Here is a 57671-nt window from a genome sequence, read left to right on the forward strand (position 1 = left end):
CCAAAGGGGAGAGGGAACTGAAAAGAGCATAAATCTGCTGTTTTCCCCCTCGCCCTAAGGTGGTGAGGAAACAGTATCGAGCATAAATCTGCTGTTTTTCCCCTCGCCCTTCCAGGGAGAGGGCCGGGGGAGGGTAAAATTACAGCTTCGCAAACACGCGGCGTGCCGCGTCGATGGTCCGCTGAATATCTTCTTTGCTATGCGCCACGGACATAAAGCCCGCCTCAAACGCGGACGGCGCAAGGTATACGCCTTCTTCCAGCATCAGGTGGAAGAAGCGCTTGAAGCGCTCTACATCGCAGGCAACCACGTCTTTATAGCTGGTGACGGTTTCGGCATCGGTGAAGAACAGGCCGAACATGCCGCCGACGTTATTCACCACCAGTGGGATGTTTTCTGCTTTAGCCGCATTCAACAGGCCGTTAGCCAGCATCTCCGTCAGCTCGGTCAGGGTCTGGTGAACGCCGGGCTGCGACACTTCTGTCAGGCAAGCGAAGCCCGCCGCCATGGCGATAGGGTTCCCGGAGAGCGTGCCCGCCTGGTAAACCGGGCCCGTTGGTGCCAGCGCGTCCATGATTTCGCGACGGCCACCGAAGGCGCCGACTGGCATCCCGCCGCCGATGATTTTGCCGAGGCAGGTCAGGTCTGGTTCGACATCGTAGTAAGACTGAGCACCCGCCAGCGCCACGCGGAAGCCGGTCATCACTTCATCAATAATCAGCAGTGCACCAAATTCGTCGCACAGCGCTCGCAGGCCCGGCAGGAAGTCCGCATGCGGAGGAATGCAGTTCATGTTGCCCGCGACGGGTTCAACGATGATACAGGCCACGTCCTGAGGATATTGCTTAAAGGCTTCGCGCACGGAGGCCAGATCGTTATAGGTGCAGGTCAGGGTGTGCTTCGCAAAGTCAGCCGGCACGCCCGGAGAGTTTGGTTGGCCGAGCGTCAGAGCGCCGGAACCGGCTTTCACCAGCAGGCAATCCGCGTGGCCGTGGTAGCAGCCTTCGAATTTGATGATTTTATCCCGGCCAGTGTAGCCGCGAGCGAGGCGGATAGCGCTCATGGTGGCTTCGGTGCCGGAGTTCACCATGCGAACCATGTCCATGGTCGGCACCAGCTCACAAACCAGCTCCGCCATTTTCACTTCCATTTCGGTTGGCGCCCCAAAGCTCAGGCCGCGCTCAACGGCTTCAATGACCGCGTTGCGGATCGCCGGGTGGTTGTGGCCGAGCACCATTGGGCCCCATGAACCAACGTAATCGATATAGGCTTTACCGTCTGCGTCATACAGGTAAGCCCCGTCCGCACGCTCGATAAACAGAGGCACTCCGCCTACGCCAGTAAAGGCGCGTACCGGAGAGTTAACGCCGCCGGGAATGACCTGGCGGGCTGCGGCGTACAGGTTTTCAGACTTACTCATGAATCGGCTCCTGATTCGTGGAAATGGTGACAGCGGGCTATTCTATGTGAAACCTGCCTCGCGTTGAAATATTTGCCCAAATCAAACGTTACGGTTTATTAGCTAATTTAATAAGACGAAGGTCTTTTCTGTGGGTAAAATGCCCGCCTTATTTGTATGACTAACCGGTTCGGAACCATGAATTTAGCCCATAACTCTCTCGATCAGGCGCAAAGCGTCCAACAGCGTCGCGGAGCGATTCTGCGTCGTCTGATTGGCCAGGATAGAATGCCGCTAATGATTTTGCTGATGGCCGCGGTGGTTGGCACGCTAGCGGGCCTGGTCGGCGTGGCGTTTGAGAAGTCGGTTAACTGGGTGCTTCAGCACCGTATCGGTATGCTGGCGCAGGTCGCGGACAGCGCCTGGCTGGTGTGGCCGCTGGCGTTTATCAGCTCGGCGCTGCTGGCGATGGTCGGCTATTTTCTGGTGCGTCGTTTCGCGCCTGAAGCCGGTGGGTCGGGCATTCCTGAAATCGAAGGGGCACTGGAGGATTTGCGGCCGGTGCGCTGGTGGCGCGTGATCCCGGTGAAATTCATCGGCGGGATGGGCACGCTCGGCGCGGGAATGGTGCTGGGGCGTGAAGGGCCGACCGTACAGCTTGGCGGTAACATCGGGCGTATGGTGACGGACATTTTCCGCATGAAAAGTGCGGAAGCTCGTCATTCGCTGCTGGCAACTGGCGCTGCTGCCGGGCTGTCTGCGGCATTTAATGCGCCGCTGGCCGGGATCCTGTTTATCATCGAAGAGATGCGTACCCAGTTCCGCTATAACCTGATTTCGATAAAAGCGGTGTTTATCGGCGTGATTATGTCGAGCATTGTGTTCCGGATCTTTAATACCGAAACCACGGTGATTCAGGTGGGTAAGCTGGCGGATGCGCCTGTCAACACGCTCTGGCTGTATCTGATCCTCGGCATGATTTTTGGCATTGTCGGCGTGGTGTTTAACCGGCTGGTGATCGGCGCTCAGGATATGTTCCAGCGCATTCACGGCGGCAACATTAAGAAGTGGGTGCTGATCGGCGGGCTTATTGGCGGGCTTTGCGGTGTGCTGGGGCTTATTCAGCAGGCGGCGTCCGGCGGTGGGTTTAGCCTTATCCCGATTGCGGCCGTGGGGAATTACACCATTGGCATGCTGCTGTTCCTGTTCATCGCTCGGGTCATCACCACTTTACTCTGTTTCTCCTCCGGTGCACCGGGCGGTATTTTTGCCCCGATGCTGGCGCTGGGCACGCTGCTTGGCACCGCGTTTGGCACGGCTTGTGCCGCCTGGTTCCCCGCGTATCATCTTGACATGGGCACCTTTGCGATTGCCGGAATGGGAGCGTTACTCGCCGCCTCACTGCGTGCACCGCTCACCGCTATCGTGCTGGTGCTTGAGATGACGGATAATTACCAGCTCATTCTGCCAATGATTATCACCTGTCTTGGGGCGACACTGTTGGCACAATTTTTGGGCGGGAAACCGCTATACTCGGTGATTCTGGCAAGAACTCTGGCAAAACAAGAAGCTGAGAAAGCGCGAGCAGGCGAGCAGGCTTCCGCCGGGCAGAATACTTGAACGAATTACTCGGGTATTAGATAATGCCGCAAAAGTGCGGGTTGTTTTCTGCCCGACTTGTTAATTGTTGGGAGCAAAAAATGAGTGATGACGTAGTAGCGCTGCCGCTGCAGTTTACCGAAGCCGCAGCCAATAAAGTGAAAAGTCTGATTGCAGACGAAGAGAACCCGAATCTGAAACTTCGCGTCTATATCACCGGTGGTGGTTGCAGCGGCTTCCAGTATGGCTTTACCTTTGACGACCAGATCAACGACGGCGATATGACCATCGAGAAGCAGGGCGTTGCCCTGGTTGTGGATCCAATGAGCCTGCAATACCTGGTCGGTGGCGCGGTGGATTACAGCGAAGGCCTGGAAGGCTCCCGCTTCGTGGTGACTAACCCGAACGCGAAAAGCACCTGCGGGTGTGGTTCCTCCTTCAGCATCTGATAAGTTGCTGAAATAAAAAAGCCGCGTATCAAACGCGGCTTTTTTTATCGCTATTGTCGGTCATTTAGCGCAAAGGTCGGCAGTTTAAGGTGCCAGTAGATGGCCGCCAGGCGAATCGCCAGCGTGACCACCATACCAATCATACTGGCCTGCTCCAGCGGGACGTTAAAGGTGTGGTAAGCCGTGGCGTGGACGATACCGCCAATAATACAGGCGGTGGCATAAATCTCGGTGCGCAGAATCATCGGGACTTCACGAGCCAATACGTCGCGGATGATCCCGCCGCCTACGCCAGTGATTACGCCCATGCAGATTGCAACCAGCGGGCTGGCATGGGCCAGAAACGCTTTATTGACGCCGATGCCAACAAACACCGCCAGGCCGACGGCATCCAGCACGGGAAGTACCCACTTAGGCAGGCGTCGCGGCTGGCGAACCAGGACGATCGTCAGCATACAGGTCACCATGGCGACGACAAGGTCCGTGGGATCTTTCACCCAGAATACCGGGCCGTTGGCTAACGCCATATCGCGGATAGTTCCCCCGCCTACCGCGGTAACCACCCCAAGCACCAGCACGCCAAAGGGATCCATCCGCAGCTTTCCGGCCAACAAAACGCCGGAAATAGCGAACACGGCGGTACCGACAATATCCAGCCAATAGACCAGCATTTATGACCCTCAGAGCATGACGTTAAGCTTTCGCCAGCTCTTTGCAGAGCTGTTTTGCGGCGAGGATAATACGCGGGCCCGAGCGAGTAAACCAGTCATCATTCACGGCAATAACCGGAACTTTCAACTGATTACTCCAGAACTGCTGCACCGACGGAATATTGCTCGCATCGCCCGAGATAATAATAGCCTGCGGCTGACGCGTCAGAACCTGCTCGCGACTGACCTGCGGCCAGGGAACCCGGCTGTCAGCGAAAATATTGCGCCCACCGCAAAGCTCAACGACTTCGTTCTGAATGGAATCTTTGCTGGTGGTAAACAGCGGCTGCTGGCTGAACTGCAGGAACACTTTTTTGCTTTGGGTATGGCTGTAGCGAGTTTTTAGCTCTGCAAACTGCCGGGATAGCGTCTCTGCGGCTTTGATTGCCTTTTCTGGTGTTGGACTGAGCGGGGCTAGCTGACGCAGCGCGGCCTCAACGTCGGCAACGCTTTTAGGATCCAGCCAGATGACCTTAATGCCCAGCGAAACCAGTTGGTTTACCTGCCTGTCCGGGTTACCACCTCGCCAGGCGAGGACTGCGTCCGGTTTCAGGGCAACGATGCGCTCGAAGTTCACGCCCTGCCAGTTGGCTAACTGTTCAATCTGCTTTGCCTGCGGCGGGTAATCAGAGTAAGCGCTCACCGCAATAGGGGTGATACCGGCGGCGAAGGCCAGTTCTGTATTAGCGGGAGAGAGGGAGATGACCCGAGGCGCCGCAAACAGCAGCGCCGGGAGGCAAAGGAGCAGGGCGGTCGCCCCGCGCCAAAGGATGAGCTTAGCCACGAGCCAGGTGCTGAACCAGTTTTTCCACCATCAGGGTGGATTGCCTGGCGGCGACGGCCAGGAATTCTTCGAAGCTCAGGTGGGACTGCTGATCGGCCACGTCGGAGATGGCGCGTACAACCACAAACGGCGTGTTGAAGTTATGGCAAACGTGGCCGATGGCCGTCGCTTCCATTTCTACCGCCACGGCCTGCGGGAAGTTGTGGCGAATTTTTGCCAGCGCCACTGAGCCGTTAATAAACGCATCGCCGCTGACGATCAGGCCGCGAACCGCGTGCAGATCCAGCTCTTTAATGCAGGTTTCTGCTGCCTCAATAAGCTTTTTATCGGCAATGAAAGCTGCCGGGCAGCCCGCCATCTGGCCATATTCGTAACCGAAAGCAGTGACGTCAGCATCGTGATAACGCACTTCTTCAGATACCACGATATCACCCACTTTCAGCGTCGGCGCCAGGCCACCTGCGGAACCGGTGTTGATGATCACGTCTGGCTTGCAGTGTTCCAGCAGCAGCGTAGCACCCATGGCCGCAGAAACTTTGCCGATGCCGGACTTCAGCAGCGCGACTTCAACGCCGTTCAGCGTCCCGGTATAAATTTCGCAACCGGCGATGCTCAGAGTGTGACGGTTTTCGATTTTGTCACGCAGCAGCGTAACTTCTTCTTCCATTGCACCAATAATGCCTGCTTTCATAGAGATACTCGCTAATGTGGTGGAACATGACTCAATTTTCGGGGCATAGTCTATCATGGCATACAGTCTCCTTATCAACGGAACAGGAGTGGGCATGAGCGAAATAGACTTCCGCAAAAAAATTAACTGGCACCGACGCTTCCGCTCGCCCGAAGGAGAGAAGAGCGAACTTGAGATCCTGCGTATCTTCGAAAGCGATCGCGGCAGGATCATTAATTCTCCCGCAATTCGCCGCCTGCAGCAGAAAACGCAGGTCTTCCCGCTGGAGCGTAATGCTGCCGTGCGCACCCGTCTTACCCATTCGCTGGAGGTGCAGCAGGTCGGGCGCTACATTGCCAAAGAGATCCTTAGCCGCCTGAAAGAGCAGAAGGCGCTGGAGAAATATGGGCTGGATGAGCTAACTGGCCCGTTTGAAAGCATAGTGGAAATGGCCTGCCTGATGCATGACATCGGCAATCCGCCGTTCGGGCATTTTGGCGAGTCGGCGATTAACGACTGGTTCCGCCAGCGTCTGCAGCCGAAAGACAGCGGCGGGCAACCACGCAGTGACGATCGCTGCAAGGTGGATGTGCTCCGGCTGCGCGAAGGCGAAGAGGGATTAAATACGTTACGCAGCAAAGTTCGCCAGGACTTGTGCCATTTTGAAGGGAATGCGCAAGGCATCCGGCTGGTGCACAGCCTGCTGCGGATGAACCTGACCTGGGCGCAGGTCGGCTGCATTCTCAAATACACCCGCCCGGCCTGGTTTGCCCAAAAGCCGCCAGCAAGCCACGCTTATTTGATGAAGAAGCCGGGCTTTTATTTGTCGGAAGAAGGATACATCGAGCGCCTGCGCAAAGAGTTGAACCTGGGCGAGTACAGCCGTTTTCCGCTAACCTGGATCATGGAGGCAGCGGACGATATTTCTTACTGCGTGGCGGATCTCGAAGATGCCGTTGAGAAACGTATTTTCAGCGTCGAGCAGCTTTATCAGCATCTGAGCGAGTCCTGGGGCGAGCAGAAGAAAGGCGATCTCTTTGAGCTGGTAGTCAAAGATGCCTGGGAGAAATCCCGCACCAACCAAATGCGCCGCAGTGCGGAAGATCAGTTCTTTATGTACCTGCGCGTCAATACGCTAAACAAACTGGCGCCGTATGCCGCCCAGCGTTTTATCGACAATTTGCCTGAGATTTATTCCGGCGAGTTCAATCATGCGCTGCTGGAGGACGACAGCCCGTATGCCCGACTGCTGGAGCTGTACAAGCAGGTGGCCGTGCGGCAGGTCTTCAGCCACCCGGATATTGAGCAACTGGAGCTGCAGGGTTACCGGGTTATCAGCGGTTTACTGGATATTTACAGTCCCTTACTCGAGCTTTCAACGGAGGACTTCACGGAGCTGGTGAGCAAGGAAAGCCTGCGTCGTCTGCCTATTGAATCAAGACTTTTCCACAAACTTTCAACTAAACATAGGCTTGCCTATGTAGAAGCGGTGAGCGCTTTGCACCCGGCAAGCCTTGATTTTTCCGTGTGGGAATACTATTTCCGTGCAAGGCTTATTCAGGATTACATCAGTGGAATGACCGATTTATATGCCTGGGATGAGTATCGACGCCTGATGGCGGTGGAGTGAGTTTTCTCGGGAGTTTTGTAAAGATAGAGAATAAATTTTTACTTTTTCCATGCACTTAAGCGCTGAACTTAGCGCGTAAACTTCACTCTGAATGGTGTACCAACACAGCAATTTTGCGTTATTTGAAAGTTGAGATGATTCCATGAAAAAAACCACGTTAGCAATGAGTGCGCTGGCTCTTAGTCTGGGTTTGGCGCTGAGTCCGATGTCTGCCTCCGCCGCTGAGACGGCCTCTTCCGCATCTGCTGCGCAGCCGCTGCCAAGCCTTGCGCCGATGCTGGAGCAGGTGATGCCTTCAGTGGTGAGTATCAACGTTGAAGGGAGCACAACGGTAAATACTCCGCGTATGGGGCGTAATTTCCAGCAATTCTTCGGCGACAATTCCCCGTTCTGCCAGGACGGTTCGCCGTTCCAAAGCTCACCTTTCTGCCAGGGCGGTGGCGCTCAGGGCGGTGGTGGTGACGGAGGCAGCCAGCAGCAGAAATTTATGGCCCTGGGCTCTGGGGTAATTATTGATGCGGCGAAAGGCTATGTCGTGACCAACAACCACGTGGTGGATAACGCCACTGTGATTAAAGTTCAGCTAAGCGATGGCCGTAAGTTTGACGCCAAAGTGGTGGGTAAAGACCCACGCTCCGATATCGCGCTGATTCAGCTGCAGGATCCTAAAAACCTGACGGCGATTAAAATTGCCGACTCCGACGCGCTGCGCGTAGGTGATTACACCGTAGCCATCGGTAACCCATATGGCCTGGGCGAAACCGTGACCTCCGGTATCGTTTCTGCGCTGGGCCGTAGCGGCCTGAACGTGGAAAACTACGAAAACTTTATCCAGACCGATGCGGCGATCAACCGCGGTAACTCCGGCGGGGCGCTGGTTAACCTGAACGGCGAGCTTATCGGTATCAACACGGCGATTCTGGCCCCGGACGGCGGCAACATCGGTATCGGCTTTGCTATCCCGAGTAACATGGTGAAAAACCTGACCGCTCAGATGGTGCAGTACGGTCAGGTTCGTCGCGGCGAGCTGGGGATTATGGGCACTGAGCTGAACTCCGAGCTGGCGAAAGCGATGAAAGTCGACGCTCAGCGTGGCGCGTTTGTCAGCCAGGTCATGCCGAACTCTTCCGCGGCTAAAGCAGGGATCAAAGCAGGGGATGTGATCACCACGCTGAACGGCAAGGCGATCAGTAGTTTTGCCGCACTGCGCGCAGAAGTGGGTTCTATGCCAGTGGGCAGCAAAATCTCGCTGGGTCTGCTGCGTGATGGCAAGCCAGTGACGGTGAGTCTGGAGCTGCAGCAAAGCACTCAGAATCAGGTTGATGCCGCCACTATCTTCACCGGTATTGAAGGTGCGGAGATGAGCAACCGCGGCGGTAAAGACCAGAAAGGCGTGCAGGTCACCAGCGTGAAGCCAAATACCCCGGCCGCGCGTATTGGCCTGAAAAAAGGTGACATTATCGTCGGCGTGAACCAGCAGGCGGTGAACAATATCGCTGAGCTGCGTAAAGTGATGGACAGCAAGCCGTCGGTGATGGCGCTGAGCATCCAGCGCGGTGATGCGCAGATTTACCTTCTGATGCAGTAATCTTCGTGTAGAGCTGAAAAGGGCCGCGTTTGCGGCCCTTTTTTTATTGAGTTCTGCACTACTTATTGCGAGTCAGTTTTTCCAGATCGGATTCAATTTCGCTGATCTTGTTGGTCACCACGGACTCGAGGTGGCGCAAATCGTCGAGGATCTTACGCTTAAGGTCGACTTCGGTGCGGTCACGCTGGCAAAGTTGATCGAGTTCATCGATGACATAGCGCAGGTTGGGGCTGATCTCCTGCACTTCTTTGTAGCCCTGGCCTACGCCATCGGCCACCACGGTTTTGCGCTGGCGTGGGTATTTAAACTTCACGCTTTTGGCAAAAAACTCGCCCTTATCCTTCTGGAAATAGACTTTCAGGATATCGTTGTTGGCTTCCTGCCGGAGGCTGTAACGATCGATTTCATCAGGATTGGTAATACCCAGACTTTTTAAATTATCGTACATAAGCGGTACCCTTCAATATCAATAACCATTAGAGAGTTAACGGAAAATTCCTTTTCCGCTAGTGCCAGATGCAAAAAAGGCGGGATAACCCGCCTTTTGATGCAAAAAACTTAGTCGATGGTACGCAGCAGTTCGTTGATGCCCACTTTACCGCGGGTTTTGGCGTCTACTTTCTTCACGATCACCGCACAGTACAGGCTGTAAGAGCCGTCTTTAGAAGGCAGGTTGCCGGAAACGACAACGGAGCCTGCTGGCACGCGGCCGTAGTGGACTTCACCGGTTTCGCGATCATAGATGCGGGTGCTTTGGCCGATGTAAACGCCCATGGAGATCACGGAACCTTCTTCAACGATCACGCCTTCAACCACTTCGGAACGCGCGCCGATGAAGCAGTTGTCTTCGATGATGGTTGGGTTAGCCTGCAGTGGTTCCAGTACGCCACCGATGCCGACACCGCCGGACAGGTGAACGTTTTTACCGATCTGCGCGCAAGAGCCCACGGTTGCCCAGGTGTCGACCATGGTGCCTTCATCAACATAAGCACCGATATTGACGTAGGATGGCATCAGCACGGTGTTACGTGCGATGAACGCGCCCTGGCGTACTGCCGCCGGTGGCACAACGCGGAAACCTTCTTTCTGGAAGCGCGCTTCGTCGTAGTCGGCGAATTTCATCGGGACTTTATCGAAATAGCGGCTTTCTGCACCTTCGATAACTTTGTTGTCGTTAATGCGGAAAGAAAGCAGTACCGCCTTCTTCAGCCACTGGTGAGTAACCCACTGGCCATCAATTTTTTCAGCAACGCGCAGCGCACCGCTGTCGAGCAGGGCAATCACCTGATTTACCGCTTCGCGGGTCACGGTATCAACATTTGCCGGGGTGATCTCGGCGCGACGCTCGAAAGCGGTTTCGATTACATTTTGTAGCTGCTGCATGATGAACATTTCCTGATTGTGACTTACCTTTCAACTTTTGGGCGACAATCAACTTGACTGTCGCTTTCGGGCTAAAAAGGTAAAAAATAAAAGACCGTTATTTATCGTTTGGATTAAGGGCCGCTGTCAACCGTTGCTGCACTTCCTGCTGGAGCACATTATTAAGTGCACGCCGGTCTGCGGTGGCGATTATAAATAAATCTTCTACTCGCTCACCAATTGTCGTAATTCTCGCCCCGTAGAGCGAAATACCGAGGTCGGCGAACACTTCACCCACCCTGGCCAAAAGACCCGGCTGATCGAGCGCAATCAGCTCAAGGAACGTACGCCGGTCGGTGTGCGTTGGCAGGAAATTGACTTCGGTATCGACGGTAAAGTGACGCAGTTTTGCCGACTGACGGCGTGGCTGCGGTGGCTGCCAGGTCGTCTGGGTGATCGCCTGTTCGAGGCTGTGGCGAATAATATTGTGTCGGTCAATGGACAGCGGGCTGCCGTCGGGCTCGAGCACGATAAAGGTGTCCATCGCCATACCGTCGCGGGTCGTGAAGATCTGCGCGTCGTGAACGCTGAGATTACGACGGTCGAGTTCGGCGCAGACGGCGGCAAACAGATAAGGCCTGTCCGGGCTCCAGATAAAGATCTCCGTGCCGCCGCGCGTTGCCTGCGGGCTCAGCAGGATCATTGGCTGACTAAGATCGTGCTTCAGCAAATGCCGGGCATGCCACGCGATCTGGTTTGGCGTATGGCGAACAAAGTAGTTTGCCCGGCAGCGCGCCCAGATGTGATGCAGCGCTTCCTCATTAATGTTGTCCATCCGCAGCAGGGCAAGCGCCTGAAGCTGGTGGTGACGAACACGTTCGCGCATATCCGGGCTGTTCTGCATCCCGCGGCGCAGCTGTTTCTCGGTGGCGAAGTACAGCTCACGCAGCAGGCTTTGCTTCCAGCTGTTCCACAGCGTTTCGTTGGTTGCGCAGATATCCGCCACCGTCAGGCAGACCAGATAGCGCAGGCGGTTTTCGGTCTGCACCTCTTCGGCAAACTGTTTAATGACTTCAGGATCCTGAATATCACGGCGCTGAGCGGTGACGGACATCAGTAGATGCTGACGGACCAGCCACGCAACCAACTGAGTTTCCCGGGAGTTAAGGCCATGAAGCTCGGCAAATTTCAGCACATCCTGCGCGCCCAGCACGGAATGATCGCCGCCTCGCCCTTTGGCGATATCGTGGAAGAGAGCGGCGATTAAAATCAGCTCAGGATGGGAAAGGCGCGGCCAAAGATCGACGCACAGCGGGTGCTTAGAGCGAGTTTCTTCTTTCGCGAAGCTTTCCAGCTTTTGCAGGACGCGAATGGTGTGTTCATCCACGGTGTAGGCGTGGAACAGGTCGAACTGCATCTGACCGACAATATGCGACCACTGCGGCATATAGGCCCACAGCACGCTATGGCGATGCATTGGCACCAGCGCACGGCTTACCGCGCCAGGATGACGCAGCATCACCAGAAACAGCTCGCGCGCTTCCGGGATGTAGCAGAGCGGTTGGGTCAGATGACGGCGGGCGTGACGAAGGTGGCGCAGCGTCGTGGAGTAAATGCCGGTGATGTCGCGGTTACGCACCATCATGTAAAACATGCGCAGAATAGCCTGCGGCTCGCGCATAAACAGGGTTTCATCCCGCAGATCGATAAGCGTGCCGCGAAGCTGGAAGTCATCATCCAGCGGGCGCGGTTTTTCGCTGGCATCGAGCGCCAGAATGGCTTCATCGAACAGTTGCAAAAGCATCTGGTTCAATTCGCCCACGCGGCGAGTGACGCGGTAGAAGTCCTTCATCATGTGTTCGACCGGCTCGTTGCCTTCGCCGCTGTAGTGCAGGCGCTGGGCCACGCTAAGCTGGCGGTCAAACAGCAGCCGGTTGTCGTAGCGATTGACTTCCAGATGCAGGGCAAAGCGAATGCGCCACAGCAAATGCTGGCATTCATCCAGTTCTTTACGCTCTGCTTCAGTCAGGAAACCAAAGTCCACCATTTCGCCCATGGAGGTGGCGCCGAAGTGACGGCGAGCAACCCACTGCAGCGTGTGAATGTCACGCAGGCCGCCAGGACTGCTTTTGATGTCGGGCTCAAGGTTGTAGCTGGTGCCGTGATAGCGCTGGTGACGCTCGTTTTGCTCTTCGACTTTGGCGGCAAAGAATTTGGCCGACGGCCAGAAACCTTCGCTGAAAATGTGTTTCTGAAGCTCAAGGAACAGGGCAACGTCGCCAATTAACAAGCGAGATTCGATGAGGTTAGTGGCGACCGTCAGATCGGACAAGCCTTCCAGCAGGCATTCTTCCAGCGTACGTACGCTGTGGCCCACTTCCAGCTTCACGTCCCAAAGCAGGGTCAGCAACTCGCCGATACTCTGCGCCTGGGCGTCCGTTAGCCGTTTTCTACTCAGAATCAGGAGATCGATATCCGACAGCGGGTGAAGCTCGGCGCGGCCATAGCCGCCCACGGCAACCAGCGCGGCTTCGGGAACATCGGCAAAGCCGTAGGCAATCCACAGCCGCTGCAGCAGCTGATCGATAAATTCGGTGCGGGCATCTATAAGCCGTTCAGCGGAAACGCCGCTATCGAAGGCTTTACCCAGCCATTTCTGGAAAGTGTCTAAGTGCGACTTGATGTCTGCGCAGTTAAGTTCGGCTTCCTGCCAGCTGTTTGGATAGTCCGGCTGGCCGGCGATCTCGGGTTCGGTGGTGTTGGCAAACTGCTCTGGCAAAGCTGGACTCATTGTGCGCTACCCATAAAAAAAGCCGGCTCAGGGCCGGCTTAGATTGCTGACTGACGTCAGGGCATCATTCGTTATGCGAAATCACTGCCGGGATGGTGTCATCTTTACGCAGGGTCATAATCTCGCAGCCGTTCTCCGTCACCACAATAGTATGCTCGTATTGAGCAGACAAGCTGCGATCTTTGGTTTTCACCGTCCAGCCGTCTTTCATAGTACGAATGCGGTAATCACCGGCGTTAACCATCGGTTCAATGGTGAAGGTCATGCCCGGCTGAAGCACTACGCCGCCGTCATCTGCGTCATAGTGAAGTACCTGAGGTTCCTCATGGAATACGCGACCAATGCCGTGGCCACAGTACTCACGTACGACGGAGAAACCTTCTGCTTCAACAAACTTCTGGATTGCTGCGCCGAGCGTGCGCAGGCGGATGCCCGGTTTCACCATGCGTAGCGCGAGATACAGGCTTTCCTGGGTGATGCGGCACAGGCGTTCGCCGAGAATCGTCGGCTTGCCTACGATGAACATCTTAGAGGTGTCGCCGTGGTATTCGTCTTTGATAACGGTTACGTCGATATTGACGATATCACCGTCTTTCAGCACTTTTTCATCATCTGGAATGCCGTGGCAAACCACTTCGTTGATAGAGATACAGACGGATTTTGGGAAGCCGTGATAGCCCAGACAAGCGGAAATAGCCTGCTGTTCATTCACGATGTAATCATTACAGATGCGATCCAGCTCGCCGGTGGTAATGCCCGGTTTAACGTGGGATTCGATCATTTCCAGCACTTCGGCAGCCAGGCGGCCAGCGACGCGCATTTTTTCGATTTCTTCAGGTGTCTTAATTGAGATAGCCATATCAGATCCGCAGATGTCGATAACGTCGACATGAAATGAGCAGGGAAGTTGCTGTAATGGTATCAGGGGGGGCGTCTCCCTGCAAAATTGAGAATCATCAAGTGCGTATCACGGCAACAACTATTGGAGTCTGGGCGCCATTTATGGTATAAAGCGCGCCGGACCTGTATTCCGATTTTTCGGGTACAGCCAAATACGCTCACTTTGTGTAAATAACACACACGTATCGACACATATTCCGGGGTGCCCTTTGGGGTCGGCAATATGGGATACGTGGAGGCATAACCCCATACTTTATATAGAGGTTTTAAAACATGGCTACTGTTTCCATGCGCGACATGCTCAAGGCTGGTGTTCACTTCGGTCACCAGACCCGTTACTGGAACCCGAAAATGAAGCCTTTCATCTTCGGCGCACGTAACAAAGTTCACATCATCAACCTTGAGAAAACTGTACCAATGTTCAACGAAGCTCTGGCTGAACTGAACAAGATTTCTTCTCGCAAAGGCAAAATCCTTTTCGTTGGTACTAAACGCGCTGCAAGCGAAGCGGTGAAAGACGCTGCTAACAGCTGCGATCAGTTCTTCGTGAACCATCGCTGGTTGGGCGGCATGCTGACTAACTGGAAAACCGTTCGTCAGTCCATCAAACGTCTGAAAGACCTGGAAACTCAGGCTCAAGACGGTACTTTCGACAAGCTGACTAAGAAAGAAGCGCTGATGCGCACTCGTGAGCTGGACAAGCTGGAAAACAGCCTGGGCGGTATCAAAGACATGGGCGGCCTGCCGGACGCACTGTTTGTTATCGATGCCGATCACGAGCACATCGCTATCAAAGAAGCAAACAACCTGGGTATCCCAGTATTTGCTATCGTTGATACCAACTCTGATCCGGACGGTGTTGATTTCGTTATCCCTGGTAACGACGATGCTATCCGTGCTGTTAGCCTGTACCTGGGCGCTGTAGCTGCAACCGTTCGTGAAGGCCGTTCTCAGGATCTGGCTTCCCAGGCGGAAGAAAGCTTCGTAGAAGCAGAATAATAAGGTTTGATGATTCCCCAAGAGATTTCGAGTTGCTGGAAGGCGGCAAACTCGAGAATTCCTGGGAGCTTACATCAGTAAGTGACCAGGATGAGCGAGTGAAGGTAACGCACCTGCGGCTCGAAATATAAAGGGGAAAGCCCTTATTTAACCAGGTAGTATCTCGTTTGGTTAGGGGCCTTTTTATGGCCCCTTTTTCACTTTTAAGCCCGTCTGGCCAATGCGCCGGGCAGGCAACATCTCCGAGGATTTTAGAATGGCTGAAATTACCGCATCCCTGGTAAAAGAGCTGCGTGAGCGTACTGGCGCTGGCATGATGGATTGTAAAAAAGCGCTGACCGAAGCCAACGGCGACATTGAGCTGGCAATCGAGAACATGCGTAAATCCGGTGCGATCAAAGCGGCTAAAAAAGCAGGCAACGTTGCTGCTGACGGCGTGATCATCACTAAGATCGACGGCAACTACGGCGTGATTCTGGAAGTTAACTGCCAGACTGACTTCGTTGCTAAAGACGGCGGTTTCCAGGCATTTGCTAACAAAGTTCTGGATGCAGCAGTCGCGGGTAAAATCACCGACGTTGAAGTTCTGAAAGCGCAGTTTGAAGAAGAGCGCGTTGCACTGGTTGCTAAAATCGGTGAGAACATCAACATCCGTCGCGTTTCTTCCCTGGAAGGCGAAGTTCTGGGTTCTTACCAGCACGGCGCACGTATCGGTGTTCTGGTTGCCGCTAAAGGTGCTGATGAAGAGCTGGTTAAACAGCTGGCCATGCACATCGCTGCAAGCAAGCCTGAGTTCGTTAAACCTGAAGACGTTTCTGCAGAAGTTGTAGAGAAAGAGTACCAGGTTCAGCTGGACATCGCGATGCAGTCCGGTAAACCAAAAGAAATCGCAGAGAAAATGGTTGAAGGCCGCATGAAGAAATTCACCGGTGAAGTTTCTCTGACTGGTCAGCCGTTCGTTATGGACCCAAGCAAAACTGTTGCTCAGCTGCTGAAAGAGCACAATGCTGACGTAACTAACTTCATCCGCTTCGAAGTGGGTGAAGGTATCGAGAAAGTTGAGACTGACTTTGCAGCAGAAGTTGCTGCCATGTCCAAGCAGTCTTAATGGTTTAAAAGGAACCGCCAACCGGCGGTTCCTTTTTATCCAGCCTTACAATTTCAGAGCGCTCCGTTAGGCGAGCAGACTGAAATGCGACAGAATGTCGCCAGAATTAACCATCCCCCATTCGTTGACTGTTCTCAGGAAAGAAACATGGCTACCAATGCAAAACCCGTCTACAAACGTATTCTGCTCAAACTGAGCGGCGAAGCTCTGCAAGGCACAGAAGGCTTTGGTATTGACGCGAGTATTCTGGACCGTATGGCTCAGGAAATTAAAGAGCTGGTGGAACTTGGCATTCAGGTCGGGGTGGTAATCGGCGGTGGCAATTTATTCCGTGGTGCGGGCCTGGCTAAAGCCGGCATGAACCGCGTCGTGGGCGACCACATGGGCATGCTGGCGACCGTAATGAATGGCCTGGCGATGCGCGATGCGCTCCACCGCGCCTATGTGAACGCCCGCCTGATGTCCGCTATTCCATTGAATGGCGTTTGTGATAACTACAGCTGGGCTGAAGCGATCAGCCTGCTGCGCGCTAACCGCGTAGTTATCCTGTCTGCCGGTACCGGTAACCCGTTCTTTACCACTGACTCTGCGGCCTGCCTGCGTGGAATCGAAATCGAAGCAGACGTGGTACTGAAAGCCACTAAAGTGGATGGCGTGTTTACCGCCGATCCGGCAAAAGATCCTGCTGCAACCATGTACGATCAGCTGACCTACAGTGAAGTGCTGGATAAAGAGCTGAAAGTGATGGATCTTGCCGCGTTCACCCTTGCTCGTGACCACAAATTGCCGATCCGCGTGTTCAACATGAACAAGCCGGGTGCGCTGCGTCGTGTGGTAATGGGTGAGAAAGAAGGCACTTTAATTACTGAATAATTTCAGTTGCCCGGTAATCAGGGTAAGATTTGGCTTTATCTACAGCCAGGAATAAACAGGGCTATACTTAGCCTGCGGCGTTGCAGCTGCAGAGAATAAGCGTGGTCTGCCTTAAACCAGTTTTCAAGGATTCGTAACGTGATTAGCGATATCAGAAAAGATGCTGAAGTGCGTATGGATAAATGCGTCGAAGCGTTTAAAAACCAAATCAGCAAAATCCGTACCGGCCGCGCTTCTCCAAGCCTGCTGGACGGCATCGTCGTAGAATACTACGGCACACCAACGCCGCTGCGCCAGCTGGCCAGCGTCACCGTTGAAGATACCCGTACTCTGAAGATCAACGTCTTCGATCGTTCTATGGGCCCGGCGGTAGAGAAAGCGATCATGGCCTCTGACCTTGGTCTGAACCCAAGCTCTGCGGGCACCGATATCCGTGTTCCACTGCCTCCGCTGACCGAAGAGCGTCGTAAAGACCTGATCAAAGTGGTACGTGGCGAAGCCGAAGGCGCACGCGTGGCTGTTCGTAACGTTCGCCGCGACGCTAACGATAAAGTTAAAGCGCTGTTGAAAGACAAAGAGATCAGTGAAGATGACGATCGCCGTTCTCAGGACGACGTGCAGAAGCTGACTGATGCTGCTATCAAGAAAGTGGATGCGGCTCTGTCTGAAAAAGAAACTGAGCTGATGCAGTTCTAATCCACATTTTCTGTGGAAAATTCGCCGCCCAGTAAGCCCTCGCGCACCGCGAAGCGTTTACGGGCGGCGTTTTGCTTTATAAAAACGTCAAGTAAAGGCGTAGACAATGGGCGTCCCGCGCCGCAAACTATTGCGCCATTAATCCTTCATTTTACGACCCCGAGTACCTCATGAAGCAGCTCACTATTCTTGGTTCTACCGGCTCTATTGGCGTCAGCACGCTTAGCGTCGTTCGTCATAATCCTGAAAAATTTGCCGTTACGGCTCTGGTTGCGGGCACTAATGTCGGGAAAATGGTGGAGCAGTGCCTGGCGTTCTCGCCGAAGTATGCGGTCATGGCCAGTGAGTCTGCGGCGGCGGAAGTCCGTCGTACCCTGAAAGAGCAGGGGAGTAAAACTGAAGTCTTGGCCGGTGAGCAGGCCGCTTGCGAAGTTGCTACGCTTGATGAAGTGGATCAGGTGATGGCTGCTATTGTGGGCGTGGCAGGGCTGTCTTCAACGCTTGCCGCTATCTCCGCCGGTAAGCAGGTTCTGCTGGCGAACAAAGAGTCGCTGATTACCTGCGGGCGTTTGTTTATGGAAGCGGTTGCTCGTAGCAAAGCGCAGTTGTTGCCTATCGATAGCGAACATAACGCCATTTTTCAGAGTATGCCGGAAACAATCCAGCGTAACCTGGGATACGCTAGCCTCGAAGATAATGGCGTGTCGTCTATTATCCTCACCGGATCGGGTGGCCCGTTCCGGGAAACGGCTTATGCAGACCTGACGGCGATGACGCCGGATCAGGCATGCAGCCACCCGAACTGGTCGATGGGGCGTAAGATTTCCGTCGACTCTGCCACTATGATGAACAAAGGTCTCGAATACATTGAAGCTCGCTGGTTGTTCAACGCTTCAGCTGCACAAATGGAAGTGCTGATTCACCCTCAGTCTGTCATTCATTCTATGGTTCGTTACCGCGATGGCAGCGTGCTGGCTCAGCTTGGTGAGCCCGACATGCGTACGCCTATTGCCCATGCGATGGCTTACCCCGCGCGCGTAGAATCTGGTGTTACACCACTCGATTTCTGCAAAATCGGTTCGCTGACTTTCATGGAACCTGATTTTGAGCGCTATCCATGCCTTAAGTTAGCCATTGATGCCAGCGCGCAGGGGCAGGCGGCGACAACCGCGCTAAATGCGGCAAACGAAGTGGTTGTTGAGGCGTTCCTGAATCAGCAGGTCAGATTTACGGATATCGCAGTGCTGAACCGCAGCGTGCTGGATCAAATGAATTTAACTGATCCACAAAGTGTGGATGAAGTGCTTAGTGTGGACGCTGTTGCTCGTGAAATCGCCAGGAAACAAGTGATGCACCTCTCAAGCCGGTGATAATTCATCCGGCTGAAGTGCCGCCATTTGTTCGCTTTGTGCTTCAGTGATATAGTCTGCGCCACTTAATCGCCAGATGTGACTGAGCGTTGAGTGGAAAGCCGTGTCACAACACGGCTTTTTTATGCACCAGGCTTCAATATTCCTGAGTACCGCTTAATTTTTTTCAGGGAATCATTACGCGTTATGTTGTCTGCTAATCAACAATTAAGCGAATCCTTAACTACGCATGGCGCCCGCCATGTTGCCATCATCATGGATGGCAACGGCCGATGGGCTAAGCGTCAGGGTAAAATGAGGGTTTTCGGTCATAAAGCTGGCGCGAAATCGGTACGCCGCGCTGTGACTTTTGCAGCGAATAACGGTATCGATGCGCTGACGCTTTACGCTTTTAGCAGCGAGAACTGGAACCGCCCCGCTCAGGAAGTGACCGCGTTGATGGAGCTGTTCGTCTGGGCATTAGACAGTGAGGTGAAAAGCCTGCACCGTCATAATGTTCGCTTGCGTATTATCGGCGATACCAGCCGATTTAATCTCCGCCTGCAGGAAAGAATCAAAAAAGCTGAAGCATTAACCAGTGAGAACACTGGGCTGACGCTCAATATCGCTGCGAATTATGGCGGGCGTTGGGATATCATTCAGGGAGTGCGACAGCTTGCGTCGCAGGTGCAGGAAGGCTCATTGCGCCCGGATCAGATAGATGAAGAACTGCTCGGTCAGCAGATCTGCATGCATGAGCTGGCTCCCGTAGATTTAGTAATTAGGACAGGAGGAGAGCATCGCATCAGTAACTTCCTCATCTGGCAAATTGCCTATGCGGAACTTTATTTTACCGATGTTCTTTGGCCTGATTTCGATGAACAAGACTTTGAAGGTGCGCTAAATGCTTTTGCAAACCGAGAGCGTCGTTTTGGTGGCACAGCACCTGGTGGTGAATAAGCCTGTTGGGGGTCACTTTTGCTGAAGTATCGCCTGATTTCCGCGTTTATTATGATTCCCGTTGTCATCGCGGCGCTGTTTTGGCTTCCGCCAGTAGGATTTGCGATTGCTACGCTGGTGATTTGTATGCTGGCCGCATGGGAATGGGGGCAACTCGCCGGTTTTGTTGCGCGTTCGCAACGTGTCTGGTTGGCGGTGCTATGTGGTCTGTTGCTTGCCGTCATGCTGATTTCGTTGCCGGAGTATCGGCATTCGGTGCATTTGCCGATAATCGAATTCTCACTCTGGGCATCGCTAGTGTGGTGGGTAGCGGCGCTGTTGCTGGTTCTGTTCTATCCGGCTTCTGCGGCGCTGTGGCGTAATTCCAAACCGCTTCGCCTGGTCTTTGGCCTGCTGACCATTGTTCCCTTCTTCTGGGGCATGGTAGCGTTGCGCAGCTGGCATTATGATATTAACCACTACAGCGGCTCTGTTTGGTTACTGTATGTGATGTTCCTGGTCTGGGGCGCAGACTCTGGCGCTTATGTCTTCGGGAAGATGTTTGGCAAGCATAAACTTGCGCCAAAGGTTTCTCCTGGCAAGACCTGGCAAGGGTTTATTGGTGGCCTTGCGACTTCTGCCGTCATCTCGTTGTTGTTCGGCATGTGGGCGAATTTGAACGTGGCACCTGTTGTTCTGCTAACCTGTTCCATTGTTGCCGCGCTGGCTTCCGTTTTAGGTGATTTGACCGAAAGTATGTTCAAACGCGAAGCAGGGATTAAAGATAGTGGTCACCTTATCCCGGGACATGGTGGTATTCTTGACCGCATTGACAGCCTGACAGCGGCAGTGCCGGTGTTTGCCTGTCTGCTGCTTCTGGTATTCAGGACGATTTAACGGAAGGTTTTATGTTGAGCATACTCTGGAATTTGGCTGCGTTTATCGTTGCACTGGGTGTTTTAATTACTGTGCACGAGTTCGGCCATTTTTGGGTTGCTCGCCGCTGTGGCGTTCGTGTGGAACGCTTCTCCATCGGGTTTGGTAAGGCGCTTTGGCGTCGTACTGACCGTCAGGGAACCGAATTTGTTATCGCGCTGATCCCGCTGGGTGGCTACGTTAAAATGCTGGATGAACGCGTTGAGCCGGTGCTGCCGGAGATGCGTCATGCTGCTTTTAACAATAAAACGGTTTCTCAGCGAGCGGCGATTATCGCCGCTGGCCCAATCGCTAACTTCATCTTCGCTATCTTTGCCTATTGGCTGGTGTTTATCATTGGCATTCCCAGTCTGCGTCCAGTGATCGGTGAAATAACCCCCAACTCTATCGCGGCGGAAGCACAAATTAGCGCCGGCATGGAACTAAAAGCGATAGATGGTATCGAAACGCCTGATTGGGATGCTGTTCGTTTAGCTTTAATCGGTAAGATTGGCGATGCGAGCGCGAGAGTGTCTTATGCGCCGTTTGGGACAAATCAAACGCGTGATGTCACCCTTGATCTAAGCCATTGGCAGTTTGAGCCTGATAAGCAGGATCCGGTCGTATCACTTGGATTCAGGCCCCGTGGTCCGCAGATTGAAAACGTGCTGGACGAAGTTCAGCCGCAGTCCGCGGCCAATAAGGCAGGTTTGCAAGCGGGGGACAGGATCGTTAAAGTCAACGGTCAGCCACTCCTTCAATGGAGTGAGTTTGTTAACCTGGTGCGTGACAATCCAGGTCAGCCGCTAGCCTTAGAGATTGAAAGACAGGGGAGCCCCTTGTCTTTGACGCTGATACCGGATACAAAACCGGGTAAAGCGAAGGCAGAAGGGTTTGCAGGGGTAGTACCTAAAATTATCCCGCTGCCCGACGAGTACAAAACAGTGCGTCAGTATGGGCCGTTTACCGCTGTAGCAGAAGCCACGGATAAAACCTGGCAACTGATGAAGCTGACGGTCAACATGCTGGGGAAATTAATAACCGGTGATGTAAAACTGAACAACCTCAGTGGGCCAATCTCCATAGCTCAAGGGGCAGGTATGTCGGCGGAATATGGGTTAATTTACTTTCTGATGTTCCTGGCGCTTATCAGCGTCAACTTAGGGATCATTAACCTGTTTCCTCTTCCCGTCCTTGACGGCGGGCACCTGCTCTTTTTGGCGGTTGAGAAACTGAAAGGCACTCCGGTTTCCGAGCGAGTTCAGGACTTCAGTTATCGCATTGGCTCTATTTTGCTGGTGCTATTAATGGGGCTTGCACTTTTCAATGATTTCTCTCGTTTATAGAGAGAATTAGGTTAGGAAGAACGCATAACAACGATGGCGATGAAAAAGCTCCTCATAGCGACGCTGCTGTTTAGCAGCGCCACCGTATACGGTGCAGACGGGTTCGTGGTGAAAGACATTCATTTCGAAGGCCTGCAGCGAGTCGCCGTCGGTGCGGCCCTCCTCAGTATGCCGGTTCGCGTAGGCGACACCGTCTCTGACGAGGATATCAGTAATACAATCCGCTCACTGTTTGCCACCGGCAACTTTGAAGATGTGCGAGTTCTGCGTGATGGTAATACGCTGCTTGTGCAGGTCAAAGAGCGTCCAACCATTGCCAGCATCACCTTCTCCGGCAACAAGTCGGTGAAAGATGACATGCTGAAGCAGAACCTTGAAGCTTCAGGGGTACGCGTGGGGGAATCCCTCGACCGCACGACCCTGGGCGACATCGAGAAAGGGCTGGAAGATTTCTACTACAGCGTCGGGAAGTACAGCGCCAGCGTCAAAGCTGTCGTCACGCCGCTGCCGCGTAACCGTGTTGACCTAAAACTGGTGTTCCAGGAAGGCGTCTCCGCAAAAATCCAGCAGATCAACATCGTCGGTAACCACGCGTTTACCACGGATGAGCTGATCTCCCGTTTCCAACTGCGTGATGAAGTGCCGTGGTGGAACGTTGTCGGCGATCGTAAATACCAGAAGCAAAAGCTGGCGGGGGACCTCGAAACCCTGCGTAGCTACTATCTGGATCGCGGCTATGCGCGTTTCAATATTGACTCCACGCAGGTTAGCCTGACGCCGGATAAGAAAAGCATTTATGTGACCATCAACATCACCGAAGGCGAGCAGTACAAGATCGCCGGCGTGGATGTGAAAGGCAATCTGGCCGGGCATTCTGCGGAAATTGAAAGCCTGACTAAGATGCAGCCGGGTGAGCTGTATAACGGCACCAAAGTCACCAAAATGGAAGACGACATTAAGAAACTGCTGGGTCGCTATGGCTACGCTTATCCGCGCGTACAGACTCAGCCAGAAATTAATGACGCTGACAAAACCGTGAAGCTGCACGTTAACGTCGACTCCGGTAACCGTTACTACGTGCGTAAGATCCGCTTCGAAGGCAACGACACCAGTAAAGATGCCGTTCTGCGCCGTGAAATGCGCCAGATGGAAGGGGCGTGGCTGGGCAGCAACCTTGTTGATGCCGGTAAAGAACGTCTGAACCGCTTGGGTTACTTCGAGACCGTCGATGTGGACACCCAGCGCGTATCCGGCAGCCCGGATCAGGTTGACGTTGTCTATAAAGTGAAAGAGCGTAACACCGGTAGCTTCAACTTCGGTGTTGGCTACGGTACTGAAAGCGGTGTGAGCTTCCAGGTCGGTGTTCAGCAGGATAACTGGTTGGGTACAGGCTACTCGGTTGGGATCAGCGGCACCAAAAACGATTACCAGACCTACGCGGAACTGTCAGCGACCGATCCATACTTTACGGTAGATGGTGTTAGCCTTGGTGGTCGTATCTTCTTCAACGACTTTAAAGCTGATGACGCGGACCTGTCTGACTACACCAACAAGAGCTACGGGCTGGATACAACACTGGGCTTCCCGGTGAATGAATACAACACGCTGCGCCTTGGTTTGGGTTACGTGCATAACGATCTGTCGAACATGCAGCCGCAGATAGCTATGTGGCGCTACCTGGATTCTGTGGGTCAGCACCCAACTATGAATGCCAACGACAACAGTTTCTCGGCAGATGACTTCACTCTGAACTATGGTTGGACATACAGCAACCTTGACCGCGGTTACTTCCCGACGGATGGTTCTCGAGTCAACCTGAATGGTAAAGTCACCATTCCGGGTTCCGATAACGAGTTCTACAAAGTGACGTTAGATACGGCGAGTTATTTCCCGATCAATGACAATCATACGTGGGTTGTGCTGGGTCGTACCCGTTGGGGTTACGGCGATGGTCTGGGTGGTAAAGAACTGCCGTTCTACGAGAACTTCTATGCCGGTGGTTCCAGCACCGTGCGTGGTTTCCAGTCAAACAACATTGGTCCAAAAGCCGCTTATTACGGCCCGAACCAGCGTAACTGTGGCACTGGTACTGTGTGTAACTCTAACGATGCGGTGGGCGGTAACGCCATGGGTGTGGCCAGCCTTGAGCTGATTACCCCGACGCCGTTCCTGAGTGAGAAGTACGCAAACTCTGTTCGTACTTCCCTGTTTGTTGATGCAGGTACCGTTTGGGATACCAAATGGGAGAACACCGACGCGACCAGAGCGGCAGGTATACCTGATTACAGCACGCCAAGTAACATCCGTATGTCTGCAGGTATTGCGCTGCAGTGGATGTCGCCTCTGGGGCCGCTGGTCTTCTCTTATGCTCAGCCGTATAAGAAATATGATGGAGACAAGGCAGAACAGTTCCAGTTTAACATTGGTAAAACCTGGTAATTTGTTCTGCGCGATGGAACGCAACAGCAGTGAGGCGCTGCACCTGTTAGCCGTTTAGTCAGTTGGCAGGTGCTCGCAAAAAAACAGTGTCTTCGGACGCCTATGGGATGGTAAGGAGTTTATAGTGAAAAAGTGGTTAGTTGCCGCAGGTCTCGGGATTGCTATGGTTGCTTCAGCCGGCGCTCAGGCTGCCTCCAGCATCGCAGTAGTTAACATGGGCAACCTGTTCCAACAGGTCGCACAAAATACCGGTGTTTCTAAAACCCTGGAAAATGAGTTCAAAGGCCGCGCCAGCGAACTGCAGGGAATGGAAAACGATCTGCAATCCAAAATGCAGCGCCTGCAGCGCGATGGTTCAACCATGAAAGCTTCAGATCGCAGCAAAATGGAAAAAGACGTCATGGCTCAGCGCCAGTCGTTCTCCGAAAAAGCACAGGCTTTTGAGCAGGATCGTAACCGTCGTTCCAACGAAGAGCGCAGCAAACTGGTTACTCGTATCCAGGCCGCTGTGAAGAAAGTTGCAGACGATAAAGGCTATGATGTTGTTCTGGATGCAAACACCGTTGCTTACGCAGGTAACGACGTTAAAGACATCACTGCAGACGTACTGAAACAGGTTAAATAAGTAATGTCTTCAATTCGACTGGCTGAATTAGCCCAGCAGTTGGATGCAGAATTGCACGGTGATGGCGATATCGTCATCACCGGCGTTGCATCTATGCAAACTGCCCAGTCTGGCCACATTACGTTCATGGTTAACCCTCGCTATCGTGAACAGCTGGCTGTCTGCCAGGCTTCTGCCGTCGTGATGACCGAAGCCGACCTTCCATACGCTAAGAGCGCGGCGCTGGTAGTGAAGAATCCCTACCTGACCTATGCCCGTATGGCGCAAATTCTTGATACCACGCCTCAGCCTGCAAGCAATATTGCGCCAAGCGCAGCTGTTGATGCGACCGCGAGGCTTGGTCAAAATGTTTCTATCGGCGCAAATGCCGTTATCGAATCAGGCGTTGAGCTGGGCGATAACGTGGTGATCGGCGCTGGCTGCTTTGTAGGAAAAAATACCAAAATCGGCGCGGGTAGCCGTTTATGGGCCAATGTCTCCATCTATCACAACATCGAAATCGGTGCTCAGTGCTTGATTCAGTCCAGCACGGTGATTGGGTCAGATGGTTTTGGCTACGCTAACGATCGCGGTAACTGGGTGAAAATTCCTCAGCTAGGCCGGGTCATTATTGGCGATCGCGTTGAAATTGGTGCCTGCACGACAATCGATCGCGGCGCCCTGGATGACACGATCATCGGCAATGGTGTTATCATTGATAACCAGTGCCAGATTGCACATAACGTTGTGATTGGCGACAATACTGCGGTTGCGGGTGGCGTTATCATGGCGGGCAGCCTTAAAATTGGCCGTTACTGCATGATTGGTGGTGCCAGCGTAATCAACGGCCATATGGAAATCTGTGACAAGGTGACCGTGACAGGAATGGGAATGGTGATGCGTCCAATCACTGAACCGGGAGTTTACTCTTCGGGGATCCCGCTCCAACCGAACAAAGCGTGGCGTAAAACCGCCGCCCTGGTGATGAACATCGATGAGATGAGCAAACGCTTGAAAGCCATCGAACGTAAGGTCAATCAACAAGACTGATCGTCGCCTGCTCCCTGCGCTGCCGTGTTTCCGGCCATTAGGGCTGGAGCGTAAGCCGCGCTTTTTGATTTGCGGCCTGCTGGCATTCTTTGATTGCCGCAGGCCGTGTTATTATTGTCATTTAGAATATTTAGACAGGAAGAGTATTTTGACAACTGACACTCATACTCTGCACATTGAAGAGATTTTAGAGCTTCTGCCGCACCGTTATCCGTTCTTGCTGGTTGATCGCGTGCTGGATTTTGAAGAAGGTCGTTTTCTGCGCGCAGTAAAAAATGTCTCTGTAAATGAGCCGTTTTTCCAGGGGCACTTCCCTGGTAAGCCGATTTTCCCGGGCGTATTGATCCTGGAAGCGATGGCACAGGCTACCGGTATTCTTGCATTTAAAAGCGTGGGTAAACTTGAGCCGGGTGAACTGTATTACTTTGCTGGCATCGATGAAGCGCGCTTTAAGCGCCCTGTTGTGCCTGGCGATCAGATGATTATGGAAGTGACCTTTGAGAAAACTCGTCGTGGTTTGACGCGTTTCAAAGGCGTCGCAATTGTTGACGGCAAGATTGTCTGCGAAGCGACCATGATGTGTGCACGCAGCCGGGAGGCATAATACGTGATTGATAAGTCCGCCTTTATTCATCCAACCGCTATTGTGGAAGAAGGTGCCGTCATTGGCGCTAACGTTCACATTGGCCCGTTTTGTCTCGTAGGTCCAAACGTTGAAATCGGCGAAGGCACGGTTCTGAAATCTCATGTTGTCGTCAATGGTCACACCAAAATTGGCCGTGACAATGAGATCTACCAGTTCGCGTCTATCGGTGAAGTTAACCAGGATCTGAAATATGCGGGTGAGCCAACTCGCGTGGAAATTGGCGACCGCAACCGCATTCGCGAAAGCGTCACCATCCATCGCGGCACGGTGCAAGATGCTGGATTAACGAAGGTGGGAAGCGACAACCTGCTGATGATCAATGCGCACGTTGCGCATGATTGCCAGATTGGCGATCGCGTTATCCTCGCGAACAACGCAACGCTTGCGGGTCACGTACAAATCGGGGATCACGCCATCATCGGTGGAATGACTGCGGTGCATCAGTTCTGCATCATCGGTGCCCACGTGATGGTTGGCGGCTGTTCCGGCGTTGCTCAGGATGTTCCACCTTACGTTATCGCACAGGGCAACCATGCGACGCCGTTTGGTGTGAACATTGAAGGCCTGAAGCGTCGCGGTTTCAGCAAAGAAGCGCTGCACGCTATTCGCAACGCCTACAAGATCCTCTATCGCAGCGGCAAGACGCTTGAAGAGGCGAAACCGGAAATTGCTGAAATTGCAGCTCAGCATCCGGAAGTGAATGCATTTATTGAATTCTTTGCCCGCTCCACGCGCGGTTTGATTCGTTAATGAAGCCTGGTCGTCCCCTTACGATTGCCCTGGTCGCCGGAGAAACCTCCGGCGATATTCTTGGTGCTGGACTTATTCGCGAACTGAAAGCTCGCGTGCCTGATGCTCGCTTTGTTGGCGTGGCCGGGCCGCTTATGCAGGCTGAAGGTTGTGAAGCCTGGTATGAAATGGAAGAGCTTGCGGTCATGGGCATCGTTGAAGTGCTTGGCCGTTTACGTCGCCTGCTGCAGATCCGCAGCGATCTCACGAAGCGCTTCACCGAGCTGCAGCCCGACGTCTTTGTCGGCATTGATGCGCCGGATTTCAATATCACGCTTGAAGGCAACCTCAAGAAACAAGGGATCCGTACGATCCACTACGTCAGTCCGTCCGTTTGGGCATGGCGACAAAAACGCGTTTTCAAAATTGGCAGAGCGACCGATCTGGTATTGGCTTTTCTGCCTTTCGAAAAAGCGTTTTACGACCGGTTCAATGTACCGTGTCGTTTCATCGGGCATACCATGGCGGATGCCATGCCGCTCGATCCGGATAAAAACGCTGCGCGTGCGACGTTAGGCATTGCGGCAGATGCAAAATGCCTGGCGTTGTTGCCCGGCAGTCGCGGCGCTGAAGTCGAAATGCTTAGCGCAGACTTCCTCAGAACAGCGCAACTGCTTCGCAAGCGTTGGCCTGCACTGGAAGTCGTGGTGCCACTGGTGAATGCAAAGCGTCGTGAGCAGTTCGAAAAGATTAAAGCTGAGATTGCCCCCGAACTGCATGTACATCTGCTGGACGGAAAAGCACGTGAAGCGATGATTGCCAGTGACGCGGCGCTTCTGGCCTCCGGCACGGCTGCGCTTGAATGTATGTTGGCCAAATGCCCGATGGTGGTTGGCTATCGCATGAAGCCGTTCACGTTCTGGCTGGCGAAGCGGCTGGTGAAAACTGATTACGTTTCCCTGCCAAATTTACTGGCAGGCCGCGAACTGGTTAAAGAGCTGCTGCAAAATGAATGTGAGCCTATCGGGCTTGCCTGTGCGCTGGAGCCGCTGCTGGAAGACGGTGCCGTCAGCCATCAGATGCATGACACCTTCCGGGATTTGCATCAGCAGATCCGTTGTAATGCGGACAAGCAGGCGGCGGACGCCGTGCTGGAGCTGGCTCAATGATCGAATTTGTTTACCCGCATACGCACCTTGTCGCCGGCGTGGATGAAGTAGGGCGCGGGCCTTTGGTCGGCGCCGTTGTCACTGCAGCTGTGATCCTCGATCCGGCAAAGCCGATTATAGGGCTGGCGGACTCGAAAAAATTATCTGAAAAACGCCGTCTGGCGCTGTATGACGAAATTGTCGAAAAGGCATTAAGCTGGAGTCTGGGCCGTGCCGAGCCGCACGAGATCGACAATATCAACATTTTGCATGCCACGATGCTGGCCATGCAGCGTGCGGTTGCGGGCCTGAATGTTGTGCCTGAATATGTGTTGATTGACGGCAACCGTTGCCCCGTGTTGCCTATGCCGTCGCTGGCGGTTGTTAAAGGCGACAGCCGGGTGGCAGAAATCAGTGCGGCGTCAATACTTGCCAAAGTCACGCGCGATCGTGAAATGGCCGAACTGGATCTCAGCTTCCCGCAGTACGGTTTTGCTCAGCACAAGGGCTACCCAACCGCTTTTCATCTCGAAAAGCTGGCCGAGCATGGTGCCACCGAGCACCATCGCCGCAGTTTTGGCCCCGTCAAACGCGCGCTTGGGCTCGTCTCCTGAGCCTTAGTAGCTGATACAGAGTAATTGGTGAGAGATGGCTGAACCACGTTTCATTCACCTTCGGGTGCACAGCGACTATTCCATGATTGATGGGCTGGCGAAGACCGGGCCGCTGGTAAAAAAAGCCGCGGCGCTGGGAATGCCTGCTCTCGCTATCACCGATTTCACCAACCTCTGTGGGTTGGTCAAATTCTATGGTTCCGGCCATGGAGCCGGTATTAAGCCGATCATCGGTGCGGACTTTAACGTTGCCAACGAGCTGTTAGGCGATGAGCTTAGTCACTTGACGGTGCTGGCTGCAAACAATGAAGGCTATCAAAACCTTACCTTACTGATCTCTCGTGCCTACCAGCGTGGCTACGGCGTAGCGGGCCCGATTATTGACCGAGAGTGGCTGGTAGAGTTAAACGAAGGGTTAATTCTGCTCTCCGGTGGGCGCATGGGAGATATTGGCAAAAGCCTGCTTCGTGGAAACCAGCCGCTGGTCGATCAGTGCCTGGAATTCTGGCAGCAGCATTTTGCCGATCGCTTCTATCTGGAACTGATTCGCACCGGTCGGGTGGATGAAGAAAACTATCTTCACGCCGCCGTGGCGCTGGCTGACGAACGCGGCTTGCCGGTGGTTGCCACCAACGATGTCCGCTTTATTGATGCCGGCGACTTTGATGCCCACGAGATCCGAGTGGCGATCCACGATGGCTTCACGCTGGACGATCCTAAGCGCCCGCGTAACTACTCCGCCCAGCAATATATGCGTAGCGAAGAAGAGATGTGCGAGCTGTTTTCGGACATCCCGGAAGCGCTGGAAAACAGCGTTGAGATTGCCAAGCGCTGTAACGTGACCGTGCGCCTGGGTGAGTACTTCCTGCCGCAATTCCCGACGGGAGAGATGACCACCGAAGACTTCCTGGTCATGAAATCCAAAGAGGGGCTGGAGGAACGTCTTGAGTTCCTGTTCCCGGACCCGGAAGTGCGTGCGCAGAAACGCCCTGAATACGACGAGCGCCTGGATATCGAGCTGCAGGTTATCAACCAGATGGGGTTCCCCGGCTACTTCCTGATCGTAATGGAGTTTATCCAGTGGTCGAAGGATAACGGCGTGCCGGTCGGGCCAGGGCGTGGTTCAGGTGCGGGGTCGCTGGTGGCCTATGCGCTGAAGATCACCGACCTCGACCCGCTTGAGTTTGACCTGCTGTTCGAACGTTTCCTTAACCCGGAACGTGTTTCGATGCCTGACTTCGACGTTGATTTCTGCATGGAAAAACGCGACCAGGTGATCGACCACGTTTCCGAGATGTATGGGCGTGAAGCTGTTTCGCAGATCATTACCTTTGGTACGATGGCGGCGAAGGCGGTTATTCGCGACGTAGGTCGCGTACTCGGCCACCCTTACGGTTTTGTCGATCGCATTTCCAAACTGGTGCCACCGGATCCCGGCATGACGCTGGCGAAAGCCTTTGAGGCGGAGCCGCAGCTGCCGGAGATCTACGAAGCTGACGAAGAAGTTAAAGCCCTGATCGACATGGCGCGCAAGCTGGAAGGCGTCACGCGTAACGCCGGTAAGCATGCCGGGGGCGTGGTTATCGCCCCAACCAAAATTACCGATTTTGCGCCGCTTTATTGTGACGACCAGGGGCAGCATCCGGTTACCCAGTTCGACAAGAACGACGTTGAATATGCGGGCCTGGTGAAGTTTGACTTCCTGGGGCTGCGTACGCTGACGATCATCGACTGGGCGCTGAAAATGATCAACCCGCGTCGGGCAAAACAGGGGCTGGAGCCGATTGATATCGCCGCCATTCCGCTCGACGATAAGAAAAGCTTCGACATGCTGCAGCGCTCGGAAACCACCGCGGTCTTCCAGCTTGAATCCCGCGGCATGAAAGACCTGATTAAGCGTCTGCAGCCTGACTGCTTCGAAGACATGATCGCCCTTGTGGCACTTTTCCGTCCGGGCCCGCTGCAGTCGGGGATGGTAGATAACTTCATCGACCGTAAACATGGCCGCGAAGCGATTTCTTATCCGGACGTGGAATGGCAGCACGAAAGCCTGAAGCCGGTACTGGAGCCTACCTACGGCATCATCCTGTATCAGGAACAGGTTATGCAGATTGCCCAGGTGCTTTCCGGTTATACCCTCGGCGGCGCGGATATGCTGCGTCGAGCGATGGGTAAAAAGAAACCGGAAGAGATGGCCAAGCAGCGCGGCACTTTTGAAGAGGGCGCAATCAAAAACGGCGTCGACGGCGAGCTGTCGATGAAAATCTTTGACCTGGTAGAGAAATTTGCCGGGTACGGATTTAACAAATCTCACTCTGCCGCCTATGCTTTGGTTTCGTATCAGACGCTGTGGCTGAAGGCGCACTACCCGGCAGAGTTTATGGCGGCCGTAATGACCGCCGATATGGATAACACCGAGAAAGTGGTGGGCCTGGTGGATGAGTGCTGGCGCATGGGGCTGAAAGTCCTGTCGCCGGATATTAACTCTGGCCTTTACCATTTCCACGTTAACGATGACGGGGAAATTGTTTACGGCATCGGCGCGATAAAAGGCGTGGGTGAAGGCCCGATTGAAGCCATTATCGAAGCGCGTAATCAAGGCGGGCATTTCCTCGATCTCTTTGATTTGTGCGCGCGTTCCGATATCAAAAAGCTTAACCGCAGGGTGCTGGAAAAACTCATTATGTCCGGGGCTTTTGACCGCCTTGGGCCTCACCGCGCGGCGCTGATGAATGCGCTAGGTGATGCGTTAAAAGCAGCTGATCAGCACGCGAAAGCGGAAGCTATTGGCCAGGCAGATATGTTCGGCGTTCTGGCCGAAGAGCCTGAGCAGGTCGAAAAGTCCTACGCCAGCGTGATTCCCTGGCCTGAACAAGTGGTGCTGGAAGGGGAGCGTGAGACGCTCGGACTGTATCTTACCGGTCACCCGATCAACCAGTACCTGAAAGAAATCGAGCGCTATGTCGGTGGCATGCGCCTGAAAGAGATGCACCCGACGGAACGTGGTAAAATGACCACGGCTGCGGGTCTGGTGATTGCTTCGCGGGTTATGGTCACCAAGCGAGGTAATCGCATCGGCATCTGTACGCTGGATGACCGCTCTGGTCGTCTGGAAGTGATGTTATTCACAGATGCGCTAGAAAAATACCAGCATCTGCTGGAAAAAGACCGTATCCTGATCGTTAGCGGACAGGTCAGCTTTGATGACTTCAGCGGAGGGCTTAAAATGACGGCCCGCGAGCTGATGGACATCGACGAAGCCCGTGAAAAGTACGCGCGTGGGCTTGCTATCTCGCTGACGGACAGGCAAATTGATGACCAGCTTTTAAACCGTCTCCGTCAGTCTCTGGAACCCCATCGTTCGGGGACAATTCCAGTACATCTCTACTATCAGAGGGTGGATGCACGAGCCCGGTTGCGCTTCGGTGCGACATGGCGTGTTTCCCCTAGCGATCGTTTACTTAACGATCTGCGAACGCTGATTGGTTCGGAGCAGGTGGAACTGGAGTTTGACTAAAACAGGAATATTATGAGTCTGAATTTCCTTGATTTCGAACAGCCGATTGCAGAGCTGGAAGCGAAAATCGATTCCCTGACGGCCGTTAGCCGCCAGGATGAAAAACTGGATATTAATCTGGACGAAGAAGTGCAGCGTCTGCGCGAGAAAAGCGTTGAGCTGACCCGCAAGATCTTCGCTGATTTAGGTGCATGGCAGATTGCGCAGCTGGCGCGCCATCCGCAGCGTCCGTACACCCTGGATTACGTTCGTCTGGCTTTTGATGAGTTCGACGAACTGGCCGGCGATCGTGCCTATGCCGACGATAAAGCTATCGTGGGCGGTATTGCTCGTCTGGAAGGTCGTCCGGTGATGATCATTGGTCATCAGAAAGGGCGCGAAACCAAAGAGAAAATCCGTCGTAACTTCGGTATGCCGGCACCAGAAGGCTACCGTAAAGCGCTGCGTCTGATGGAAATGGCTGAACGTTTTAACATGCCGATCATTACCTTCATCGACACGCCGGGTGCTTATCCGGGCGTTGGCGCCGAAGAACGTGGTCAGTCTGAAGCGATCGCCCGCAACCTGCGTGAAATGTCCCGTCTGAAAGTACCGGTCATTTGTACCGTTATCGGTGAAGGTGGTTCCGGTGGTGCGCTGGCCATTGGCGTGGGTGACAAAGTAAACATGCTGCAGTACAGCACTTACTCCGTTATTTCCCCGGAAGGCTGTGCGTCAATCCTGTGGAAGAGTGCGGATAAAGCCCCGCTGGCCGCAGAAGCGATGGGGATCATTGCTCCTCGACTGAAAGAGCTGAAGCTGATCGATACCGTAATCCCAGAGCCGTTGGGTGGTGCGCATCGCAATCCAGAAGTGATGGCTGCTTCCCTGCGCGCACAGCTGCTGGCCGATCTGGCGGATCTCGACGTGTTGAACAAAGATGAATTGTTAAACCGTCGTTATCAGCGCCTGATGAGCTACGGCTACGCCTGATTTTGAGTTGTAAAATATCGATAAGGGTCGGATTTTCCGGCCCTTTTTGCATTTATTGCTTCATGGAAAATCCCATTGCGCTATGCTTAGCCAGGTGATTTCCAGGAGGTGAACATTGAATACCATTGCGATTATGGGGCCGCACGGCGTTTTCTACAAAGACGAGCCTATTAAGGAACTGCATCGCGCGCTGGAGCTGCAGGGCTTTCAGCTCATCTACCCCACCAACAGCACTGACCTGCTTAAGCTGATTGAGCACAACCCTCGTATCTGCGGCGTGGTCTTTGACTGGGACGAATACAGCCTCGACTTGTGCAGCGAAATTAACCTGCTGAATGAAGATCTGCCGCTGTATGCATTCATCAATACACATTCCTCTCTAAACGTTAGCGTGAATGAAATGCGCATGGCGCTGTGGTTCTTCGAGTATGCGCTGAGCGCGGCCGACGACATCGCCCTGCGTATTCGCCAGTACACCGACGAGTACCTGGATACGATTACGCCGCCGCTGACCAAAGCGCTGTTCACCTATGTGAAAGAGGGAAAATACACTTTCTGTACGCCTGGGCATATGGCCGGTACCGCCTACCAGAAAAGCCCGGTCGGCTGCTTGTTTTACGACTTTTTTGGCGGCAACACGCTGAAGGCCGACGTGTCGATTTCGGTTACGGAGCTGGGTTCGCTGCTAGATCATACCGGCCCTCATCTGGAGGCGGAGGAGTACATTGCCCGCACCTTCGGCGCCGAACAAAGCTATATGGTGACTAACGGGACTTCGACGTCGAACAAGATAGTCGGCATGTATGCCGCGCCATCCGGCAGCACAATTCTGGTCGATCGTAACTGCCATAAATCGCTGACCCATTTGCTGATGATGACCAATCTGGTGCCAATCTGGCTGAAGCCAACGCGTAACGCGCTGGGGATCCTGGGCGGTATTCCGCAGCGTGAATTTACTCGTGAAAATATCGAGAAAAAGGTCGCTGAAACCCCGAATGCGCAGTGGCCGGTACACGCGGTTATCACCAACTCGACCTACGATGGGCTGCTGTACAACACCGATTTCATCAAGAAAACGCTGGATGTGCCGTCGATTCACTTTGACTCCGCCTGGGTGCCCTATACCAACTTCCATCCGATTTATCAGGGAAAAAGCGGCATGAGCGGTGATCGAGTACCGGGGAAAATTATCTATGAAACCCAGTCGACCCATAAGCTGCTGGCGGCGTTCTCCCAGGCTTCGCTGATTCACATTAAAGGTGATTACGATGAAGATACCTTTAACGAAACCTACATGATGCATACCACCACTTCCCCAAGCTATCCGTTGGTGGCCTCGATTGAAACGGCCGCGGCGATGCTGCGCGGTAATACGGGGAAACGGCTGATCAACCGTTCCGTTGAACGTGCCCTGCATTTCCGCCGTGAAGTGCAGCGCCTGTGCGAAGAGTCAGAAGACTGGTTCTTCGATATCTGGCAACCCGATCATGTTGATGAGGCCGAGTGCTGGCCCATTGCCCCCGGAGAGGAAGACTGGCATGGCTTCAGGGATGCCGATGCCGAACACATGTATCTCGACCCTATCAAAGTCACTATTCTGACGCCGGGCATGAGCGAGTTGGGTGAAATGGCAGAAGAGGGGATCCCGGCGGCGCTGGTGGCCAAGTTTCTCGACGAGCGGGGCGTTGTTGTTGAGAAGACCGGTCCGTACAACCTGCTGTTCCTGTTCAGTATCGGTATTGATAAGACAAAAGCGCTAAGCCTGCTGCGCGGGCTGACGGAGTTTAAGCGGTCTTACGATCTTAATTTGCGTGTGAAGAACATGCTGCCGGATCTTTATGCGGAAGATCCGGACTTTTATCGCAACATGCGCATTCAGACGCTGGCGCAGGGGATCCACAAACTGATTAAGCAACATAACCTGCCCGATCTAATGTTGCGCGCTTTTGATGTCCTGCCAGAAATGCGTATGACGCCGCATGAGGCTTATCAGCAGCAGGTGAAAGGCAACGTAGAAACGGTAGAAATAGAGGAACTGTTGGGCAGAGTTTCAGCCAATATGATCCTGCCTTATCCGCCGGGCGTGCCGGTGGTGATGCCGGGAGAAGTGATCACCAAAGAGAGTCGGGCGGTGCTCGACTTCCTGCTGATGCTGTGCTCTGTGGGGGAACATTATCCGGGCTTTGAAACGGATATTCACGGGGCTAAACTCGGTGAGGACGGCGTCTACAGAGTACGAGTCTTAAAAGAGGCTTGAGCGCTTGCTTTGCAGGGAAGCGATGATTACCTTGCCTGAAGTGACTAAGGAGATTTTATGCTGGGTTTAAAGCAAATTCATCACGTCGCGATTATCGCGTCGGACTACGAACGCAGTAAGCAATTCTATTGCGATGTGCTGGAGTTTACGCTGGAAGCGGAAGTTTACCGCAAAGAGCGGGACTCCTGGAAAGGCGATCTGGCGCTGAACGGCCAGTACGTTATTGAGCTATTCTCTTTTCCGTTTCCGCCTGTACGCCCAAGTCGCCCGGAGGCCTGCGGGCTTCGTCACCTAGCATTCAGCGTGGAAAACATTGACCAGGCGATTACGCATCTGGAAAGCCACGGCGTGAAATGCGAACCCATCCGCATCGATCCCTATACCAACAAACGTTTCACCTTCTTCAGCGATCCCGACGGCCTGCCGCTGGAACTTTATCAGCAGTAAACCTTGCCAGCGCCGCGAATGCCCGGTAATTTGCCGGGCAAACCCCTCGTAACGACGAACTATGACTAGCCGCGAACTTCAGTCTTTTCTGCATCCTCACCGCCAACTGCTGGTGGCGTTTAGCGGTGGGCTGGATTCGACGGTTCTGCTGCATCAAGTCGTTACCCTGCGAGATACGCTGCAACCCGACCTGAATATCAGGGCAATGCATATCCACCATGGACTCAGCCCGAGAGCAGACAGCTGGGTGGAACATTGCCGGGCAATTTGTGAGAAGTGGAACGTGCCCTTCGAAGTGGCTTATGTTCAGCTTCCCTCCGGCGGCAAGGGGATTGAAGGGGAAGCGAGGGCGGCCCGCTACCAGGCGCTTTCTGACTCGCTTTTGGCAGGTGAAGTGCTGCTGACGGCACAGCATTTGGACGACCAGTGTGAGACCTTCCTGTTGGCGCTTAAACGCGGCAGCGGCCCGGCCGGGCTGGCGTCGATGCCTGCGATTTTGCCTTTCGGCGATACTTCATTACTGCGTCCGTTGCTAGCAACTTCGCGCGCACAGCTCGAGGAGTGGGCTGGCGTTCACCGGCTAAGCTGGATTGAGGACGAAAGTAATCAGGACGATAAGTATGACCGGAATTTCCTGCGTCTGAGAGTCGTTCCTCTGCTGCAGCAAAGATGGCCCCATTTTTCCTGCAGCGTTGCCCGCAGCGCAGAGTTATGCGGTGAGCAGGAACAGCTGCTTGATGAACTGCTTGCCGAACAGCTGGATAACTTGATGTCACCCGAGGGTGCGCTGCATATTGAGTCGATGCTGGCGATGAGTGAGGCACGGCGATTTGCCCTGCTGCGGCGCTGGCTCTCCTGGCATCGGGCTGCGATGCCGTCCCGGGCTTCTCTTCAGCGTTTATGGCAGGAAGTCGCTTTAAGTCGGGAAGATGCCAATCCTAGCCTTCGCCTGGGCGAACATGAAATCAGGCGTTTTCAGGGGGAACTGTATTGGGTTCCGCTGCTGAAGATCGATCGGGAAAAAAGCTATTTATGGCCCGCACCTTATCACCCCCTGAATCTCCCTGGGCTGGGAATGATTTTACTCAGCGAGAAGGGAATGCCGGTGCGTGCGCCAGCAGAGGACGAAATTGTTAGCCTGCGTTTTAAGGCTTCAGGTTTGCTGCATATTGTCGGCCGTGATAAAAGGCGAACGCTGAAAAAAATCTGGCAGGAATTGCGCATTCCGCCATGGGAACGTGACGCCACGCCGCTGCTGTTTTATGGCGAGCAACTTATCGCTGCGCCGGGTATTTTTGTCACTCGTGAAGGACAAGCTACGGAACATTCATGCTGGCACATAGACTGGCAAAAGGGAGTTGAGCAATGAAAAACGTCGTATTGCTGCTTGGGCTGATAGCCTGCAGTTTACCTGCTCTGGCGAAAGGCGATCCCCAGGCCGGGGAAGCGAAGGCCATGACCTGCGTTGCCTGCCATGGCATGAGTGGGAAAGCTTCTGCGCCGCTGTACCCAAACATTGGCGGGCAGAGCGAAGCTTATCTGGAGCATTCGCTTCAGGCTTATAAAAAAGGGGAGCGCAGCGGTGGGCAGGCAGAAATCATGAAGGCTTACGTCAGCGGGCTTTCAGACGAGGATATCTCTGATTTAGCGGCCTACTACGCCTCAATGAAGCCGTAAACAAAACGGGCAGCCTCGATAGCTGCCCGTTTTGTTTGAGATGGGGTGATCAGATTTATTCGACGCTCACCACGATAGTGCCGATTTCGGGGTGGCTAAAGCTGTTAATTTTATCGAGGCGTAGCTCACGCGTAGCGCCAGCGTTATCGACAACCAGGTATTCGACGTTTTTACGAGAAACCAGATCGCTCGCTTTGGCTTTCAAAACCTCCCCGTCTTTTAACTCCAGCGTCAGTAACAAATGATGCTGGCAGGCGAGCTCGAGATTGTCATAATCATCACAGTTGATGGGTTGATACGCATCATTCATTGACATAATCGCTCACCAGTAAGTTCGCGGCAGCATAAGCCGCCTGTTCCCTGACCGACTCCGATACGGCCTCGCTGGAGGCAACTTCGTTCAGAGCCTTCAATACGCATCCTAAGGCATCAGGAATATAGCCTAAATCGCCGCTGGCAATTTCCGCATAGCGTTGCCGAACTAATTCACAATACTTTTCCACATACCCTCCTCTCAGAGTCCCGACTTCAGACCTACTCGTGGGGTCAAGTCTAAGCCTACGAAGATAAACTCTGTTTAGCAAGGTGACTATACCACAGCAATGTAACCGATATCAGCCACGCAAATATACCCGTCATACACAGAGCCGAAGGGGTGTTATTTCGCTACAATAGCGCGCAATTGTGTATGGAGAAGTGTGATGGCGTTAAAAGCGACAATTTATAAGGCGACGGTAAATGTGGCCGATCTCGATCGTAATCGGTTTCTGGACAGCAGCCTGACGCTGGCGCGTCATCCCTCGGAAACGCAGGAGCGCATGATGCTGCGCCTGCTGGCATGGATTAAATATGCGGATGAGCGGCTGGAATTTACCCGTGGCCTCAGCGCAGAAGACGAGCCGGAAATCTGGCGTAAAAACGATCACCTTGGCATTGATTTGTGGGTAGAACTAGGGTTACCGGAAGAACGTCGGGTCAAAAAAGCCTGCAGCCAGTCGGCTGAGGTGGCATTGTTTACCTATAATAGTCGGGCGGCGGAAATTTGGTGGCAGCAAAACCAGACCCGCCTGAGCCAGTTTAAAAACCTGTCCATCTGGTATCTGGATGACGCACAGCTGGCGAAGCTAAGTGAGTTTGGTACGCGCACCATGAACCTGCAGGCGACGATTCAGGATGGCGCAATCTGGCTGTCCGACAGCGAGAATAATCTGGAAATTCACTTTACGGCCTGGCTGCAACAATGATTTCCGTGTCGCGAACGGTCGTTATCCCGGACAATGAAGTCACGATTACCGCGATTCGCGCCCAGGGGGCGGGCGGGCAGCATGTGAATAAAACCTCAACGGCGATTCATTTGCGCTTTGATATTCCTGCCTCTAGCCTGCCGGAGTCGTATAAGATACGTCTGCTGGCAGTAAGTCACCATTTGATCACGCCTGAGGGCGTGGTGGTGATTAAAGCCCAGGAATACCGAAGCCAGGAGATGAACCGCGAAGCGGCGGTGGCTCGCCTGGTTTCATTGATACAAGAACTCACCGTAGTGCAGAAGAGCCGCCGTGCCACAAAGCCGACGCGGGCTTCTAAAGAGCGGCGTCTGGCCTCAAAGGCGCAGAAATCGACAACCAAAGCACTACGCGGCAAAGTTCGTCGTCATCCGGAGTAGCGACGAACATTGGGACAACGGCATAAGGAATGAAGCATGAAGAAGAGTCTTCTGGCTGCGCTGGCAGCGCTCAGCCTGTTCACGCTATTTGGCTGTAATAATCGTACGGAAACGCAAACTCTGATCCCGGCTCAGGCGGCGGAATTGAAACCGATGCAGCAGAGCTATCGCGGCGTAGTGCCGTGTGCGGATTGTGAAGGGATTGAAACCTCGCTGTTCCTGGAAAAGGACGGCACCTGGGTGATGAATCAGACTTACCAGGGTAAAGGAGCCTCATTTGCCAGCTACGGTAAATGGGCGCGGACTGCCGATAAACTGGTCTTAACCGACAGCGAAGGCGAGAAGCAGTATTACCATCCTAAGGGCGACAGCCTGGTGATGCTGGATCGTGAAGGCAATCCGATTGATTCGCAGTTCAACTACACGCTAAAAGCGGTGGATGCGAAGCTGCCGTCAACGCCAATGTCGATGAAAGGCAAGTATAAATACATGGCTGACGCGGCGGTGTTCCAGGACTGTGCGACCGGTAAAACCTTTGCCGTTGCGGATAATGCCGAGCTGGAAAGAGCCTATGCGGCAGCACGCGGCAAGAACAGCGCGCCAATCCTGCTGGTGGTAGAAGGGCACTTTACGCTGCAGGCTTCTCCAGACAGTGGGGAGTTACAAAAAGCGCTGGTCGCGGATAAGGGTGCGAAGTTTAAGCCCGGCAAAGAGTGTAACGACTAAAACGAAAAAGCCCGTCCAGATGGACGGGCTTTTTTATGCTCAGCGGTTAATTAGCCTTTGATCTGCTTCACCAGGAAATCAACGATCTCGTTGGTTTTGATCATCTGCTTCTCACCGGCACGGCGATGTTTGTATTCGATCTCTTCGTTGTCGAGATTGCGGTCGCCGATAACGATAGTGTGAGGAATACCAATCAGCTCCATGTCGGCAAACATCACGCCTGGACGCTCTTTACGATCGTCCAGCAGCACGTCGATGCCCTGCGCGCGCAGCGTGGTATACAGCTCTTCAGCCAGCTGCTGCACGCGGAATGACTTGTGCATGTTCATTGGCAGAATCGCAACGTGGAACGGGGCGATAGCGTCCGGCCACAGAATACCGCGATCGTCAAAGTTCTGTTCAATCGCAGCCGCGACCACGCGGGTAACACCGATGCCGTAGCAACCCATGGTCAGGGTCTGGTTACGGCCATCTTCACCCTGAACCGCGGCTTTCAGCGCTTCAGAGTACTTGGTACCCAACTGGAAGATATGACCCACTTCGATGCCGCGCTTGATCATCAAGGTGCCTTTGCCGTCCGGGCTTGGATCGCCGGCCACAACGTTACGGATATCCGCAACTTCTGGTAGCGCAACATCGCGTTCCCAGTTAATGCCGATAAAGTGTTTGCCGTCGATGTTTGCGCCAGCGGCGAAATCACTCATTGCCGCAACGCTGCGGTCAATCACAACTGGAACAGGCAGATTGATTGGCCCCAGGGAACCAGGACCGGCTTTCACGATGTCGCGAATTTCTTGTTCGGTGGCGAATGTTAGCGGACTTGCTACCTGCGGCAGTTTCTCAGCCTTCACTTCGTTCAGCTCGTGATCGCCACGAACCAGCAAAGCAACCAGCGGATAAGCGCTGCCTTCGGTGGCTTTCACCAGCAGAGTCTTAACCGTTTTCTCGATTGGCAGGTTAAACTGCTCAACCAGCTCGGCGATAGTTTTTGCGTTCGGGGTGTCGATTTGGCTCATTTCAGCGGTTGGCGCTGCGCGGCCTGCTGCCGGCGCTAAAGCTTCAGCGAATTCGATGTTTGCCGCATAGTCTGAGCTGTCAGAGAAGATTACATCGTCTTCACCGCTTTGGGCCAGTACCTGGAACTCATGGGAAGCGCTGCCGCCAATAGAGCCGGTATCTGCCTGAACGGCACGGAAATCCAGACCCATACGGGAGAAAATCTTGCTGTAAGCCTCATACATCTTGTCGTAGGTTTCCTGCAGGGATTCCTGAGACGTATGGAACGAGTAGGCGTCTTTCATCAGGAATTCGCGGGAACGCATTACGCCAAAACGTGGGCGCACTTCGTCACGGAATTTAGTCTGGATCTGGAACAGATTCAGCGGCAGCTGCTTGTAGGAGCTCAGTTCGTTGCGAATCAGGTCGGTGATCACTTCTTCGTGGGTTGGACCCAGCACGAAAGGACGTTCGCCACGGTCAACAAAGCGCAGCAGCTCCGGGCCGTATTGTTCCCAACGTCCACTCTCCTGCCACAGGTCGGCGGGTTGAACCACCGGCATGCACATTTCGATAGCACCGGCGTTGTTCATTTCTTCACGCACGATGTTTTCGACTTTCTTCAGGACGCGCAAACCGGTTGGCAGCCAGGTGTATAAACCGGAGGCCAGCTTGCGGATCATCCCGGCGCGCAGCATCAGCTGGTGGCTGACTACTTCAGCGTCGGCAGGTGTCTCCTTCAGAGTGGAGAGCAGATATTGGCTAGTACGCATGTTGTTACGGTTCCATTTGAACGGCAGAGCGCAGGCCAGCGGCGGCCTGCTTCAAAAAAAGTGGTTTAGTTTACCAGTGTGGCAGAGATGTCAAAAGAGAGAGGGCTAAATTAACTCGTTTCGAGAGCGAACACTTCAAAACCGTGTTCTGTGATGCGCCAGCGAACGTTAAAGTCCAGCAGCAGAACGGCGTAAGTTTTCCCGACATCTTCACCTTTACGATAGGCAGGACGAGGGTCCTGAGCAAGCACCTGACTGATAAAACGCGCAAGATGCGGATAGCGTTTTTCCAGCCCGGTCAACTGATGCTGCACTTCTGGTGTAAAAATCACAGGCATGTCCGCCTGCGGAGCCTGCTGTGCATAGCCAGCACGTGCGTCCGGCACGGCTTCTGCAAATGGCAGGTACGGTTTGATATCTACAATGGGCGTGCCATCCACCAAATCCAGACTGCCGAGCTGTAAGATCACTTCATCTTTTTGGCAACGAATACCTTTAAGCTCAACCAGCGACATGCCGATTGGATTCGGGCGAAACGTGGAGCGCGTAGCAAACACGCCCATTCGCGCGTTGCCGCCAAGCCGGGGAGGACGTACGGTTGGGCGCCAGCCGCCTTCCATCGTTTGGTGAAAGACAAACAATAGCCACAGGTGGCTAAACTCTTCCAGCCCACGAACGGCATCGGCCTGGTTGTAAGGCGCAAGCAGACGCAGTTCACCGCCGCCGTCTTTGACCAGGCCGGGCTGACGCGGGACGGCGAACTTTTCTTTATAAGGGGAGCGAATAACGCCTATTTGTGCAAATTGAAATGGGGTCATTGCGCCGAAACTTGCAGCGCGGAGCCAACGCAAACAGCCTGACGGTAGCACCCTGGCGTGCCGGTGGTGATGTCGCAGCTGTGCTGCAGGACCGCATTGGCTTTCATTTTGGAGGCATTAATCTGCATGCGTTTACGTGCTGTCGGGATATTCGGGGGAGAATCCTGATTGCTTGCCTGGCAAGACTCGCCGCTGACTTCGCCTAAATCACGGAACGGTTTACCCACCAAGTCTTCTGCGTTGGTGTAGATTCTGACCGGAACAGGGCGAGGAGCTTTCGGTTTCTCTGTTTCTGTCTTCGGCGCAGCTGCCGTGCTTTGAACGGGTTCTACTGGGGATCTGCTTAGCATTGAACAGCCGCTCAGCGCGAAGGCTAATAAACAGATCGGTAAAGCACGCATAATATTTCCTCAATGAATGTAAAACGGGGAACATTGAAGCAAGCTCGAACCAAAATAACAAGGCGGGCTTGCGCCCGCCTTTAATTATTTACGTAAAACTGAAGAATGGAAACTTACCAGCCTTTAACCGCGCCGCCGTTAAAGACTTTGTTAGCCGCTTCGTTCACTTCGTCAGACTGGTAGGCCTGAACGAACTTCTTCACGTTTTCTGCATCTTTGTTGTCTTCACGAGAAACGATCAGGTTCACGTAAGGCGAGTTTTTGTCTTCAACGAAGATACCGTCTTTCGCTGGTGTCAGGCCAATCTGGCTAGCGTAAGTGGTGTTGATGATGGCCAGAGCAATCTGCGCATCGTCAAGAGAACGCGGCAGTTGCGGTGCTTCCAGCTCAACCAGTTTCAGATTTTTTGGGTTCTCGGTGACATCCAGCACGGTTGGCAACAGACCAACGCCGTCTTTCAGTTTGATCAGACCTTCTTTCTGCAGTAGCAGCAGAGAACGGCCGAGGTTAGTCGGGTCGTTTGGCAGTGCTACCTGAGAACCCGGCTGCAGTTCAGCCAGTGATTTGATTTTTTTGGAGTAGCCGGCAATTGGATAAACAAAGGTATTGCCTACGGAAACCAGCTTATAACCACGATCTTTGATCTGCTGATCCAGGTAAGGTTTGTGCTGGAAGGCGTTAACGTCGATATCCCCTTTGCTGAGTGCTTCGTTTGGCAGGACATAGTCGGTAAAGGTCACCAGCTCAACATCGAGGCCATACTTCTCTTTAGCCACTTTCTGAGCCACTTCCGCAACCTGCTGCTCAGCGCCAGCAATCACGCCGACTTTAATGTGGTTTGGATCTTTCTCTTCCTGACCGCAACCCACCAGGGCCAGAGAGCCAATCAGAGCGCCGACCGCGGCGAACGTTTTAAAGTTAAAAGCCATGTCCTTTTCCTTGTATGAATGCAGTTGTGTTTATTTGTGTGTAACAGCCCGGACGATACGATCGCCAGAGAATTGAATTAAGTAAACCAGCACGACCAGCAGAACCAGTACGGTATTCATTACGGTAGCGTTGTAGCCGATGTACCCGTACTGATAGCCAATCTGCCCCAGACCACCGGCACCGACGGCACCACCCATAGCAGAATAGCCCACTAAAGTGATAAGGGTAATCGTCGCGGCGTTGACCAGGCCTGGAAGTGCTTCTGGAAGCAGTACTTTACGAATGATTTGCAGCGGCGTAGCGCCCATCGCGCGTGAAGCTTCAATCAGGCCGGTTGGAATTTCCAGCAGGGCATTTTCAACCATACGCGCAATAAACGGCGCGGCACCAACGGTCAACGGAACGATAGCCGCTTGCAGGCCGATAGACGTTCCTACGATGACGCGAGTAAAAGGGATCATCCAGACAAGCAGGATAATGAATGGAATAGAACGGAAAATGTTAACGATCGCCGAGAGGCTGCGGTAAAGCTTCGCATTGGCGCTGATTTGCCCAGGACGAGTGATGTAAAGCAGCACGCCGACTGGCAGACCGAGCACAAATCCGAAGAAACCGGACACAAAGGTCATGGCCAACGTTTCATATACGCCGCGAGCCAGTAACCAAATCATTGCTTCAGACATAACCCAGCACCTCTACTTTCACGTGTTGCTCCTGCAGCCAGGCAATAGCCGCTTGCGTATCTTTTGGCTCGCCGTGCATTTCACACAGCATGATGCCGAACTTCACGCCACCGGCATAATCCATCTGCGCGCTAATAATGTTGCTGTTCACGTTGAAGGTACGTGCTGTTTCTGAGAGCAGTGGGGCATCGACCGACTGGCCAGTGAACTCCAGGCGTAATAAAGGTACCGCATTTTCTTTATGCTCTGCGTTCAGACGCTGCGCGTAATCTTCCGGCACGTCGAGGTGCAGTGTGGACTGAATAAACTGCTGCGCCAGAGGCGTCTTCGGATGGGAGAACACTTCGCTCACCGTATCCTGCTCAATAAGCTCGCCGTTGCTGATCACGGCCACGCAGTCACAAATACGTTTGACCACATCCATCTCGTGGGTGATAAGCAGAATGGTCAGGCCCAGGCGGCGGTTAATGTCTTTCAGCAGCTCCAGAATAGAGCGGGTCGTGGCTGGGTCCAACGCGCTGGTAGCTTCGTCACACAGCAGGACCTTTGGGTTGCTGGCAAGCGCACGAGCAATCGCGACGCGCTGCTTCTGACCGCCGGAAAGGTTTGCAGGCCAGGCATCGTGCTTTTCACCTAAACCTACTAAGTCCAGTAGCTCGGTAACGCGACGTTTAATCTCTTCTTTTGGCGTGTTATCCAACTCGAGCGGCAGAGCGACGTTACCAAAAACGGTACGCGAAGAAAGCAGATTAAAGTGCTGGAAGATCATACCGATCTGGCGGCGGGCTTTGGTTAACTGGGTTTCAGAAAGCGTTGTCAGGTCCTGACCGTCAACCAGAACTGAACCTTCGGTTGGACGTTCAAGCAGGTTTACACAGCGGATAAGGGTGCTTTTCCCCGCACCGGACGCGCCAATCACGCCATAAATTTGCCCGGCAGGTACGTGCAGACTGACATTGTTCAATGCCTGTATGCTGCGGTTTCCCTGCTGGAACACCTTGGTGATATTTGAAAGTTTAATCATTGAGTTATTTATTATCGTATCTGTATTAGCCGTGGAATTTTCTGCTACCAGTAACCAAAGTTACCGTAATCGATATGGATGTTAAGGCATCCAGACGTCTAAATCAATCAGCGAGTGAAGGACTGTTCTCTCCTTATTACTAAATCATGCGATACTAAACGCCATTAACCCGTTTCAGGAGTTCTCAAGTGGCACAGTCCGTACCCGCTATTTTTCTCGACCGCGATGGCACCATTAATGTCGATCATGGCTATGTATATGAAGTTGACCGATTCGAGTTTATTGATGGTGTTATAGATGCAATGCGCGAATTAAAAGAGATGGGCTTTGCTCTGGTGCTGGTGACTAACCAGTCCGGCATTGCGCGCGGGATGTTCACCGAGGCTGACTTTGAAAACCTGACCGAATGGATGGACTGGTCGCTGGCGGACCGCGGCGTCGATCTCGATGGCATCTATTATTGCCCTCATCATCCGGATGGGAGCGTGAAAGAGTTTAGCCAGACTTGTGACTGTCGTAAGCCGCAGCCTGGCATGCTGATTTCTGCCCGTGACTTCCTGCACATTGATATGGCTTCTTCTTATATGGTCGGCGATAAAATTGAAGATATGCAGGCTGGTGCTGCCGCAATGGTGGGGACTAAAGTGCTGGTTCGCACTGGAAAACCAGTGACAGAAGCAGGCGAGGCGGCCGCAGATGTGGTTATTAATAGCCTCGCGGACCTGCCAAAACTTATCAAAAAGCGCTAAAAATAAGCGTTTCGTTTAAAAAATAGGCTGTCAGAAAGTTTTTTCAAATTAGGGGTTGTCAGGCTCTGAGAACTCCCTATAATGCGCCTCCACTGACACGGCGAAGCGGCTTCGAAAGCGGCTTCACAACCCGGCAGTCAGTCAGACGAAAGCGAAAATAAACGCTTGACTCTGAAAGAGGAAAGCGTATTATACGCCACCTCGAGTTAGCAAGCGAAAGCGACTGACTCACTGCTCTTTAACAATTTATCAGACAATCTGTGTGGGCACTCGCAGGATTGATATCTCAGCATCTCCGGATGCAAACAAATATCAAGTCTTGAAGAGTGACTACTGATTTTATAAACAGTTTTAATTCTTTGAGCATCAAACACTTTTAAATTGAAGAGTTTGATCATGGCTCAGATTGAACGCTGGCGGCAGGCCTAACACATGCAAGTCGAGCGGTAGCACGGGGAGCTTGCTCCTGGGTGACGAGCGGCGGACGGGTGAGTAATGTCTGGGGATCTGCCTGATGGAGGGGGATAACTACTGGAAACGGTAGCTAATACCGCATAACGTCGCAAGACCAAAGAGGGGGACCTTCGGGCCTCTTGCCATCAGATGAACCCAGATGGGATTAGCTAGTAGGTGGGGTAATGGCTCACCTAGGCGACGATCCCTAGCTGGTCTGAGAGGATGACCAGCCACACTGGAACTGAGACACGGTCCAGACTCCTACGGGAGGCAGCAGTGGGGAATATTGCACAATGGGCGCAAGCCTGATGCAGCCATGCCGCGTGTATGAAGAAGGCCTTCGGGTTGTAAAGTACTTTCAGCGAGGAGGAAGGCATTAAGGTTAATAACCTTGGTGATTGACGTTACTCGCAGAAGAAGCACCGGCTAACTCCGTGCCAGCAGCCGCGGTAATACGGAGGGTGCAAGCGTTAATCGGAATTACTGGGCGTAAAGCGCACGCAGGCGGTTTGTTAAGTCGGATGTGAAATCCCCGGGCTCAACCTGGGAACTGCATTCGAAACTGGCAAGCTTGAGTCTTGTAGAGGGGGGTAGAATTCCAGGTGTAGCGGTGAAATGCGTAGAGATCTGGAGGAATACCGGTGGCGAAGGCGGCCCCCTGGACAAAGACTGACGCTCAGGTGCGAAAGCGTGGGGAGCAAACAGGATTAGATACCCTGGTAGTCCACGCCGTAAACGATGTCGACTTGGAGGTTGTGCCCTTGAGGCGTGGCTTCCGGAGCTAACGCGTTAAGTCGACCGCCTGGGGAGTACGGCCGCAAGGTTAAAACTCAAATGAATTGACGGGGGCCCGCACAAGCGGTGGAGCATGTGGTTTAATTCGATGCAACGCGAAGAACCTTACCTACTCTTGACATCCAGAGAACTTTCCAGAGATGGATTGGTGCCTTCGGGAACTCTGAGACAGGTGCTGCATGGCTGTCGTCAGCTCGTGTTGTGAAATGTTGGGTTAAGTCCCGCAACGAGCGCAACCCTTATCCTTTGTTGCCAGCGGTTCGGCCGGGAACTCAAAGGAGACTGCCAGTGATAAACTGGAGGAAGGTGGGGATGACGTCAAGTCATCATGGCCCTTACGAGTAGGGCTACACACGTGCTACAATGGCGCATACAAAGAGAAGCGACCTCGCGAGAGCAAGCGGACCTCATAAAGTGCGTCGTAGTCCGGATTGGAGTCTGCAACTCGACTCCATGAAGTCGGAATCGCTAGTAATCGTAGATCAGAATGCTACGGTGAATACGTTCCCGGGCCTTGTACACACCGCCCGTCACACCATGGGAGTGGGTTGCAAAAGAAGTAGGTAGCTTAACCTTCGGGAGGGCGCTTACCACTTTGTGATTCATGACTGGGGTGAAGTCGTAACAAGGTAACCGTAGGGGAACCTGCGGTTGGATCACCTCCTTACCTAAAAGATACAACCCGCGTAGTGCTCACACAGATTGTCTGATAGATGTAGAGAAGCAAGGCGTCTTGCGATTGAGACTTCAGTGTCCCCTTCGTCTAGAGGCCCAGGACACCGCCCTTTCACGGCGGTAACAGGGGTTCGAATCCCCTAGGGGACGCCACTTGCTGGTATGTAAGTGAAAGTTGCGTGCCGAACTATCTCAAAGCTGACTTGAAAGAGTCATGTTTGAGATATTTGCTCTTTAACAATCCGGAACAAGCTGAAAATTGAAACGACATGTCGTCTTATTCTTCCGTAATAAAGAATGAGGTTAAGACATGTTCGAGTCTCTCAAATTTTCACAATATCGATTGTGTCTTACGAGACACCTTCGGGTTGTGAGGTTAAGCGACTAAGCGTACACGGTGGATGCCCTGGCAGTCAGAGGCGATGAAGGACGTGCTAATCTGCGATAAGCGTCGGTAAGGTGATATGAACCGTTATAGCCGGCGATTTCCGAATGGGGAAACCCAGTGTGATTCGTCACACTATCATTGCGTGAATACATAGCGTAATGAAGCGAACCGGGGGAACTGAAACATCTAAGTACCCCGAGGAAAAGAAATCAACCGAGATTCCCCCAGTAGCGGCGAGCGAACGGGGAGCAGCCCAGAACCTGAATCAGTTTGTGTGTTAGTGGAAGCGTCTGGAAAGTCGCAGGGTACAGGGTGATACTCCCGTACACTAAAATGCACATACTGTGAGTTCGAAGAGTAGGGCGGGACACGTGGTATCCTGTCTGAATATGGGGGGACCATCCTCCAAGGCTAAATACTCCTGACTGACCGATAGTGAACCAGTACCGTGAGGGAAAGGCGAAAAGAACCCCGGCGAGGGGAGTGAAAAAGAACCTGAAACCGTGTACGTACAAGCAGTGGGAGCCTCATTTATGGGGTGACTGCGTACCTTTTGTATAATGGGTCAGCGACTTATATTCTGTAGCAAGGTTAACCGTATAGGGGAGCCGCAGGGAAACCGAGTCTTAACTGGGCGTTAAGTTGCAGGGTATAGACCCGAAACCCGGTGATCTAGCCATGGGCAGGTTGAAGGTTGGGTAACACTAACTGGAGGACCGAACCGACTAATGTTGAAAAATTAGCGGATGACTTGTGGCTGGGGGTGAAAGGCCAATCAAACCGGGAGATAGCTGGTTCTCCCCGAAAGCTATTTAGGTAGCGCCTCGTGAACTCATCTTCGGGGGTAGAGCACTGTTTCGGCTAGGGGGCCATCCCGGCTTACCAACCCGATGCAAACTACGAATACCGAAGAATGTTATCACGGGAGACACACGGCGGGTGCTAACGTCCGTCGTGAAGAGGGAAACAACCCAGACCGCCAGCTAAGGTCCCAAAGTCATGGTTAAGTGGGAAACGATGTGGGAAGGCACAGACAGCCAGGATGTTGGCTTAGAAGCAGCCATCATTTAAAGAAAGCGTAATAGCTCACTGGTCGAGTCGGCCTGCGCGGAAGATGTAACGGGGCTAAACCATGCACCGAAGCTGCGGCAGCGACACTATGTGTTGTTGGGTAGGGGAGCGTTCTGTAAGCCGTCGAAGGTGAACTGTGAGGTTTGCTGGAGGTATCAGAAGTGCGAATGCTGACATAAGTAACGATAAAGCGGGTGAAAAGCCCGCTCGCCGGAAGACCAAGGGTTCCTGTCCAACGTTAATCGGGGCAGGGTGAGTCGACCCCTAAGGCGAGGCCGAAAGGCGTAGTCGATGGGAAACAGGTTAATATTCCTGTACTCGGTGTTACTGCGAAGGGGGGACGGAGAAGGCTATGTTAGCCGGGCGACGGTTGTCCCGGTTTAAGCATGTAGGCGGAGCGTTTAGGTAAATCCGGACGCTTATTAACGCTGAGGTGTGATGACGAGGCACTACGGTGCTGAAGTAACAAATGCCCTGCTTCCAGGAAAAGCCTCTAAGCATCAGGTAACATTGAATCGTACCCCAAACCGACACAGGTGGTCAGGTAGAGAATACCAAGGCGCTTGAGAGAACTCGGGTGAAGGAACTAGGCAAAATGGTGCCGTAACTTCGGGAGAAGGCACGCTGTCGGTAAGTGAAACCCCTCGCGGGTGGAGCTGAAGGCAGTCGAAGATACCAGCTGGCTGCAACTGTTTATTAAAAACACAGCACTGTGCAAACACGAAAGTGGACGTATACGGTGTGACGCCTGCCCGGTGCCGGAAGGTTAATTGATGGGGTTATCCGCAAGGAGAAGCTCTTGATCGAAGCCCCGGTAAACGGCGGCCGTAACTATAACGGTCCTAAGGTAGCGAAATTCCTTGTCGGGTAAGTTCCGACCTGCACGAATGGCGTAATGATGGCCAGGCTGTCTCCACCCGAGACTCAGTGAAATTGAAATCGCTGTGAAGATGCAGTGTACCCGCGGCAAGACGGAAAGACCCCGTGAACCTTTACTATAGCTTGACACTGAACATTGAGCCTTGATGTGTAGGATAGGTGGGAGGCTTTGAAGCGTGGACGCCAGTCTGCGTGGAGCCAACCTTGAAATACCACCCTTTAATGTTTGATGTTCTAACGTAGACCCGTGATCCGGGTTGCGGACAGTGTCTGGTGGGTAGTTTGACTGGGGCGGTCTCCTCCTAAAGCGTAACGGAGGAGCACGAAGGTTAGCTAATCACGGTCGGACATCGTGAGGTTAGTGCAAAGGCATAAGCTAGCTTGACTGCGAGAGTGACGGCTCGAGCAGGTGCGAAAGCAGGTCTTAGTGATCCGGTGGTTCTGAATGGAAGGGCCATCGCTCAACGGATAAAAGGTACTCCGGGGATAACAGGCTGATACCGCCCAAGAGTTCATATCGACGGCGGTGTTTGGCACCTCGATGTCGGCTCATCACATCCTGGGGCTGAAGTAGGTCCCAAGGGTATGGCTGTTCGCCATTTAAAGTGGTACGCGAGCTGGGTTTAGAACGTCGTGAGACAGTTCGGTCCCTATCTGCCGTGGGCGCTGGAGAATTGAGGGGGGCTGCTCCTAGTACGAGAGGACCGGAGTGGACGCATCACTGGTGTTCGGGTTGTCATGCCAATGGCATTGCCCGGTAGCTAAATGCGGAAAAGATAAGCGCTGAAAGCATCTAAGCGCGAAACTTGCCCCGAGATGAGTTCTCCCTGACCCTTTAAGGGTCCTGAAGGAACGTTGAAGACGACGACGTTGATAGGCTGGGTGTGTAAGCGTAGCGATACGTTGAGCTAACCAGTACTAATGATCCGTGAGGCTTAACCTTACAACACCGAAGGTGTTTTCAGAGACGAAAGATTTTCAGCTTAGTTCAGGATTAGATTGATGGTTATATAGAGATATAACGGTCAATAACAGAATTTGCCTGGCGGCCGTAGCGCGGTGGTCCCACCTGACCCCATGCCGAACTCAGAAGTGAAACGCCGTAGCGCCGATGGTAGTGTGGGGTCTCCCCATGCGAGAGTAGGGAACTGCCAGGCATCAAATTAAGCAGTAAACCGGGGCAACAAACCGGTGGTTGTAGAAAAATTCGGTGGAGCGGTAGTTCAGTCGGTTAGAATACCTGCCTGTCACGCAGGGGGTCGCGGGTTCGAGTCCCGTCCGTTCCGCCACTTATTTAAGCCCTGAGTCTTCGACTCAGGGCTTTTTTGTTTTTAAATTTCATCACACACGGCGGCATTGTTGCTGATTTAGCAAAAATCTTCTGCATTTATCTGCCTTTTTCATCAAAGTTCTCCCCTGCATACTCTGCCTCATACAAACGCACACCCTATAATGAGGTTAATAATGGCAATTCCTGCATTCGGTCTGGGCACTTTCCGCCTGAAAGACGACGTCGTCATCGCATCGGTTAAAACTGCGCTGGAACTGGGCTATCGCGCAGTAGACACTGCTCAAATCTATGATAATGAAGCGGCTGTTGGTCAGGCCCTGGAAGAAAGCGGTATTCCGCGTGATGAACTGTTTATCACCACCAAGATCTGGATCGAAAATCTGAGTAAGGACAAGCTGATCCCGAGCCTGAAGGATAGCCTGGCGAAACTGAATACTGATTATGTCGATCTGACCCTGATCCACTGGCCATCACCAAACGACGCCGTACCGGTTGCTGAATTTATGCAGGCGCTGTTGTCGGCGAAAGAAGCGGGTCTGACTCGCCAGATTGGGATTTCGAACTTTACGGTAGAGCTGATGCAGCAGGCCATTGACGCCATTGGCGCTGAAAACATTGCGACTAACCAGATCGAACTGTCGCCATACCTGCAAAACCGCACCGTTGTTGAGTGGGCAAAACAGCATAACATCCACATCACGTCTTACATGACGCTGGCGTATGGCAAGGCACTGGCAGACGAAACGATTGGCCGCATTGCACAGAAGCATCAGGCGACCCCTGCTCAGGTGATTCTGGCGTGGGCGATGGCTCTGGGTTACGCAGTCATTCCTTCATCTACCAAACGTGTGAATCTCGAAAGCAACCTGCAGGCGCTGAACTTGAAGCTGGATGCAGAAGACATGGCGGCTATTGCTGCTCTGGAATGCAATGACCGCCTGGTGAGCCCGGAAGGTCTGGCACCTAAGTGGGATAACTGATCCTGATTACGGCCCTGCATGGGGCCGTTTTACTGCGTCACTCAGAAAATCAATAAATGCACGAATACGTGTACTGACCGCCCGGTCGCTATAGTACACCGCACTGAAAGGCATATTGACCGGCAAAAGTTTATCGGCAAGCACCTCAATGAACTCTCCGCTCTCAATCTCTTTATCAATCATAAAATCCGACAGGCAGGCAATGCCGTTTCCCGTCAGGCAGAGCTGCTTAAGTGTCTCGCCACTATTCGAAGATAACCCAGGCTTGATCTCAAAAAGCTGCCCATCCGCTTGTGAAACAGGCCAGCGGTTAAGAGATGACGGCTCGGTAAAGCCCAGGCAGACATGATTCATCAAATCGTCGGCAGTCTCCGGCACACCGTGTGCCGCCAGATATTCAGGTGATGCAATAATCTTGCGATAACTGCTAAAGAGTGGGCGAGCACGTAAGCTTGAGTCGGTTAAATTGCCCACGCGGATCGCCACATCGACTTTGCGTTCGATGAGGTTAATGAAGGTTTCTGAAGAGACTAGCGAGAGCGTCATTTCCGGGTAGCGTTCGCGGAACGGTTTTATCAGCGGCATCAGTAAATGCAACATTACCGGCGTTGCGGCATCAATGCGCAATAATCCCCGCGGCGTTTGCTTACTTTCCATCACTTCATTTTCGGCTGCGGCCATCGCCTGCAGAATCTGCTGCACGTTACGGAAGTAGCGTTCACCTTCCTCCGTCAGGCTCAGCTGCCGGGTTGTGCGGTTGAGCAGGCTTACTCCCAGCTTCATCTCCAGCTTTTTAACCGTTCTGCTTACCGCAGAGTTAGCCTGTCCCAGCTGTTCTGCTGCGCGGCTAAAACTCCCGCTTTCTACTACGGCAACGAAAATCGCAAGTTCTTCCGATGTAGCCTTCATTGTTGCTCCACAAGCAAAATTCTATTGAGATTTTACATATTTTTGTTATTTAAGCATCCCGCCATACTGCGTGTCATCAAAAGACACCTGTTATGGAGTAAATTATGCCTCTGGCGCTTCTGGCACTGACAATCAGTGCTTTCGCAATCGGTACTACCGAATTTGTGATTGTCGGGCTTGTGCCGACCATCGCTGAACAACTCGCGATCTCCGTGCCGTCGGCAGGATTGCTGGTTTCTATCTATGCCCTGGGCGTAGCCATTGGCGCGCCTGTCCTGACCGCTTTAACGGGTAGATTGCCGCGTAAACAGCTGCTGATTGGGCTAATGGCTCTCTTTACAGTGGGCAACGTTATTGCCTGGCTGTCGCCTAATTACGAGACCCTGGTTGTGGCTCGTCTACTAACTGGCCTGGCGCACGGCGTGTTTTTCTCTATTGGCTCTACGATTGCGACAAGCCTTGTGCCTAAAGAGAAAGCAGCTTCGGCCATTGCCATTATGTTTGGTGGCCTGACGGTAGCGCTGGTGACCGGCGTGCCATTAGGCACTTTCATCGGGCAGCATTTTGGCTGGCGTGAAACCTTCCTCGCGGTCTCGGCTATTGGCGTGATCGCGTTAATCAGCAGCATGATCCTTATCCCGAAAGATATTCCTAACCGTGCGATGGCGGGAATAAAAGAGCAATTACAGGTCCTGACGCATCCGCGTCTGGTACTGATCTATCTGGTTACTGCTCTGGGCTATGGTGGCGTGTTCACCGCCTTCACCTTCCTTGCTCCAATGATGCAGGATCTGGCCGGCTTCTCACCTTCTGCGGTTAGCTGGATCCTGCTCGGTTATGGCGTATCGGTGGCTATAGGTAACATCTGGGGTGGGAAACTGGCGGATCGTCACGGTGCGGTGCCGGCTCTGAAGTTTATCTTTGCTGCTCTGGCTGCGTTACTTCTGGTCTTCCAGTTCACAGCGCATTCACATGTTGCTGCCTTGCTGACGATTTTGGTGATGGGCGTTTTTGCTTTCGGCAATGTGCCGGGATTACAGGTTTATGTTGTCCAAAAAGCTGAACAATACACGCCCAACGCGGTAGATGTTGCCTCTGGGCTCAACATCGCGGCTTTTAACGTAGGGATTGCCCTGGGCTCCATTATTGGCGGTCAGACTGTACAGAACTTCGGCCTGGCGCAAACGCCCTGGATTGGCGCCGTGATTGTTGTTCTGGCACTGCTGTTAATAGGCTTAAGTGGCCGACTCGATAAGCAATCACGGGTTGCCATCGGTTAAGTTTTATCCTTCCGGAGCGTGATTGTTTACGTTCCGGAAAGGCAATGGTTTGTAATGGTCGTTGAAAGTCTGCGCTAAAGTCCCTATAACTGAAAGATAGCCTGCGAGCTGCGGGCAAGTTGAGTTACTGAGGTCGTTAGCCAAACGTGCACAAGAATACCTATGCCATGAGATATGTAGCCGGACAGCCAGCAGAGCGCATTCTGCCTCCTGGCTCGTTCGCGACTATCGGCCAGGCATTACCCCCCGGTGAACCTTTACCCGGTCAGGACACAATTCGCGTTCTGGTGTGGAACATCTTTAAGCAGCAGCGGGCCGACTGGCTTTCAGTGCTGCAAACCTTCGGCAAAGACGCACATCTGATGTTGCTCCAGGAAGCGCAAACGACGCCTGAGCTGGTCAGGTTTGCGACTTCTAACTATCTGGCTGCCGACCAGGTTCCTGCCTTTGTTTTACCCCAGCATCCTTCTGGCGTGATGACGCTGTCTGCAGCCCATCCGGTATATTGCTGCCCGCTGCGTGAACGCGAGCCGATCCTGCGCCTGTCTAAATCCGCTTTGGTCACGGTTTATCCGCTGCCAGACGGACGCATGTTGATGGTGATTAATATCCATGCCGTCAATTTTAGCCTCGGTGTCGATGTCTACAGCAAGCAGTTGGGGCCTATTGGAGACCAGATAGGGCATCACAACGGGCCGGTGATCATGGCCGGTGATTTCAATGCCTGGAGCCGTCCACGCATGAACGCGCTCTTCCGCTTTGCCCGCGAGATGACGCTCCGTGAAGTCCGCTTTACTGACGATCACCGCCGCCGGGCGTTTGGTCGCCCTCTTGATTTTGTGTTCTATCGTGGCCTGAACGTCACCGAAGCTTCGGTGCTGGTGACTCGTGCATCAGACCATAATCCGCTACTAGTTGAATTCCGTCCCGGCAAGCCTGAGCTGAAATAAGGTTCGTCAGGTCTGCCGTTGGGCAGACCTGTGCGCTGCCCTTTTTCTCACTTAACCGCAAGGACATAACGATGACAACGCAATCCCATCACGACAAAGTTGGCCAGCAGTTTGGATCTCAGGCCAGCGCCTATTTGACCAGTACGGTTCATGCTTCCGGGCGCGATCTGGAGCGGCTTAGCGCAAGGCTGAATGACTTCCCTCATGCCACGCTCCTGGACATGGGATGCGGGGCAGGGCACGCCAGCTTTATTGCCGCGGCTAAAGTGAAATCGGTGGTGGCTTATGATCTGTCCGAGCAGATGCTGGCGGTCGTTGCTGAAGCGGCAACAACGCGCGGAATAGCGAATATCGCGACGCGTCAGGGATACGCGGAATCATTGCCGTTTGACGACGGTATTTTTGACGTGGTGATCAGTCGCTACTCAGCGCATCACTGGCACGATGTTGGTCAGGCGCTGCGCGAAGTAAAGCGCGTGCTTAAGCCCGGTGGTATTGCCATCTTTATGGATGTGACCTCGCCAGGCCATCCGGTTAAGGATATCTGGCTGCAAACGGTCGAGGCGCTTCGAGATACCTCGCATGTGCGTAATTATTCCAGCGGAGAGTGGCTTAGCCTGTTCAATGAGGCGGGCCTGGTCACGCACAGCGTGTTGTGTGACAGGTTGAATCTGGAATTTACCAGCTGGATCGCCAGAATGCGCACGCCGATAGTGTTATCGGACGCAATCCGCGCCTATCAAAAAAGCGCCTCTGACGAGGTGAAACAATACTTTGAATTGCAGCGGGACGGCTCATTCACCAGCGATATCATCATGCTGGAAGCGCGAAAGGCGTGAGGTAAAAAAGAAAAGGCACCGTAAGGTGCCTTTTTTGTTCTGGCTATCAGGTATCCGGCGAGCTGTTGCCGCTGACAAACAGCGTCAAACGGTCACCCGGTCTCAGGTCATCGGTACCGCTGTTCCAGCGCATCACATCTTTGATGTTCACGCCGTGACGTTTAGCAATACTCGACAACGAGTCGCCT

The 57671-nt window shown here is 53.4% G+C and carries 51 protein-coding genes, 2 tRNA genes and 3 rRNA genes (1 of these 56 running past the window's edge); 38 read left to right on the plus strand and 18 right to left on the minus strand.

Annotated features, from left to right (window positions below; genetic code table 11):
• Positions 1–139: 139 nt before the first annotated feature.
• Positions 140–1420, minus strand: coding sequence for a glutamate-1-semialdehyde 2,1-aminomutase (hemL, locus tag AAIE02_RS00005; protein ID WP_336982877.1), 1281 nt, complete (start codon positions 1418–1420; stop codon positions 140–142).
• 177 nt (positions 1421–1597) lie between these two features.
• Between hemL and clcA the strand changes: the two genes are divergently transcribed.
• Together clcA and erpA are read left to right on the plus strand one after the other, a co-directional pair.
• A complete protein-coding gene (gene clcA, locus AAIE02_RS00010; RefSeq protein WP_498531761.1) occupies positions 1598–3019 on the plus strand; it encodes a H(+)/Cl(-) exchange transporter ClcA in 1422 nt (473 codons plus the stop codon).
• Positions 3020–3099: 80 nt separating this feature from the next.
• The gene (gene erpA / locus AAIE02_RS00015; protein WP_008456903.1) at positions 3100–3447 is read left to right on the plus strand and encodes an iron-sulfur cluster insertion protein ErpA; all 348 of its coding nucleotides are present in this window, start codon (positions 3100–3102) and stop codon (positions 3445–3447) included.
• Between the two features lie 50 nt (positions 3448–3497).
• On the opposite strand, the gene AAIE02_RS00020 is transcribed toward erpA, so the two are convergent.
• Genes AAIE02_RS00020 through mtnN form a run of 3 tightly spaced genes read right to left on the minus strand, consistent with a single transcriptional unit; the run spans position 3498 to position 5632 of the window.
• Positions 3498–4118 carry a TRIC cation channel family protein gene (locus AAIE02_RS00020; RefSeq protein WP_008456904.1) on the minus strand — a complete coding sequence of 207 codons (621 nt, stop codon included), beginning with the start codon at positions 4116–4118 and terminating at the stop codon, positions 3498–3500.
• A gap of 22 nt (positions 4119–4140) precedes the next feature.
• The gene (gene btuF, locus AAIE02_RS00025; protein ID WP_498531762.1) at positions 4141–4941 is read right to left on the minus strand and encodes a vitamin B12 ABC transporter substrate-binding protein BtuF; all 801 of its coding nucleotides are present in this window, start codon (positions 4939–4941) and stop codon (positions 4141–4143) included.
• On the minus strand, positions 4934–5632 hold the full coding sequence (mtnN, locus tag AAIE02_RS00030; RefSeq protein ID WP_166993601.1) for a 5'-methylthioadenosine/S-adenosylhomocysteine nucleosidase: 699 nt from the start codon (positions 5630–5632) through the stop codon (positions 4934–4936). The genes btuF and mtnN overlap by 8 nt, the downstream gene beginning before the upstream one ends.
• A gap of 94 nt (positions 5633–5726) precedes the next feature.
• Here mtnN and dgt point away from each other — a divergent pair, with 94 nt between their 5' ends.
• Together dgt and degP are read left to right on the plus strand one after the other, a co-directional pair.
• Positions 5727–7241 (plus strand): dGTPase, encoded by a 1515-nt coding sequence (gene dgt / locus AAIE02_RS00035; protein WP_166876699.1) that lies wholly within the window; start codon positions 5727–5729, stop codon positions 7239–7241.
• A gap of 142 nt (positions 7242–7383) precedes the next feature.
• Positions 7384–8829: a serine endoprotease DegP gene (gene degP, locus AAIE02_RS00040; RefSeq protein WP_008456911.1), complete on the plus strand. Its 1446-nt coding sequence runs from the start codon at positions 7384–7386 to the stop codon at positions 8827–8829.
• Between the two features lie 58 nt (positions 8830–8887).
• On the opposite strand, the gene AAIE02_RS00045 is transcribed toward degP, so the two are convergent.
• The 4 genes from AAIE02_RS00045 to map form a co-directional block, all read right to left on the minus strand.
• Positions 8888–9277, minus strand: a complete 390-nt coding sequence (locus AAIE02_RS00045) for a DUF3461 family protein (RefSeq protein ID WP_008456913.1) — start codon at positions 9275–9277, stop codon at positions 8888–8890.
• Between the two features lie 110 nt (positions 9278–9387).
• A complete protein-coding gene (dapD, locus tag AAIE02_RS00050; RefSeq protein WP_008456915.1) occupies positions 9388–10212 on the minus strand; it encodes a 2,3,4,5-tetrahydropyridine-2,6-dicarboxylate N-succinyltransferase in 825 nt (274 codons plus the stop codon).
• A 97-nt stretch (positions 10213–10309) separates the two neighbouring features.
• Positions 10310–12982 (minus strand): bifunctional uridylyltransferase/uridylyl-removing protein GlnD, encoded by a 2673-nt coding sequence (gene glnD, locus AAIE02_RS00055; protein ID WP_034808526.1) that lies wholly within the window; start codon positions 12980–12982, stop codon positions 10310–10312.
• 64 nt (positions 12983–13046) lie between these two features.
• Complete coding sequence (map, locus tag AAIE02_RS00060) at positions 13047–13841, minus strand: type I methionyl aminopeptidase (protein ID WP_039300527.1); 795 nt, start codon at positions 13839–13841, stop codon at positions 13047–13049.
• A 314-nt stretch (positions 13842–14155) separates the two neighbouring features.
• On the opposite strand from map, the gene rpsB reads away from it, so the two are divergent.
• The 21 genes from rpsB (at position 14156) to AAIE02_RS00165 (ending at position 38207) form a co-directional block, all read left to right on the plus strand.
• Positions 14156–14881, plus strand: coding sequence for a 30S ribosomal protein S2 (gene rpsB / locus AAIE02_RS00065; RefSeq protein WP_008456923.1), 726 nt, complete (start codon positions 14156–14158; stop codon positions 14879–14881).
• A gap of 256 nt (positions 14882–15137) precedes the next feature.
• Entirely contained in the window at positions 15138–15989 is an 852-nt protein-coding gene (gene tsf, locus AAIE02_RS00070) for a translation elongation factor Ts (RefSeq protein WP_008456925.1), read from the plus strand.
• Between the two features lie 147 nt (positions 15990–16136).
• On the plus strand, positions 16137–16862 hold the full coding sequence (pyrH, locus tag AAIE02_RS00075; protein WP_008456928.1) for a UMP kinase: 726 nt from the start codon (positions 16137–16139) through the stop codon (positions 16860–16862).
• A 138-nt stretch (positions 16863–17000) separates the two neighbouring features.
• Positions 17001–17558 (plus strand): ribosome recycling factor, encoded by a 558-nt coding sequence (gene frr / locus AAIE02_RS00080; RefSeq protein ID WP_008456929.1) that lies wholly within the window; start codon positions 17001–17003, stop codon positions 17556–17558.
• Positions 17559–17728: 170 nt separating this feature from the next.
• The gene (ispC, locus tag AAIE02_RS00085; RefSeq protein ID WP_498531763.1) at positions 17729–18928 is read left to right on the plus strand and encodes a 1-deoxy-D-xylulose-5-phosphate reductoisomerase; all 1200 of its coding nucleotides are present in this window, start codon (positions 17729–17731) and stop codon (positions 18926–18928) included.
• A gap of 186 nt (positions 18929–19114) precedes the next feature.
• Positions 19115–19867 (plus strand): (2E,6E)-farnesyl-diphosphate-specific ditrans,polycis-undecaprenyl-diphosphate synthase, encoded by a 753-nt coding sequence (ispU, locus tag AAIE02_RS00090; protein ID WP_498532637.1) that lies wholly within the window; start codon positions 19115–19117, stop codon positions 19865–19867.
• Between the two features lie 18 nt (positions 19868–19885).
• A complete protein-coding gene (gene cdsA / locus AAIE02_RS00095) occupies positions 19886–20743 on the plus strand; it encodes a phosphatidate cytidylyltransferase (protein WP_008456935.1) in 858 nt (285 codons plus the stop codon).
• A gap of 11 nt (positions 20744–20754) precedes the next feature.
• Positions 20755–22107: a sigma E protease regulator RseP gene (gene rseP / locus AAIE02_RS00100; protein WP_008456937.1), complete on the plus strand. Its 1353-nt coding sequence runs from the start codon at positions 20755–20757 to the stop codon at positions 22105–22107.
• 33 nt (positions 22108–22140) lie between these two features.
• Positions 22141–24546, plus strand: a complete 2406-nt coding sequence (gene bamA, locus AAIE02_RS00105) for an outer membrane protein assembly factor BamA (protein ID WP_008456939.1) — start codon at positions 22141–22143, stop codon at positions 24544–24546.
• A gap of 124 nt (positions 24547–24670) precedes the next feature.
• Positions 24671–25171, plus strand: a complete 501-nt coding sequence (skp, locus tag AAIE02_RS00110) for a molecular chaperone Skp (protein WP_008456940.1) — start codon at positions 24671–24673, stop codon at positions 25169–25171.
• A gap of 3 nt (positions 25172–25174) precedes the next feature.
• Positions 25175–26200: a UDP-3-O-(3-hydroxymyristoyl)glucosamine N-acyltransferase gene (gene lpxD / locus AAIE02_RS00115; protein ID WP_008456942.1), complete on the plus strand. Its 1026-nt coding sequence runs from the start codon at positions 25175–25177 to the stop codon at positions 26198–26200.
• Between the two features lie 148 nt (positions 26201–26348).
• Positions 26349–26804, plus strand: coding sequence for a 3-hydroxyacyl-ACP dehydratase FabZ (fabZ, locus tag AAIE02_RS00120; protein ID WP_039290428.1), 456 nt, complete (start codon positions 26349–26351; stop codon positions 26802–26804).
• A gap of 3 nt (positions 26805–26807) precedes the next feature.
• The gene (lpxA, locus tag AAIE02_RS00125; RefSeq protein ID WP_008456945.1) at positions 26808–27596 is read left to right on the plus strand and encodes an acyl-ACP--UDP-N-acetylglucosamine O-acyltransferase; all 789 of its coding nucleotides are present in this window, start codon (positions 26808–26810) and stop codon (positions 27594–27596) included.
• Positions 27596–28744, plus strand: a complete 1149-nt coding sequence (lpxB, locus tag AAIE02_RS00130) for a lipid-A-disaccharide synthase (protein WP_008456946.1) — start codon at positions 27596–27598, stop codon at positions 28742–28744. Before lpxA ends, lpxB begins: the two co-directional genes overlap by 1 nt.
• Complete coding sequence (gene rnhB, locus AAIE02_RS00135) at positions 28741–29337, plus strand: ribonuclease HII (RefSeq protein WP_008456948.1); 597 nt, start codon at positions 28741–28743, stop codon at positions 29335–29337. Before lpxB ends, rnhB begins: the two co-directional genes overlap by 4 nt.
• A gap of 34 nt (positions 29338–29371) precedes the next feature.
• Complete coding sequence (gene dnaE, locus AAIE02_RS00140; RefSeq protein WP_498531764.1) at positions 29372–32854, plus strand: DNA polymerase III subunit alpha; 3483 nt, start codon at positions 29372–29374, stop codon at positions 32852–32854.
• Between the two features lie 12 nt (positions 32855–32866).
• Positions 32867–33826 carry an acetyl-CoA carboxylase carboxyl transferase subunit alpha gene (accA, locus tag AAIE02_RS00145; protein WP_008456951.1) on the plus strand — a complete coding sequence of 320 codons (960 nt, stop codon included), beginning with the start codon at positions 32867–32869 and terminating at the stop codon, positions 33824–33826.
• Between the two features lie 115 nt (positions 33827–33941).
• The gene (locus AAIE02_RS00150; RefSeq protein WP_498531765.1) at positions 33942–36083 is read left to right on the plus strand and encodes a lysine decarboxylase LdcC; all 2142 of its coding nucleotides are present in this window, start codon (positions 33942–33944) and stop codon (positions 36081–36083) included.
• Positions 36084–36140: 57 nt separating this feature from the next.
• Positions 36141–36530, plus strand: a complete 390-nt coding sequence (locus tag AAIE02_RS00155; protein ID WP_008456956.1) for a VOC family protein — start codon at positions 36141–36143, stop codon at positions 36528–36530.
• A gap of 61 nt (positions 36531–36591) precedes the next feature.
• Positions 36592–37899 carry a tRNA lysidine(34) synthetase TilS gene (gene tilS / locus AAIE02_RS00160; protein WP_498531766.1) on the plus strand — a complete coding sequence of 436 codons (1308 nt, stop codon included), beginning with the start codon at positions 36592–36594 and terminating at the stop codon, positions 37897–37899.
• On the plus strand, positions 37896–38207 hold the full coding sequence (locus AAIE02_RS00165; protein ID WP_336982881.1) for a c-type cytochrome: 312 nt from the start codon (positions 37896–37898) through the stop codon (positions 38205–38207). The genes tilS and AAIE02_RS00165 overlap by 4 nt, the downstream gene beginning before the upstream one ends.
• Before the next feature lie 55 nt (positions 38208–38262).
• Here the strand turns inward: AAIE02_RS00165 and rof are convergent, their stop codons facing one another.
• Both rof and AAIE02_RS00175 read right to left on the minus strand, forming a co-directional pair.
• Positions 38263–38523: a Rho-binding antiterminator gene (gene rof, locus AAIE02_RS00170; protein WP_008456962.1), complete on the minus strand. Its 261-nt coding sequence runs from the start codon at positions 38521–38523 to the stop codon at positions 38263–38265.
• The gene (locus AAIE02_RS00175; protein ID WP_008456963.1) at positions 38510–38710 is read right to left on the minus strand and encodes a YaeP family protein; all 201 of its coding nucleotides are present in this window, start codon (positions 38708–38710) and stop codon (positions 38510–38512) included. Before AAIE02_RS00175 ends, rof begins: the two co-directional genes overlap by 14 nt.
• Positions 38711–38908: 198 nt before the next feature.
• Here AAIE02_RS00175 and AAIE02_RS00180 point away from each other — a divergent pair, with 198 nt between their 5' ends.
• From AAIE02_RS00180 to nlpE, 3 genes are read left to right on the plus strand one after another with little or no spacing between them, the layout of a single operon-like run.
• Complete coding sequence (locus tag AAIE02_RS00180; RefSeq protein WP_008456965.1) at positions 38909–39451, plus strand: YaeQ family protein; 543 nt, start codon at positions 38909–38911, stop codon at positions 39449–39451.
• Positions 39448–39870, plus strand: coding sequence for an alternative ribosome rescue aminoacyl-tRNA hydrolase ArfB (arfB, locus tag AAIE02_RS00185; RefSeq protein WP_008456967.1), 423 nt, complete (start codon positions 39448–39450; stop codon positions 39868–39870). The genes AAIE02_RS00180 and arfB overlap by 4 nt, the downstream gene beginning before the upstream one ends.
• A 36-nt stretch (positions 39871–39906) precedes the next feature.
• Complete coding sequence (nlpE, locus tag AAIE02_RS00190) at positions 39907–40596, plus strand: envelope stress response activation lipoprotein NlpE (protein ID WP_498531767.1); 690 nt, start codon at positions 39907–39909, stop codon at positions 40594–40596.
• 50 nt (positions 40597–40646) lie between these two features.
• On the opposite strand, the gene proS is transcribed toward nlpE, so the two are convergent.
• The 6 genes from proS to metN form a co-directional block, all read right to left on the minus strand.
• Positions 40647–42365 carry a proline--tRNA ligase gene (gene proS, locus AAIE02_RS00195; RefSeq protein WP_008456972.1) on the minus strand — a complete coding sequence of 573 codons (1719 nt, stop codon included), beginning with the start codon at positions 42363–42365 and terminating at the stop codon, positions 40647–40649.
• 110 nt (positions 42366–42475) lie between these two features.
• Positions 42476–43183, minus strand: coding sequence for a tRNA (N6-threonylcarbamoyladenosine(37)-N6)-methyltransferase TrmO (gene tsaA / locus AAIE02_RS00200; protein ID WP_498531768.1), 708 nt, complete (start codon positions 43181–43183; stop codon positions 42476–42478).
• On the minus strand, positions 43180–43584 hold the full coding sequence (rcsF, locus tag AAIE02_RS00205) for an envelope stress sensor lipoprotein RcsF (protein ID WP_008456976.1): 405 nt from the start codon (positions 43582–43584) through the stop codon (positions 43180–43182). The genes tsaA and rcsF overlap by 4 nt, the downstream gene beginning before the upstream one ends.
• 113 nt (positions 43585–43697) lie before the next feature.
• Complete coding sequence (locus AAIE02_RS00210; protein WP_008456978.1) at positions 43698–44513, minus strand: MetQ/NlpA family lipoprotein; 816 nt, start codon at positions 44511–44513, stop codon at positions 43698–43700.
• Positions 44514–44543: 30 nt separating this feature from the next.
• Positions 44544–45197: a methionine ABC transporter permease MetI gene (locus AAIE02_RS00215; protein WP_008456980.1), complete on the minus strand. Its 654-nt coding sequence runs from the start codon at positions 45195–45197 to the stop codon at positions 44544–44546.
• Complete coding sequence (metN, locus tag AAIE02_RS00220) at positions 45190–46221, minus strand: methionine ABC transporter ATP-binding protein MetN (RefSeq protein WP_008456982.1); 1032 nt, start codon at positions 46219–46221, stop codon at positions 45190–45192. The genes AAIE02_RS00215 and metN overlap by 8 nt, the downstream gene beginning before the upstream one ends.
• Positions 46222–46409: 188 nt before the next feature.
• On the opposite strand from metN, the gene gmhB reads away from it, so the two are divergent.
• The 7 genes from gmhB (at position 46410) to dkgB (ending at position 53505) form a co-directional block, all read left to right on the plus strand.
• A complete protein-coding gene (gmhB, locus tag AAIE02_RS00225) occupies positions 46410–46970 on the plus strand; it encodes a D-glycero-beta-D-manno-heptose 1,7-bisphosphate 7-phosphatase (RefSeq protein ID WP_336982883.1) in 561 nt (186 codons plus the stop codon).
• A 378-nt stretch (positions 46971–47348) separates the two neighbouring features.
• Positions 47349–48888: ribosomal RNA gene (locus AAIE02_RS00230) — 16S ribosomal RNA — on the plus strand.
• Between the two features lie 85 nt (positions 48889–48973).
• Positions 48974–49049: transfer RNA gene (locus AAIE02_RS00235), tRNA-Glu, on the plus strand.
• Positions 49050–49270: 221 nt separating this feature from the next.
• Positions 49271–52177, plus strand: a 23S ribosomal RNA gene (locus AAIE02_RS00240).
• Positions 52178–52275: 98 nt separating this feature from the next.
• Positions 52276–52391: ribosomal RNA gene (gene rrf, locus AAIE02_RS00245) — 5S ribosomal RNA — on the plus strand.
• The 16S, 23S and 5S rRNA genes sit together here with 2 tRNA genes alongside, the layout of an rRNA operon.
• Before the next feature lie 55 nt (positions 52392–52446).
• Positions 52447–52523, plus strand: a tRNA-Asp gene (locus AAIE02_RS00250).
• A 175-nt stretch (positions 52524–52698) separates the two neighbouring features.
• Positions 52699–53505, plus strand: coding sequence for a 2,5-didehydrogluconate reductase DkgB (gene dkgB / locus AAIE02_RS00255; RefSeq protein WP_008457256.1), 807 nt, complete (start codon positions 52699–52701; stop codon positions 53503–53505).
• 6 nt (positions 53506–53511) lie between these two features.
• Here dkgB and yafC read toward each other — a convergent pair whose 3' ends face one another.
• Positions 53512–54414, minus strand: coding sequence for a DNA-binding transcriptional regulator YafC (yafC, locus tag AAIE02_RS00260; RefSeq protein ID WP_336983790.1), 903 nt, complete (start codon positions 54412–54414; stop codon positions 53512–53514).
• 104 nt (positions 54415–54518) lie between these two features.
• Between yafC and AAIE02_RS00265 the strand changes: the two genes are divergently transcribed.
• The 3 genes from AAIE02_RS00265 (at position 54519) to AAIE02_RS00275 (ending at position 57483) form a co-directional block, all read left to right on the plus strand.
• A complete protein-coding gene (locus AAIE02_RS00265; protein ID WP_498531769.1) occupies positions 54519–55694 on the plus strand; it encodes an MFS transporter in 1176 nt (391 codons plus the stop codon).
• A gap of 146 nt (positions 55695–55840) precedes the next feature.
• The gene (locus AAIE02_RS00270; protein ID WP_008457262.1) at positions 55841–56644 is read left to right on the plus strand and encodes an endonuclease/exonuclease/phosphatase family protein; all 804 of its coding nucleotides are present in this window, start codon (positions 55841–55843) and stop codon (positions 56642–56644) included.
• A 71-nt stretch (positions 56645–56715) separates the two neighbouring features.
• Positions 56716–57483 (plus strand): class I SAM-dependent methyltransferase, encoded by a 768-nt coding sequence (locus tag AAIE02_RS00275; RefSeq protein WP_008457263.1) that lies wholly within the window; start codon positions 56716–56718, stop codon positions 57481–57483.
• Positions 57484–57529: 46 nt separating this feature from the next.
• On the opposite strand, the gene mltD is transcribed toward AAIE02_RS00275, so the two are convergent.
• Positions 57530–57671, minus strand: partial view of a murein transglycosylase D gene (mltD, locus tag AAIE02_RS00280; protein ID WP_498531770.1) — the 3' end only. Its footprint extends 1229 nt past the window's final position; only the last 142 of its 1371 coding nucleotides appear in the window; the start codon falls outside the window, past its right edge; it ends in the stop codon at positions 57530–57532.

The sequence above is a fragment of the Cedecea sp. Ae19-4 genome (assembly GCF_059801165.1).

What these genes read in the sequence shown, in the direction of transcription:
- hemL (WP_336982877.1), bottom strand. Translation starts at nt 1,420, where the DNA reads ATGAGTAAGTCTGAAAACCTGTACGCCGCAGCCCGCCAGGTCATTCCC.
- clcA (WP_498531761.1), top strand. Translation starts at nt 1,598, where the DNA reads ATGAATTTAGCCCATAACTCTCTCGATCAGGCGCAAAGCGTCCAACAG.
- erpA (WP_008456903.1), top strand. Translation starts at nt 3,100, where the DNA reads ATGAGTGATGACGTAGTAGCGCTGCCGCTGCAGTTTACCGAAGCCGCA.
- AAIE02_RS00020 (WP_008456904.1), bottom strand. Translation starts at nt 4,118, where the DNA reads ATGCTGGTCTATTGGCTGGATATTGTCGGTACCGCCGTGTTCGCTATT.
- mtnN (WP_166993601.1), bottom strand. Translation starts at nt 5,632, where the DNA reads ATGAAAGCAGGCATTATTGGTGCAATGGAAGAAGAAGTTACGCTGCTG.
- dgt (WP_166876699.1), top strand. Translation starts at nt 5,727, where the DNA reads ATGAGCGAAATAGACTTCCGCAAAAAAATTAACTGGCACCGACGCTTC.
- degP (WP_008456911.1), top strand. Translation starts at nt 7,384, where the DNA reads ATGAAAAAAACCACGTTAGCAATGAGTGCGCTGGCTCTTAGTCTGGGT.
- AAIE02_RS00045 (WP_008456913.1), bottom strand. Translation starts at nt 9,277, where the DNA reads ATGTACGATAATTTAAAAAGTCTGGGTATTACCAATCCTGATGAAATC.
- dapD (WP_008456915.1), bottom strand. Translation starts at nt 10,212, where the DNA reads ATGCAGCAGCTACAAAATGTAATCGAAACCGCTTTCGAGCGTCGCGCC.
- glnD (WP_034808526.1), bottom strand. Translation starts at nt 12,982, where the DNA reads ATGAGTCCAGCTTTGCCAGAGCAGTTTGCCAACACCACCGAACCCGAG.
- map (WP_039300527.1), bottom strand. Translation starts at nt 13,841, where the DNA reads ATGGCTATCTCAATTAAGACACCTGAAGAAATCGAAAAAATGCGCGTC.
- rpsB (WP_008456923.1), top strand. Translation starts at nt 14,156, where the DNA reads ATGGCTACTGTTTCCATGCGCGACATGCTCAAGGCTGGTGTTCACTTC.
- tsf (WP_008456925.1), top strand. Translation starts at nt 15,138, where the DNA reads ATGGCTGAAATTACCGCATCCCTGGTAAAAGAGCTGCGTGAGCGTACT.
- pyrH (WP_008456928.1), top strand. Translation starts at nt 16,137, where the DNA reads ATGGCTACCAATGCAAAACCCGTCTACAAACGTATTCTGCTCAAACTG.
- ispC (WP_498531763.1), top strand. Translation starts at nt 17,729, where the DNA reads ATGAAGCAGCTCACTATTCTTGGTTCTACCGGCTCTATTGGCGTCAGC.
- ispU (WP_498532637.1), top strand. Translation starts at nt 19,115, where the DNA reads ATGTTGTCTGCTAATCAACAATTAAGCGAATCCTTAACTACGCATGGC.
- rseP (WP_008456937.1), top strand. Translation starts at nt 20,755, where the DNA reads ATGTTGAGCATACTCTGGAATTTGGCTGCGTTTATCGTTGCACTGGGT.
- bamA (WP_008456939.1), top strand. Translation starts at nt 22,141, where the DNA reads ATGGCGATGAAAAAGCTCCTCATAGCGACGCTGCTGTTTAGCAGCGCC.
- lpxD (WP_008456942.1), top strand. Translation starts at nt 25,175, where the DNA reads ATGTCTTCAATTCGACTGGCTGAATTAGCCCAGCAGTTGGATGCAGAA.
- lpxB (WP_008456946.1), top strand. Translation starts at nt 27,596, where the DNA reads ATGAAGCCTGGTCGTCCCCTTACGATTGCCCTGGTCGCCGGAGAAACC.
- rnhB (WP_008456948.1), top strand. Translation starts at nt 28,741, where the DNA reads ATGATCGAATTTGTTTACCCGCATACGCACCTTGTCGCCGGCGTGGAT.
- dnaE (WP_498531764.1), top strand. Translation starts at nt 29,372, where the DNA reads ATGGCTGAACCACGTTTCATTCACCTTCGGGTGCACAGCGACTATTCC.
- accA (WP_008456951.1), top strand. Translation starts at nt 32,867, where the DNA reads ATGAGTCTGAATTTCCTTGATTTCGAACAGCCGATTGCAGAGCTGGAA.
- AAIE02_RS00155 (WP_008456956.1), top strand. Translation starts at nt 36,141, where the DNA reads ATGCTGGGTTTAAAGCAAATTCATCACGTCGCGATTATCGCGTCGGAC.
- tilS (WP_498531766.1), top strand. Translation starts at nt 36,592, where the DNA reads ATGACTAGCCGCGAACTTCAGTCTTTTCTGCATCCTCACCGCCAACTG.
- AAIE02_RS00165 (WP_336982881.1), top strand. Translation starts at nt 37,896, where the DNA reads ATGAAAAACGTCGTATTGCTGCTTGGGCTGATAGCCTGCAGTTTACCT.
- rof (WP_008456962.1), bottom strand. Translation starts at nt 38,523, where the DNA reads ATGTCAATGAATGATGCGTATCAACCCATCAACTGTGATGATTATGAC.
- AAIE02_RS00180 (WP_008456965.1), top strand. Translation starts at nt 38,909, where the DNA reads ATGGCGTTAAAAGCGACAATTTATAAGGCGACGGTAAATGTGGCCGAT.
- arfB (WP_008456967.1), top strand. Translation starts at nt 39,448, where the DNA reads ATGATTTCCGTGTCGCGAACGGTCGTTATCCCGGACAATGAAGTCACG.
- nlpE (WP_498531767.1), top strand. Translation starts at nt 39,907, where the DNA reads ATGAAGAAGAGTCTTCTGGCTGCGCTGGCAGCGCTCAGCCTGTTCACG.
- proS (WP_008456972.1), bottom strand. Translation starts at nt 42,365, where the DNA reads ATGCGTACTAGCCAATATCTGCTCTCCACTCTGAAGGAGACACCTGCC.
- tsaA (WP_498531768.1), bottom strand. Translation starts at nt 43,183, where the DNA reads ATGACCCCATTTCAATTTGCACAAATAGGCGTTATTCGCTCCCCTTAT.
- rcsF (WP_008456976.1), bottom strand. Translation starts at nt 43,584, where the DNA reads ATGCGTGCTTTACCGATCTGTTTATTAGCCTTCGCGCTGAGCGGCTGT.
- AAIE02_RS00210 (WP_008456978.1), bottom strand. Translation starts at nt 44,513, where the DNA reads ATGGCTTTTAACTTTAAAACGTTCGCCGCGGTCGGCGCTCTGATTGGC.
- AAIE02_RS00215 (WP_008456980.1), bottom strand. Translation starts at nt 45,197, where the DNA reads ATGTCTGAAGCAATGATTTGGTTACTGGCTCGCGGCGTATATGAAACG.
- metN (WP_008456982.1), bottom strand. Translation starts at nt 46,221, where the DNA reads ATGATTAAACTTTCAAATATCACCAAGGTGTTCCAGCAGGGAAACCGC.
- dkgB (WP_008457256.1), top strand. Translation starts at nt 52,699, where the DNA reads ATGGCAATTCCTGCATTCGGTCTGGGCACTTTCCGCCTGAAAGACGAC.
- yafC (WP_336983790.1), bottom strand. Translation starts at nt 54,414, where the DNA reads ATGAAGGCTACATCGGAAGAACTTGCGATTTTCGTTGCCGTAGTAGAA.
- AAIE02_RS00265 (WP_498531769.1), top strand. Translation starts at nt 54,519, where the DNA reads ATGCCTCTGGCGCTTCTGGCACTGACAATCAGTGCTTTCGCAATCGGT.
- AAIE02_RS00275 (WP_008457263.1), top strand. Translation starts at nt 56,716, where the DNA reads ATGACAACGCAATCCCATCACGACAAAGTTGGCCAGCAGTTTGGATCT.